This window comes from Lentzea sp. NPDC060358 (assembly GCF_042725365.1).
Taxonomy (GTDB): Bacteria; Actinomycetota; Actinomycetes; order Mycobacteriales; family Pseudonocardiaceae; genus Lentzea.
This window is the reverse complement of the sequence record NZ_JBHXCW010000034.1, coordinates 1-49,021: the sequence shown is the minus strand read 5'-3', so window position 1 is coordinate 49,021 and position 49,021 is coordinate 1. Positions and strand designations below refer to the sequence as shown.

The window sequence follows — 49,021 nt, the reverse complement described above, 5'->3', positions numbered from 1 at the left end:
AGACGTTGGGCACCATCAAGGGGAACCTGTTCTGGGCGTTCGCCTACAACGTCGCTGGACTGCCGCTCGCGGCGCTCGGACTGCTGAACCCGATGATCGCGGGCGCCGCGATGGCGTTCAGCAGCGTGTTCGTCGTCAGCAACAGCTTGCGACTGCGGGGATTCCGCCCATCGGCGGCTTGAGAATCTGCCGGCGAACACTCCCCAACGGCAAGGTGCGCGTGCAACAATCCAAAAGCTGACACACCCCCGGTCAGCGCCTGTGGAGATCCCCTCCGGCCCCCGCGTTCCTCCCCCTGGCGCGGGGGCCTCTCCCTGTCCGGACCCCGCGTTTTCCGTCTCGTGCGTCGTGCGGCGAACACCCACTCTCCGTGGGCATCCGCGACACGTCGGGGTGACCCGGGGCACAGGGGTTTGGCTGGCGTGACCGAGCCGTTATCGTGTTCCGGTGCCTATCGGATCCCTCGGACGTTCCAAGTCCGGCCGTCACCGTCCCGCGGACGCACCGCAGACGGAGTCGCTGCCCGACGAGGAGCTGACCTCTTACCTGGCTGCCCTGGCCCCGGACTCGGACAACGAGACCACCGCCTCGGGCTTCGGCAGCTCCCAGGTGTACCAGCTGCGGTTGCAGCTGATGGCGAACGAGCAGCTCAAGGAGCTCGCCGCCGAGCGCCAGACCTCCCCGCAGGCTCTCGCCACGGAGTGGGTCATGCAGCGACTCGAGTGGGAAGCGCGCCAGCGCGGCCAGTAGTCGCTTCGCGAACGAAGAAGGACCCTCCGCCGAGCCCGGCAGAGGGTCCTTCTCACGTACGACTTCGATTGCGGCGAAATCAGATCAGATCGCGCGGACGTTCTGCGCCTGCGGACCCTTGGTGCCCTGGCCCACCTCGAACTCCACGCGCTGGTTCTCCTCCAGGGTGCGGAAGCCCTGACCCTGGATCTCCGAGTAGTGGACGAAGACGTCTGCGCCGCCGTTGTCCTGGGCGATGAAGCCGAAGCCCTTCTCGGAGTTGAACCACTTGACAGTGCCCTGTGCCATGTACCTGCCTCCATCGCAGGAAAGCTTGGGGCTGCACCGTGCAACCCCGGCCGTCCCGGGGGCGGTCAGTTCGCTCCGTGAGAGCGCACAGCACGCCCGCGTGTCGTTCCGCGAGCGTGTGAAGCACGAACACAGAAACCACGGCCTGCGCGGGTCAGCCTAACGTGTGATTGGTCATAGCACTACAGGTCATTACTGGTCGGTTCAGTGCCTCAACAGGGGGAAACCCGCTGGTCCGAGCGGGTGATCGCGTTTCGTCGAGCAACGTGCCGCAGCCCCGCGCGTCCTCTCAGCGTTGGACGAGGGGATCTTGGGGAGAGCACGTGTTCCGGCCACTGATTTTCGTTGTACTGCTGGGGTTGACCGCTTGCGGCGCCGCACCCGAGGCACCGCCGGCGCCGATTGCTCCGGTCGTGGAGAGCAAGGAGAAGGCAGCACTCACCGTGACGCCCGGATCGGGTGACGGGGTGAGTCCTTCCGGACCATTCCAGGTCGGGGTGACTGGCGGCGCGCTGACCGCCGTCGCGCTGACGGGTGCGGACGGCAGGGTCGTCAAGGGGGAGCTCACCGGTGACCGGTGGGTGGCGACCGAGGACCTCGGCTACGACAAGGCCTACACCTGGTCCGGGTCGGCCCGCGGGCGCGACGGCGCGGACGTGCCGGTCGCCGGCTCGTTCCGCACGGTCAAGCCGCAGCGCCTGACCAGCGCATCGGTGAACGTCGGCGACCACCAGACCTACGGCGTCGCGATGCCGGTCAAGGTCACCTTCAGCGCACCGGTGCAGGACAAGGCCTCGGTGCAGAAGGCCATGACCGTCCGGACCTCCGTGCCGACCGAGGGCGCGTGGGCCTGGCTGTCCGACCGCGAGGCCCACTGGCGGCCGCGCGAGTACTTCAAGCCGGGCACCGAGGTCGCGGTCGACGTCGACGTGTACGGGGTGCCGTTCGGGGGCGGCGCCCACGGTGCCGAGGACGTGCACGTGCAGTTCAAGATCGCCGACCGCGCGCTCGTGGCGAAGGCGAACACGCAGACCCACCGGTTCGAGATCTACCGCGACGGCACGCTGCTGCACGACTTCCCGGCGTCGTACGGGATGGAGAACGACAAGCGGGCCGAGACCCGCGGCGGCATCCACGTGGTGCAGCAGAAGGAGGCCGCGCGGAAGATGTCGAACCCGGTCTTCGGCTACCAGGACGTCCCCGTCACCTGGGCCGTGCTGATCTCGCAGAACGGCGAGTTCGTGCACGAGAACAACGGCACGATCCCGTCGCAGGGCAAGGCGAACGTCTCGCACGGCTGCGCGAACCTGTCCGGTGCCAACGCGAAGACCTTCTACGACCTCACGATGATCGGTGACCCGGTCGAGGTCGTCGGGTCGTCGCAGCAGCTGCAGGCGGCGGACGGCGACTACTACGACTGGGCGTTCGACTGGGCCACCTGGACGTCGAAGTCCGCGGTCGCGAGCTAGCTCTTCTCGGTGAACTAGCTCTTCTCCGTGATCTGGGGTGGTTGCGGGATCTCGTACCCCGACGGGCCGACGTTGCGCTCCAACGCCCGCTTCCACTCCCCGGTCGAGATCATCTTCTCGATCGCCTCGTTCACGGCGTCCCGCGACTCCGCGTCGCCCTTCGCGACGCCGATGCCGTAGCGCTCCTTCGAGAACGTCTTGCCGACGAGCTTGAGCAGCTCGGGGTTCTCGGCCGCGAAGCCCGCCAGGATGACCTCGTCGGTCGTGACGGCGTCGACGTTGCCCGCCATGAGGCCGATCACGCAGTCGGAGTACTGGCCGTATTCGACGATCTGCACGTTCTGCGAGAACTCCGACTTCACCTTCTGGGCGGAGGTGGACCCCTTGACCGAGCACAGCTTGCGGCCGTTCATGGTCTCCGGCCCCTGGATGCCCGTCTCGCTGTAGCGGACGAGCATGCCCTGGCCGGTCTCGAAGTACGGGCCGGCGAAGGCGACCTTCTGCTTGCGGGCGTCGGTGATCGAGTACGAGGCGATGATCAGGTCCGCCTCGCCGTTCTCGAGCATCGACTCGCGGGCCGCGCCGCGGGCTTCCTTGTACGTGATGCCGCTTTCCTTCACGCCCAGCTCGTTCGCCACGTACTTGGCGACCTCGACGTCGAAGCCGACGTACCGGCCGTCGAGCCGCCTCTCGCTCAGGCCCGGCTGGTCGTAGCGGATGCCGATGGTCAGCTTCCCGGAGTCAGCACGTCCGATGACTGTGCTGGAGTCACCGCTCCCGCAGGCGGTCGCGAGCACCGCGACGGCTGTCAGGAGCAAGGCACGACGGATCACGACAGGCCTTCCGAGCGAGGTGGGGAGTCGTGGGCAATGCTACGTACCTGCGGCGATGATCGACTGTGACGTATGACAACTAGGGAAGACGAGTCCGGCTGGGCGTCGCATCCGTACCCAGTCGCTCGATCGCGTGCCGCAGGTGTCCCGGCGGCGCCAGCCTCCTGATCTTGCCGGGCACCAAAAGCGCAGTTCGGCGCAGCATCTTCAACCACAGGTCAGCGTGGGTGTAGGGCCGGCGACCGTGCAGCTCGACCGCCCAACCGGGCAACACCGAGTAGGCCAGGTGGCCCACCAGCACCCGGTACAGCGGGAGGCCGAACCGGACGAAACCCCGCACCGGAGGGCCGTGCAAGAAGGTGTAGATCACATCGGAGTCCGGCGTTCGGCGTAGCACCGGACGCATCCGTTCGAAGTAATCCGCCATTTCGCGTCGAGATCCGGGTACTTCATCCGGGTGTAATCCGACCAAACTTGCTGCAAACCGCTGCTCGTCGTAGTAGAGGTCCTTCTGTCGGTCGGTGAGCCCGTACCCCGCGCGGTCGAGCACCGTTTCGAAGCACGAAACCTCCGAGCAATGCACCCACAACAACAGCTCGGGCTCGTCGACGCGGAACGTCTTGCCGTCGATGACACCCCGGAGGCTGCGGTGCGTGGCCCGCACCCGTGCCGCCGCGGTGGCGATCTCCTCGTCGGTGCCGTAGACGCCGAGCCCGACGAAATCCGCCGTCCTCTTCAGCCTGCCGAGCGGGTCGGCCTGGAAGTGGGAGTTCTGCACGACGCCCGCCACGGCCTTCGGGTGCAGCGCCTGGAGGTAGAGGCTCGCGATCCCGGCGATCCACATCGTCGGGTCGGCGTGCATCTGCCAGGACACGGAGTTCGGATCAGGCATGCGGACATCGTCCCTCCTGGCGAAGATGAAGACCATGGACCTGGACCAGGCACGGGAAGTGCTCCGCAACCAGCACCGCGCGGTGTTCTGCGCGATGAAGTCGGACGGCACGCCGTCGATGTCGCCGGTGCTCGTCGCGCTGGACGGCAACGGTGACGTGCTCGTCTCCACGCGGGAGACGGCGTACAAGACGAAGCAGGTGCGGCGCGACCCGAACGTCTGGCTGTGCGTGCTGCCGGACAGCTTCTTCGGCCGCTGGATCCAGATCTCCGGAACGGCGGAGGTCGTGCCGCTGCCCGAGGCGATGGACCTGCTCGTGGACTACTACCGGACGATCTCCGGCGAGCACTCCGACTGGGACGACTACCGCGCGGCGATGGAACGGGAGAAGCGAGTTGTGCTTCGCATTTCCCTGACCAGCGCGGGACCCGACAGGACGGGCTGACGGCGGGGCGGTAACACCGTTAGCGGGCACAACGATTCCACGGGGACGGCGGCTACCGGGCAGGCGGACCCTGGGGAGCGGAGCGATGACTGGTGTCAGACGCCGCGGCTACTTCTCGGCCGCGGTGGCGGTGCTGGGTGCCGCGGTGATCGCGGCACTCTTCACGGCACCCCGGGACAAGCCGGTGGACATCCGGCTGGTCGCCCCGCCGCCCCCGCCGCCCGAGGTCGTCACCGCCACGGCCACCACGACCGTCTCCGCCGTCGGCGGCGTCCGGCCGCTGCCTCCCCCGCCGCCACCACCACCTCCCCCCGGTGCCGACCCGCCACCCCGGCACCGGCCGGACCACCACCCGCCGCCTCCGCCACCGCCCGCCAGACCGAAGCCCGGACCCAAGCAGCCCACGCTGTTCGACCTCCTGCGCTGCGACGCGAAGCACGTCTCGGACGACGACTTCAACCGCTGCCTGGAGTGGCCGTTCGACACCGAGGAGTTCTGCGCGTTCCTGGAGGAGAACCACCTGCGGCCCGTGGACCTGCGCGGTCCGGACGGCAGGCGGTCCGAGCGGTTCCAGCTCGACTGCGACGAGGGTTAGGCCTTCAGCTCGCGCAGCCGCCGGAGGTTCGCCTCCGCCAGGGGGCCCAGCAGTTGTGCCTCACCCAGGTAGTGGTCGTCGATCAACGCCTCGACCTCGGCGTCGTTCATCGCCGGCACGACCCGCGCCGCCATCCGGTTCATGTTGCGGTAGCTGCCCTGCAACAGGAACGGCTCCTGACCGGGATCGGCCGCGGACGCGATGTAGGCCTGGTTGACCTTCAGCACGACCTGCTGCACCCGCTGCAGCTTGCGGACCACCGACAGCATCCGTTCCAGCTCGACGGTCCCGTGGTCGTGCTGGACGTTCTCGCCGTTCGCCAGGCGCACCAACGGTTCCACGTCCACGCCGTTCAGCGTCGGGTTCGAGCCGGACGCGTTCTCCAGGTAGCTCAACGCGAAAAGTGCCTCGCGACCGGACAGCACGTCGCCGAGGTTCCACACGTCCGCGCGGTTCGCGAGCATGTCCGGAACGCGGAAAGCGCGGCCCGTCCCGGTGTACGGGTTGCCCGCCATCGACACCGCGAAGCGCTTGCCCCGCAGGTCGAACGTGCGCGCCTCACCGTCCCACACGCCGTCGACGCGCCGTTGTGCGTCGCACAGCGAGATGAACTTCTGCAGCAGCTCGGGTGAGGTGTGCTGGATGTCGTCGAGGTGCAGCAGGACGTTGCTGCCCAGGGCGAACGCGAAGTTGATCCGCTCGACTTCCTGGCGTGCGGTGGCATTCGGCGCCTCCTGCGGGTCGAGCGAGGTGACGCCGGTGCCCAGCGCCGGGCCGTTGACCTTGACGAACACCATGCCTAGCCGGTTCGCGACGTACTCGACCAGCGTCGTCTTGCCGTAGCCGGGTGGGGAGATCAGCATCAGCAGGCCCGTGCCGTCGTCCAGCTGCTTCGAGAGGTTGTCGCCGATCAGCGGCAGGTAGACCTCGTTCAGCAACCTGTTGCGCACGAACGTGTTCAGCACCGCCGGCCGGTAGTCGTCGAGCCGCAGCCTCCGGCGTTCCGCCGCGAGCAGGTCGTCGCGTTTCCTCTGGTACGCGCGGAAAGCGGGCACCTGCACGTCCTGGAACGTCCTGAGCCTCGTCAGGGTCTCGTCGAGGCGGAGCTCCATCGACTGGTCGGTCACGCGCGGGTGCGTGCCGAGCAGGCCGGTGACGGTCCCGGTGAGCGCGGCGCTCGAGTCGTAGCGCGGCAGGTCGGTGAGCAGGACCGCGACGACCTCGGGGAACTCCGGGCAGTCCTCATCGCCGAGGAACGCGTGCAGCCACGCCTCGATCAGGTCGCGATCGCGCAGGTCCTCGGTGACCGCGGCGCGGAACCGGTCGATCACCGCGCGAGCGGCCTTGCCGGTCACGAACCCGGCGGGCTCGCAGGCCAGTTCCTCGAACAGGTACTCCGCCGCGAGGTCCGGCAGGCCGAACTGCCGGCACAGCTCGGGGATCCCGTGCGTGCCGCCGAAGATCGTGCGGGCGCGGGCCAGCGACTCGGCCTTGCGCGCCCACACCGCCCGCCGTTCCACCGGTTGCTCCGCCCAGAAGAGCTGGGCCTCGGCGCGGGTGGCCGGCGGGTAGCGGAGCAGGCCCGCGCCGGCGTGCAGCCGGTGCAGGATCGCGAGGATCTTCTCGGCGTCGTGGTCGTGGACGCCCTTCTCGTAGCCCTCGTCGTAGCGTTCCGCGGCGGCGTCCACGACGTCCGTGCGGCCCTCGGCGAGCAGGCAGCCGGCGAGGTGCTCGGAGCGGTAGACGTCCTGGGTCTCGCTGACCAGCAGCTGGTCCCAGAACGGCCTGGTCTCCGCGAAGTCCCGGTCGACGACCTCGGCGCGGTAGTCGGTTCCCGTGACGGCGTAGAACAACCGGCCGTCGCGCGGCACGAGCGTGAGGTTCATCGGCTCGGTCGTCACCGGGAAGCGGTGCCGGCCGAGCACGATCGACGCGCCGTCGTACAGGTCGGCCCGGTCGCGCAGCGCCCGGCCGCCCTCCTGCCGGGCCTCGCGCAGGCTCGCTTCGAGCTCCTCGGCCCGCACGTCGCCGAGCTCCACGAGCTGGCCGGCGACCGCGCGGACCTTGGCGACCATCGGGTCGCCCGCGAAGTAGGTGTTGATCTCGTCGGCCGTGGTGAGCTTGGCGACGCGGCGGCGGATGGTGCCGAGCACCCGTTCGGCCGACTGCACGAGCCGGTCGGCCTTGCGGGCGCGTTCGTCGAGCAACGTCTGCTTGCGCGCGGAGAACGCCTCGTAGACGTCCGTGCGCTTGGCGCCGACCTGGGCGAGGAAGTCGTCGAACTCGCCGAAGCGCGACTCCAGGTTCTCCAGCTGCAGCAGGAGCCGTCCCAGCTGGTCGTCGCAGCGCTGCGGGGTGTCCGCGACCGACAGGGCGCCCGTGACGGCCTGGCCGAGCAGCGCGAACTCCGCGGCGAACTCGGCGCGGCCCTCGGCGTTGGCGAGCCGCGTCCTGCGACCGTCCACAGTGGCCCGTGCGCGGTTGACGGCGGCCAGCACCTCGCCGATGCTCGCGAGGATCCGCGTGCGGGTCGTCGTGTCGGCGGCGTCGAGGGTGCTGACGACCTCGGTCAGCACCTCCAGACCGGCCTGCTGCTGCGCGAGCCGTTCGCGCAACGGCGTCGCCTCGGCCGCGGTCTTCAGCTCCGCGTCCGCGATCTGGGCGATCTCCTCGTGGTAGCGGGTGAACGCGCCCTCGCCGCTGAGGAAGGCGACGGCCCTGCGTGCGGACGCGCCGAGCTCGTCGACCAGTTCGGCCTCACGCCGGTCGATCTCGGCGAGGTCGACGTGCTTCAGGTCCTTCAGGGTGATCAGCCGGCCCTGGGCGGACCTGAGGTCGGCGAGCAGCCGCACCCACTCGTCGGCGGAGCGCGGAGCGGCCGACCGGGAGAGCCTGATCAGCGACGCGAGCTTCTCCGCCGCCTCGTGGAGCTGCTCGGCGGCGTGTTCGGTGAGCTTGCGGACGGCCTCGAACTCGTCGAGGACCTGCTCGGCGGTGGCGCGGACCGCGAGGACGTCCTGCTTGAGCCCCAGCTCGTCGAGCCAGTGGACGCCGTCGACGACCCTGGTGCACAGGGCGATCAGGCCCTCGAACACCGGTGCGCTCGGCGTCGTCCCCGCGCTCATCCTGGTGATGGACAGGCAGTCGGAGATGCCGCGGACCAGTTCGGCGTTGCCGATGCGGGCGAGCGGGCCGGCGTGCTCGGGCAGCACCTCGTCCGCGAGGAACGGCGTGCGCCAGACCTGCATCGGGTGCACGCGCACCGGTTCCGAGCTCGTCTCGCGGAAGATCACCAGCGTGCCGTCGGCGAAGAGCGAGTAGCCGTGGCAGACGAGCGGGGTGGCGACCTCCTTGCGGATCACGTTGTAGGGCAGCAGGAGGCTGCGGCCCTCGCGGCGGGCGTGGAAGACGTAGAGGACGTCCTCGCCGTTGGCCGAGCGGACGACCCGTTCGAACTCCAGCTCGTCGGTGTCGACGTCGAACGTCTTGTCCGCGCCGGTGACGAGGTAGTAGCCGCCGGGGAAGATGATCCCCTGGTCCTCGGGGAGCCGCTGGCACGCCTGGCCGATGCCGTCGAGCCGGACGACCTCCTTGGTGCGCGTGTTGAAGACCAGGTGCCGGTGGGCGGTCTCCTTGTACGGCAGGATCCTGAGCAGGATCAACGGACCGACGCGGGCGTAGTGGACCTCGGCGTCGGCGAGGCTCTGCAGCGGCTCGTCGACGGGTTCGGAGTAGACGCCCTCGCCGGACTCGGTGTTGTTCTCGACCTTGACGGTCAGCGTGCCGCCGACGGTCTCGACGAACACCTCGCCGTCGATCGCGATGTGCGGGTGCCGGCCCAGCACGTGCTGCTCGCGGGTCGTCTCGATCCACGTGAAGTCGTGCTGGGGCGGGAAGACGTGGTCGCGGTCGCCGCGGTCGTCGACGTAGGTGACCGTGCCGTCGACCGCGACGTCCCAGCGCAGCACGCGGATGTCCTCGATCCGCGCGCCCGTCTGGAACACCGCGAGCAGCCGCTGCTCGACGACCCGCAGCTGCAGCAGCCGGGTCTCGCGGTAGTACCGGTAGAGCTCGGCGAAGTCGTGGCGGAACCTCGGGTCCTGCAGGAACTCGGCCTCGACCGCGCCGAAGTCCCTGCCGTGCACCGCGAAGACGTCGGCGACCGCGGTCTCCGGCTTGAGACCCATGAAGACGTTGTAGCCGAACAGCATCAGGTCGCCGAGCGCCACGATGTCGCGCGGCACGCAGTTGTTCCCGGTGCGGATGCGTTCGGTGGCGACGAGCTCCAGGGCCGTGCTGCCGAAGGTCTCGACGCGCTGGGCGTTCAGCGCCTCGGTGCCGCGGGCGAGCGCGGCGGCCTGGTCGGCCAGCCTCGCCCGCAGCACCTCGTAAGCACCGGCGTCGAGCTGGGTCATGCAGGCTGGCCGTTGTTCTTGGCCATCTGGGTCAGGGCGATCGCGGCGGCGATGTTCTGCGCGTCCCCCGAGCTGAACGAGCTGAGGATCTTGGTCAGGTCCTCGGGGAAGTTGTTCGTCCCGTCCATCCACTTGGCGCCCAGCGCCTGCACCACGTCGGAGTTGCCGACGAAGCTGTCGACCTGCTTGCCCGCGGTGATGGACGCGGCGATCTTGTCGAAGAACATCGTGTCACCACCGACGATGTCGATGTCGGCCTTCTCCAGCCCGGCCGCGAGAACCATGGCCTGGGCCTCGGCGACCTGGCGCTGCACGTCGATACCCTTGAGGCGGATCTCCTTCTCGGCTTCGAGGCGCAGGCGGTACTCCTCGTGCTCGCGGGTGGCGGTGTCGAGCGCGGCCATCGCCTCGGCCTTGTGCGACAGGCCCTCCGCCTCGCCCTTGAGGCGTTCCTTGATGCCCTCGGCGTCGGCCAGCGCCTTCTCGCGGTCGACCACGGCCTCGGCGCGGCCCAGCGCCTCGGACGCGGCGGCGTCGCGTTCCTTGACCAGTGCGTCCGCGAGCCCCTTGGCCGCGGCCTCGGCCTGCGTGCCCTCGGCGAGCCGGATCTTCGAGCGGGCGTCGAGGTCGGCGGCCTTGTTGCGGGACTCGGCGAGCACGACGGCCTCGCGGGCCTTGTGCTGCGCGGCCTGTTCCGCCGCCTCGGCGGCCTTGATGTCCTTGACCAGCGACTCCTGCGCCTCGGCCTCGGCGCGGATCACGATCTGCTGGCGCTCGCGCTCGGCCTCCTCGACCGCGCGGAGCTTCTTGATGTTCTCCTCCTGCTCGGCCACGGTCTTCTCGACGGCGACCCGCTCGCGCACCAGGTCGGCGATCGCGCGGCGCTCGTGCTCGAGCTCCTTGTCCTTCTCGATCATGCGCAGCGACGTCTCGCGTTCGCGGGCGATGACCTCGAGCATCCGGTCCTTCTCGATGCGCTCGGTCTCGACGGCGATCACGCGCTCGCGGTTCTTCTCGGCGACGGCGATCTCGCGGGCCTTGTTCTCCGTCTGGATGCCGAGCTGCTCCTCGGTGCGGATGAACGCGGTGTTGGCCTTGAGGCGTTCCTCGGCCTGGACCTTCTGCGTCTCGGCCTCCTGCTGGGCGCGGGCGGTCTCGATCTCCCTGCGCTGCTTGATCTCCGCGTCGGCCTGGCGCCGTTCGAGCTCGAGGATGGCCTCGCGCGCGCTGACGTTCTGGCGCGTGATCTCCTTCTCCTCGTTGCGGGTGAACTCGTTGGTCCGGACGTGCTCGATCGCGGTCAGCTCGGTGATCTTGCGGATGCCCTGCGCGTCCAGGATGTTCGCCGGGTCGAGCTGCTTGAGCGGCGTCTGCTCCAGGTAGTCGATGGCCGCGTCCTCGAGGCTGTAGCCGTTGAGGTCGGTGCCGATGACCTGCACGATCCGGTCGCGGAACTCGTCGCGGTGCGTGTAGAGGTCGACGAAGTCGAGTTGCTTGCCGACGGTCTTGAGCGCCTCGGAGAACTTGGCGTTGAAGAGCTCCTGCAACGTCTGCTCGTGGCTCGCGCGCTCGGTGCCGATCGCCTGCGCGACCTTGATGACGTCCTCGACGGTCTTGTTGACCCGCACGAAGAACGTGATGCGGATGTCGGCGCGGATGTTGTCCTTGCAGATCAGGCCCTCGTTGCCGGCCCTGCGGATCTCGATGGTCTTCACCGAGATGTCCATCGTCTCGCAGCGGTGCAGCACGGGCAGGACGACCGTGCCGGTGAAGGTCACGTCGACCTTGCGCATCTTGGAGACGATGAGCGCCTTGCCCTGCTCGCACTTCTTGAACAACCTGCTCAACGTGATCATCGCCAGGACCAGCACGACGACGATCCCCGCGATGAGCACGACCAAACCTGTCGAAATGGCGCCCATGTGTCAGCCCCCTGTGGTGATGTCCACGACCCAGAAGAACTCGCCCTCGGGGTCGTAGTCGAAGATCAGCGCGGTCTGTCCCGCCTTCAGTTCGGTGCTCTGCGCCGCTCGCACCTGCACGACCGCCGTGCCGCCGTCGTCGGCGGTGACCTCGGCCTGCCCGTAGTTCCCGGTGACCCGCGCCGTCCTGACGATCGCGGTGCGGCCCACGAAGTCGCTGCGGGAAGCGGGTTTCTCCGGTTTCGTCCAGCTCCTGACCGGGATCAGGAGGACCTTCGTGAGCAGGGCGCCCACGAGCACCGCACCGCCCAGGACGGCGTAGCGGAGCTTGCCCTCCGGGGTCAGCACGGTGCCGACCAGCGCGGCGAACCACGTGATCAGCACGAAGAACGAGAGGGAGATCGGAAGGACGGGAGCGTCGAAGTCCAGGCCCACCAACGCGACCGTGAGCCAGTAGGCCAGCACCACGAACACCAGCAGGGTGAACACCGCGGTCGGGAAAGCCACCGCGGCGGCCAGGAACTCGGTCATCGACGCCCCCTCTCAGCCACTCTGATGCAAGAACTTCGGAATCCGTTGCATTTGGGTGGATGATCGATGGAAATCGATGGTTTGGCCGGTGTGGACTTCGGCGCGCGGGGGGACGCACGGGAGTGTCAGCGCGGTGCCGCGGAGCCCATCGCCTAACCTCGATCGGCGTGATCCCCGTCGTCGTGCTCGCCGGCTTCCTCGGTTCCGGCAAGACCACCCTGCTCAACCACCTGCTGCGCACGTCCGGCGGCACGCGGATCGGTGTCGTGGTGAACGACTTCGGGCGGATCAACGTCGACGCGTTCTCGGTGTCCGCGCAGGTCGACTCGATGGTGTCGCTGTCCAACGGCTGCCTGTGCTGCGCGGTCGACGGCTCCGAACTCGACGACATGCTCGTGAAGCTGGCCGCGGCGGACCTGGACGTCATCGTGATCGAGGCGTCCGGCCTGGCCGAGCCGTCGGCCCTGGTCCGGCTGGTGCTGCAGGCGCCCGGGGTGTCCTACGGCGGGCTGATCTACGTGGTCGACGCGGTGGAGCTCGACGCCGTGCCGCACCTGGAACGCGACCTGTCGCTGGCCGACCTGGTGGTGCTGAACAAGGTCGACCGGGTCTCGTCGCCGCCCTCGCTGCCCTGCTCGGCGCCGGTCGTCCCGGTGACGTACGGGCAGATCGACCCGGCGTTGCTGTTCGAGGTCCGCCCACCCGACCTGGGGCCGCGCCAGCTGTCGTTCGACGACCTCGAAGACCACTCGACGCACACCCACGCGTCCTACGACAGCGTGTCGTTCGAGTGCCCGGACCCGTTGCACCCCAAGCTCTTCATGGACTTCCTCGCGGCGCGGCCGGAGGGGTTGTTCCGCGCCAAGGGCTTCGTCCGCTTCCCGCTCGGCACGTTCATGCTGCAGACCGTCGGCGCGTACGTCTCGTTCACCCCGGTCGACGACGAAGCCCCGACTCAGCTGGTGCTGATCGGGGCGGGCATCGATCCGGACTCGGTGACGGACTGGCTGCTGGCGTGCGTGGCGGACGCACCGGTCACCGAGCAGGACATGCTCTGGGTGCTCCGGTACGCCCGCTGACGATCACTTCCCGCAGAACGCGGTGTCCATGACGCCGACCATGCGCTCGAACTTCCGCGCCGGGTCGTCGCCGAACGTGCCGGGCAGCGCGGTGAGCGTGACGGCGGCGTACTTGCCGTCGTCGGTCGCCGCGCCCAGCGACGCCCACCCGTGGATGGTGCCGCCGTGGCCCCAGGAAACCCCGCCGCAGCTGAGCTTCGTGCTCTCCAGCCCGAGCCCGTAGGCGCTGCGCTCGTCGACCGGCACGGTCTTGCGCATCTCGTCGAGCTGGGCCTTGTCGAGCAGCCCGCCGCCGAGCAGCGTCTTGAAGAACTTCGCGACGTCCTGCGGCGTCGAGACCATCGCGCCGGAGGCCCAGGCGGAGGACGTGTCGTACTCGGTCGCGTCGACGACCTCGGAACCCGGATCGAGCAGGTCGGCCTTCACGGAGACCCGCGCGTGCCGGCCGCGGATCCGCTGCTCGCCCTGGCCGGGCCAGTAGGTGTCCCCGAGGCCCGCCTTGACGATGACCTTCTGGATCGCCTCGCCGACCGGGCGGCCGGTGACCTTCTGGATCATCAGGCCGGCGACGACGTAGTTGGTGTTGCTGTAGACGTGCTTCTCACCCGGCTGGTTCGTGACGGGCTGGGCGAACGCCGCGTCGAGCAGGTCGTGCGGCGGGAAGTACCGGTCGCGGGTGTCGGCGATCTTGTTGACGCCGATCGCGAGCACGTAGTCCGGCAGGCCGCTGGTGTGCTGCAGGACCTGGCGCACGGTGATGCGGCTGTCCCGGACGTGCGGCACGTACCGGTTGACCGGCCCGTCGAGCTCGATCTTCTTCTCGCCGACGAGCTGCAGCACGCTGACGGCCACGAACGACTTCGTGATGCTGCCGATGCGCACCTGCCCGTTGTGCGGGGCGTTGCCCTTGGCGTGGTTCCGGCCGTTGGCGTTCATCTCGACGCCCGGCGTGCGGTCCTGGACGATCTGGTCGAGCTGCTGCGGGACCAGCAGCGACAACGCGGTGAGCGCGGCGACGGCGATCACTTGGTACCACACAGACCGGCGTCGACTGCCGCGAGCATCGCGTTGTGGGCCTTGTCAGCTCCCTCGGGCGTCGGGGCGAACGTGCCGGGAAGTGCCGTGACGGCAACGGAGAACGCCCGCCCGCCGGGAGCGACACCACCACGCGTCTCGAAGCCGTGGATGTCGCCGCCGTGGCCCCAGTACCGGCCACCACAGCTGAGCGGCGAGCTGGCGATGCCCAGTCCGTACTCGACGCCCGGCCACATCTCGCCCTTGGTGTCGACGGTCTTCTGCATCTCCTGCAGCTGCGCGGGAGCCAGCAGGTCGCCCTTCAGCAGCGAGCGGAAGAAGGTGTTGAGGTCCTTGGTGCTGGAGACCATCTGCCCGGCCGCCCACCCCCACGAGGGGTCCATCTCGGTCACGTCCTCGATCCCGTTGCCGGTCAACGCGTACCCGTGCGGGTGCTTGCCGCGGATCGTCTCCTCACCGATGCCGGGCCAGTAGGTGTCCCGCAGTTCGAGCTTCCGGACGATCCGCTTCTCGACGTTCTCGCCGATCGGCCGCCCGGTGACCTTCTGCACCAGCAACCCGAGCAGCGCGTAGTTCGTGTTGCTGTACTTGAACTTCTCACCGGGCTGCCCGGTCACCGGGTGCGCGTTGGCGACGTCGAGCAGCTCGCGCGGCTCGAGGTAGCGGTGCCGCACCTCCTCGAACTTCTCGAGCCCGATGAACTCCGTGTAGTTCGCGAGACCGCTGGTGTGGTTGAGCAACTGGCGCACGGTGATGCGGTCGTCCTTGATCGCGCCCGGCAGGTAGTGGTTGACCGGCTTGTCGAGCTCGACCTTGCCCTCACCGACGAGCTGCAACACCACGGTGGCGACGAACGTCTTGGTGTTGGACCCGGCCCGCACCTGCCCGTCCTTGGGCACCGGCACCCGCTTGCCGAGCTCGGAAGTGCCCGCCACGTAAGACGCAGACCGCCCGTTCCCCTCGGTGACGGTGGCGAGCGCCGCCGGGAACTCGTGCTGCGTGACCAGCCCGTCGACCTGCTTCTGCACGGCGTTGCCGGGCGTGGCCATGACCGTTCCCCCGGTCGCGGTGACCAGCACGGCCGCCGCCAGCACTCCTACCAGCGTCTTCCTCATCGTTGCCTCCCCTTGCCGTTGATGGGGAAAGCTTCTCGTCCCGGCAGGGCGGCACGCAGTCACGCACGCTTCCGTTGTGGAGGTGGAGCAGGCTCTACCTCAGCAGCGGACATCGCTCTGCACCAGCGGCGAGTAGACCCTAGAGGCCTCACCGTCCACAGTGGCGCCGGCGAACTGCAACATCCGGCCGACCTCCCCGTGCAGCGCCGCGGCGGGCCGTGAGACGTCGTCCAGGGCCTCGATCTGCTCCGTCGTGAGCGCCACTTCCCCGGGGTTGCTCACCAGGTGTTCCAGCTTCCGAGCCCCGATGATCGGCACCGCCCCCTTGCTCCGCAGCCAGGCCAACGCCACCGCCGCCGCTTCGCTTTCTTCGGCGATGGCCGTGATGACGTCGATGACCTCGAAGTCCTCGGCGGTGGGACTCCACGGCACGAGCGCCAGCTGCGCCATCGGTGCGATCTCCGCCTCGACACCCCTCTTGAGCAGCGAGCACTCGACCTGCAGGGCGATGAGAGGGTCCAGTTCCGGAACTCGGCCATCGTCTGGGCCCGAGCCATCACCCAAGCAGGCAAGTTGGAGAACCCGACGTACCCGACCTTGCCCGATCCCATCAGATCGTCGAGGGCCCGCATGGTCTCCTCGAGAGGCGCGCGACGGTCCCAGTTGTGCAGCCAGTAGAGGTCGAGGTGGTCGACCCGCAACCGCCTCAACGTCTGCTCGAGCTGCCGCCGGACGGCAAGTCGCCCGGCCCCGCCGCCCGGTCCTGTGCAGGAAGTCGCCGAGGATCTTCTCCGAGTGGCCGTTGGTGTAGAAGTTGGCGGTGTCGATGAAGTTCCCGCCGCGGTCGAGGTACCCCCTGAGGATCCTCCCGGACTCCTCGACGCTGCAGCCGCCGGCTCCGGGGTCCTCGCCGAAGGTCATCGCGCCCAATGCGTGAGGGCTGACCCGCAGGCCTGAGCGGCCGAGGGTGACGTAGTGGTCGAGGGGCATGTCCTGGCTCTTTCTGTGGGTTCCGCTGACTCCTTTCCATTGCATTCCGATCTGGGATTTTCCGGTACTCCGATCCGGCCGTGCTCTTGCCTGATCCTCTTGCTGTGGCCGGTCTGGGACCGTGCAGAGGGAGGTTGGGAACCCGGAGGACATCCGGTGGTGGAGATCGGTAGGCTGTGGCGGCGAGGGCTGCTAGCTCAATTGGCAGAGCAGGAGACTTTTAATCTTCGGGTTCAGGGTTCGAGTCCCTGGCGGCCCACCAAACCCCCAGGTCACAGGCCTGGGGGTTTCGCTTTGGTGGACCTTCCCCACACTTAACCCATACAAAACCGCTGGTCATTCAACTTCGTCGTCTTCTCGTTGATCATCTTTCGGCCCTCCGAGCGCGTCCTCCAGGGCGTCAGCGGCCCGCCGGTCGACCAGCTTCCGACCCATGTAGGTGTCCTGCGTCATCGACGGCCGTGCGTGGCCGAGTTGGTCCGCGACCTGCCGCGCGGAGAGCCCTGCCTCATCGAGGATGGTCGCCGCCGTCTTCCGGAAGACGTGCGAGGTCACCCAGGCGAACTCGTCCCCGCCGCGCGCCTTCCGAAGATCCTTCCGGGTGTTGGACGGGTCGCGGAGCCCACCGAGGGCGTCCGGGAAGATCGGCCCGTTCGGGAAACTGGTGGTCTTGCGCCTCCTTTGGAGCATGTCGAGCGCCCATCGTGGGAGCAGGAGCGTTCGCTCACCGGCCTCCGTCTTGGTCGACTTCCGGATCAGCCCGATGTCCTTGACCCGGATCACCGTGTAGTTCACGTTGACCGTGCCAGCGTCGAAGTCGACGTCTTCCCAGTAGACGGCCAGCGCCTCACCGATGCGGACGCCCGTGGCCATCATGAAGCGCGATAGGTCAGGCAGGTCCCGCTTCACGGCCCTGGGGTCCGACTCCAGCATGTCCAGCCAGCGGACCCGTTCTTCCCTCGTGAGCGCCCGCGGACTCTTCTTGCGGCCGGCCTCCAGCGGCTCCGCCTCTCTGACCGGGTTCGTGTCCAGCGCCTTGTCCCGGACAGCGATCCGCAGGGCACCCGAGATCACCGACCGAGCCGTCTTCGCCGTGTCCACGCTGACCGACCGCCACAAAGCACCGAGGAACGCGTCGACCCGCGCCACCGTCATCTCACGAATCCGCAGCTCACCGAGGCCAGGGAGCACGTGCCGATCCATGATGCTCCGGTACGTGTCGACGCTGCTCGGAGACCTCTTCCCGGCATCAGCGAGCGCCTGGAACTTCGTGAACCACTGATCCAAGGCCTCCTTGAACCGACTCTCGCGCGTCAGCGAACTGCCGGACGGTCCCTTCCTCCCAGCGAGTGCCTTCTTGAGGCTCCGCTCAGCGGCACCCTTGGTCTTCCCCCACCGCTCGACCGGCCGTGTCTTGCCGTCGTAGTCGCGATACTTCGTGGTCGCACGCCAGCCTGATTCCGTTTCATAGCAACGAATCGCGCCGTACGTTCCGAGGTCCAGAGGCGGACGTCCCATCAGGCCGCCTCCTCAAGCAGGTGCTCGAACCAGCTCCGCACCTCGGACGGCAGGTACCGCAGGTGCTTGCCGATACGCCGAGCAGGCGGCCCGTAGTTCTTGGTCCTCCAGCCGTAGAGCGTGTGGACCGGAACGTTCAGGTAGGCCGCAACGTCGCTGACTGTCCACAGTGGCTCGAACTGACGTGTCTCCATGATGTTCCCCCTTTAGATCAAGCAGCGTGCGGAGTTGCCGAACTCCCCGGAGGTCCGGCAGATGCGAGCAGCGCGGCCGTGTATTCGGCCTTCCACCTCCGCCGCTCAGCGACGGCACTCAGCAGGAGGTGTGCTCGAGGCGGCACGTTCGGGTCACCGGGCTCGACGTTGTTCCAGACGACCCGTTGCGGCTGGTCCTCGGGCTTGATGCCGACATCGGCGAGCAGTTGCCGAACGAACGTCTTGCGGTCGTGCTTGTGGTCGGCGAGCGACTTCCCCGACCACTTCCGCGACACGAGCACCCGCCGCCCAGCAACTCCGAGCGTGGTCCGCTTGTGCGCCTTCCCCTTGCACTTGCCCGGCACCGTGGACAGCCGAGCCCCACGAGGCTGGACGCCGTAGAGCAGCCAGATCGGACACTGCGGCGAGCAGGGCGTGACTGCGAGCTCAGCGCACAGCCGTTCGGCGTGGTCCTCCTGCCGTGCGGTCTGCGCCTCGAAGCACTCGTTGATGCTCTTGGTGAGGTACTTCGTCAGGTAGCCGATGTGACGGCCGGCCTCTTCGGTGCCGCCGAGGATGCCCTTGGAGTGCACCTGCACCCCGAACCGCGCGACGTGCGCGGGCCGCTCCACCTGGTCGAGCGCGTCTTCCCAGCTAGGCAGGGCCTTCCGGGTCTGCGGATCAACGAACCCCTTGGCCCGGACATCCCAGACCGGCAGGTTGTCACCGCCGTACTTGATCTCGTCATGCTCAGGCCACCAGACCTGGTGATACGTGGCCTCAGCAACCGCCCGCAGCTCCGCCCGCGAGATCGATCCCCGAACCGCCGCGTGCCAGTGCGGAGCCAACCGCCGCTGCGGCTCGACCGCCGAGAAGTACTGGACCTCCCACCCGACACAGCGCCGAAGGTTCTGAACGAACCGATCGAGCAGCGCCGCGAAGTGCACCGCGTCCCGAGCAGCACGCCGGTAGTTGTAGGTCGTCGGGTCAACGGGCGTGCCGTCGCTGCGGACTTTGCCGTAGGTGTCGAGCGTCAGCGTGAGGAACGTCGAGGGCTGGTACTTGCCCCCGAACACCTTGCCGACCGTGCGCTTGCTGACCGGCCGTCGAGGCAGGTTGGGCGCGTCCTGCCGACGCCTGGTCGACCGCTTACGGGCCGCCTTGAGCGGCACTTCCAGGGAGGGGAGTGAACCGCGGACTCCGAGTTGCCGAAGTTCAGCGTCGACCTCCGCGACCTCTTCCCGAACCTCCTCCGCCCCAACTTCGTCCCCCTCATCGAGGGCCAGGCGGAAGGCCTTCACAAGGTCAGCCCGGTAGGCGGTCAACTCCCGCTGATCGTCACTCGGAGCGTCCGGCGTGAAGTCGGGCTCCTCCGTCAGATGCCATCCCTCGCGACACTGCGCCATCCGCAGACGCCGGTTCTTCTCAGCGCAGGTGGGGCAGACGCTCGCGACTGTCGAGCCGCACGGCACGGGCACGATGTCCACGCGTCCGGTGTCGAGGTCGATCCGTTCCTTGGCCAGCGGCCGGATGCAGACGCCGTGCTCCTCAGCGACGGCCCGAGCGATGTCGAGCGCGGCCGGCTGCTTCATGCGCTCTGAGCGAGTCAGGTATTCAGTCACGCCGCCGCCCTCCCTTCACCGCTGGTCGGGAACTCGTGCACGGTGGCCGGGGCGAGGTAGACACCCAGCTCGACCAGGTCCGCGTCCGTCACGTGGAAGGCCCGCGCCCTCTCCGGTTCGCGCTGCCCGTCCTCCTTGAACCAGGCGGCACCAGGCGTGTTCTCGCTGATCTCGTGAGCAGCCGCGCCGCGTTGCCGAACGCCATCCCCAAGCACCATGTCGACCTGGACCGGCTCATCAAGACGCAGGGCAACGCGGGTGGTGAACAGGTGCCGGAAGGAGACGACTTCCTTGCGCGGGTCCTGGACCAGGCCAACGACGGCGTAGCCCGGAGCGCGCCCCTGTGAGGTGATCGTCTGGACGGCGCGCGTCGCACGTTCGCGAAGGCTCCGGTCGGGCTGGTAGGCAATCAGGTCGGCCAGCTCATCCACGATGAGGACCGTGAACGGCTCACCCGTACCCCGTGCCCACAGACGCCGGATGCCCCGGTACCGCGCCGCGCGTTCCTTGACCTCTGCGGCGATTTCTTCAAGCAGGGCAACGGCTTCCGGCCCGTTGTCGTAGATCACCTTCTCGAACGCGTCCGGACACTGCCCCAGCTCCATGCCGCCCTTGGGGTCGATCCCCACGAGCCGGACCATGCCCGCCTTGATAGCCGGGGCGAGCTGCCAGACGATCGACCACAACACCGAGCCCTTGCCAGCGCCAGGAACACCGACCACCAGGACCTGAGACCCGAGCAGCTTCAGCCGCCAGGGCTTACCGGTCTCGGTACGGCCCACGACCACGTGCTTGAGGTCAACGTCCCCGACAGCGGCGAGCTGCGGCACCGCAACCGGACGAGACAGCGGATCAGAGTGGATGAAGTCGAGCTCAAGCACGCTCGGCCTCAGCACCCGCACACGACAGGACTGCGCGTTGAATGAGTGCGCCAGGTTGTCCCGCCGCGCTTCCCACTGTTCCGGAGACTGCGCCGGGATCATGCGAACCCGGACCTTGTCCCGCCAGCCCTCAGAGCGAACGCGGCGCAGCTTCGGGCGGTACTCCCTGCCTCGACTGTCCTTAGCCAGCTCAGCCAGCCGCATCACGGTGCGCCAATGAGGCACGTAGACCGTGAGCCGTCGCCACTCAGTCAGGACGCGGTACCAGCCGTACCGCAGGAACGAGCCACGATCGAGGCCGTACCAGACCGTCAGAGCACACACGAGCGATAGCAGCGCCAGGACGAGCGGTGACAGCCCGAACTCGCGATAGCCGATGTAGCCGCCGAGGCAGGTCGTGACCGCGGCCGGATACCGAACCGCCACCACGACGAGCTTCACGGCCAGTCGGCCGGCGAGCCAGATCAACGCGAACGGCGCAAGCACGACCTTGATCCAGCCGGGCAGCCACACCCACCACGGGACCTGCGGACGCGCGCCCTCGAACGGCGCAGGATCGACCCAACGGTTGCCCTTCATCGTGCACCACCAGCGCACTTGAGGCACTGAAAGACAGTGCCAACGCTCGGGATGCGTCCAACGGGCTGGAACGCTCCCGACTCTGTGGTGTGCTGCGTCTTGCAGGTCAGGCACTCGAAGCCCTCTGCCTGTGCGGCCGTGAGTTCCAACGTCTCCAGGCTGCCGCCATCGAGCATCACGACATAGCTGGAGACGGTCTGCTTGCTGGAGATCATCCGATCCCACAGCAGTTGTTTCGTGGCCCTGTCTGGCGCAGGAATGCGCTCAGGCTCTACACTCATCTTGTTCACTCCCGAGTTGGGTGGACAACGCAGGAGCGGCGAGGTTGGTAGCCGGGTTCCGCTCCTGCGTCTCACGTTCTCTTTGCACCGCAACAAGACGTGCGGCATCGCCACGTGACCCAGCAGAGTCACGCGCTCTGTCCAATAAGGACTTTTGCTAGCTCTTCGCGGTCTTCGTTACCTTGATCGCCTCCCCCTTCTCGCGCTCACGATTCGCCCAGTACATGGCCTCGTGGTGGTGGCTGCGGTCGCTCTCAGCAACTCGCGCGTAGATCGCGGCGGAGCGGAGGTAGTAGTCCCGCAGAACAGCGGGAGCGGCCTTGGGGTTGGGCAGGAGCTTGCTCAGCACGTCGTGTGCTTCACTCAGCGTCCGGGCCTGCTCAGCGAGGCCCCAGTGCATTGCCTCAGTCGCGGGCATCGGGAGCCTCCTCCGCGAGGGCGTGACGCCCGTCCGGTCGAGCGGCCGAGGCCTGGAGAGCGCGCCAACCTTGGTCGAGGACGTCTCGCAGCTGCGGGACCACATCCCGATCGACAACGAGCACGGCGGGGAAGGCGTTGCCGAAGCGGATCTCGATCCGGTCGGCGAACGGCATCGCGAGGGGCCTCATTGGCACGCCGTCGGTGAGATGAACGCGCACCAGGTCAGGCATCACGCCGCCTTAGCGGCTGGCTTGCCGACGACCGGCTTCATGCCGGAGGCCCGCAGGCTGTAGCCGAGCTTCGCGCGGCAGCGGTGACGCTCACCCGCGTGCACCCCACGGCACCCCTTGTCATCGATCCACGGCGTGACCGTCAGCCCCTCGAACACGACCGGCCGGACGTCCGTGCCGGGGATGGCCTCCGGCGGCACCGGCTGGTGAGGCGCGGAGATCTTCACCGTGACCACGGCGTCCGTCTTGCGCTCCGCGGCCTGGTCGATGACCAGCACAGACCACACGAGGAGACCGGTCTCCTTGTCCTTCTCCTGCTCGGGCGGCAGACCCTTCGCCCGCTCTTCGGCGGACTGGAACTTGAGCACGGGCTCAACGCCCATCACGAGCGCGCCCCTGGGAAACACGAAGTCGTGACCCGCAGGGAGCCTGCTCCCACCTGTGATCGCCATCGTGGCTCTCCTGTCGTAGGTGTCGTCCAGACCGGTTGTCTGGAGTTCTCGACACCTACGACTTTCGGCTGAAAACCGGGACGTGAGCACCGCATGGCGGGATATCTAGAGACGTCCCTACTAACGTAAGACGTCCCTAGCGTCCCCGAGGACGTCCGAGAGGAGCGATCATGGCGAACGAGCGACTACGAGATGCGTTGCTACGCAACGGACTCACATACGAGCAGGTAGCCAAGGCCACGGGCGTCGACCAGAAGACCGTCGAACGCTGGATCACAAAGGGTCGCGCGCCGTACCCGCGCCACCGCAACACCATCGCGTCGATGGTCAAGGAGACCGAGACGTACCTCTGGCCCGACGCGGTCGCGCCGGAGCGGAAGGCAGAGATCACCGAGTCCGAGGTGGTCAAGCTCTACCCACACCGCAACTCGATCCCCCCAGACCTGTGGGACCACCTCATCACCAACGCCACCCGGCACGTCGAGGTGCTGGTCCACGCCGGCATCTTCCTGGTGGAGCGACCGACGTTCATGCGAGACCTGGCCAACAAGGCCGCGAACGGCGCGCGTATCCGGCTGATCTTCGGCGATCCCGCCAGCCGCGAGGTTGCCAAGCGCAGCGACGAGGAGCAGTTGGGCAAGGGCACACTCGGCTCCCGCATCCGCAACGCGCTCGCCTTCTACCGACCACTGGTGGGCGTGGACGGCGTGGAGATGCGCTTCCACAAGACGACGCTCTACAACTCGATCTTCCGCTTCGACGACGAGATGATCGTAAACACGCACGTCTACGGCTTCCAGGCCGCGCACGCTCCGGCGCTGCACTTGCGGCGGCTTGCTGCGGGCGATCTCTTCGAGACCTACTCTGAGAGCTTCGAGCACGTCTGGAATCTGTCCAAGCCGGCAACGTTCTAAGGAGCCACATGGCACGCGTGGACTACTTCCACGACCCGGACGCCCCAAAAGCTAACAGCCTCCGACCAGCTGTCAGCGCATTTGTACAGAACGACTCGGGCCAGGTACTAATGATCCGCCGCACAGATAATGACAAGTACGCGATCCCAGGCGGACAGCAGGAGGTCGGAGAAACCCTCGCGCAGGCAGCGATACGGGAGGTCAAGGAAGAGACCGGCATCGAAATAGGCATCCTTGCAATTATCGGTCTCTACTCAAATCCTAATCACGTGATCGCGTACGATGACGGCGAGGTTCGCCAAGAGTTCTCGATCTGCTTCCGCGCAAAACCAACAGGCGGACACCCTAAGACGAGCAGCGAATCAAAAGAAGTTCAATGGGTTGATCCATCAAAAATATCCGATCTCAATGTTCATCCATCAATACAACTTCGAATCACCCATGCCCTGTCAAACCTAGATCACCCATTCTTCAGCTAAGATCTGGGGGGATCATATAATTCAGCACCAGATCAGCTGGATCTAATTACATTCGGAGACCACGCAGAAATTTCACTTAGCCTCACCCGAAAAAGCGAAAAAGTGGCATCCCCCGCCGGACCCATCTGTACATCTTTCAAGTGCAGATACAGGGGTGAATCGAGACCTGGCAGGTTGTCTTCAAGGATATAGACGCCACTTTGTTCGACGGACATCTCAACCACGGTGGCAAACATATCTCCCCCTGGACCCGAGGACCGAACACCCTCCAGCCACTGCTCCACCCATTCATCGCGAGAAATAGCTAGCCCCGACAGAACTTCGCCGGAGACAATCACCGTGACACCAAAGCTTTCAAGAGTCTTGCCAAGAAGGCCGGTTAGCATTCGCAAGTGGCTATCTCCCTCAAGTCGGCGCCTCGACACAGGAAAATCCTTCATTAAACCTCCATCACCCGAGTGCTAGGATCGCCCATCCTAGCACTCAACAGCCGAAAGGAAGCATCCGTTGCAAAAGACAATCGCAATGATAGATGGCGGCTTCTTGACAATGGCGGGATGCGCCACGATCGGACAAAGAATCACGGATCTGAAACTATCCCCCGACAAGATAATAACTTGGTGCAGAATCTCGGCGCGCCGAATGGACTCTGGTTTCATGCGTGCGTACTGGTACGACAGCATGCAGGAAAACACGGCGCATCCCGACTTCAGCAGCCAGCTGGAACGAATCGAATCACTTCGCCACAATGACGGGATTCAAGTCCGCCTAGGCAGCCTCCACGAGAGACCAAATCAAGACTGGCAAGAGATCAAAAAAGCATTTCGACAAATAGGGGCTAGCCCCGAGGACTTCTTGAAACACTACGACATCAAGAAGAAGCGCTACGAACAGAAGGGCGTTGACACCCTCCTCGTCCTAGACATGGTTAAGCTGGCGCAACTCAACTCTTACGATAACCTACTGCTCATCGCTGGCGACACAGATCTTGCCGAGGCGGTGCGTACCGTGCAGGAGTACGGTAAGCGTGTCATAATTGCCCGTCCAGAAAAGTGCGGAAATGCTGCACGACTCTTTGACTTGGCTGACGAATTGGTGCTGCTAACCGAGGAGACGCTTCGCCCCATGCTCATCGCGCAAACATTTGACGAGTTCTGGGATTCCAGCGGCGCGCAAGAAAAATTCAAATCCTTTAAGGAGCGCGCTGACGCCGCCGAGTAGAAGCAGACTAGGCGGCGACGCGCTGCGTTATCTAAATTACCGTTCAGCTACAGGCTGTGGATTCGCTGGACTAGGCGGCGCGCAAGACTCGCCGCCTGCTGCGCATCGCTATGGCTAGGCGGCGAGCCAAGCTTATAGTCGGCTTGAACTCTCATCGCGCGAAGCGCTACTCCAATATCGCCAATCGCTTTGAAAGCTGCGCGCCGATACGCCAGGTTTTCAGAACCACCTCCCCGAAGGTACTGCCACACTTGTTCATGCGAAGCCTTCTTCTTATTCATCACCAGGCCATTTTTTATCGAAAACTCCCTCGCTTCCCCCAATGCCGCGTAGTACGAACGATTAATCGAGCTGCGCGACGCAGCCTCGTCGTTGCTTCCGCTAATCAGGGTCACTGCAACCTGAAGAAGCAACCTCCAAGCGAAGGTCATTAAATTTCACCGAACTCTCGTCGAGTTTGGTTCCACTCTTCTTCAGTTGGGACCACAACCACCACAATGTCCCTCAAGGGATCATCGAGAGACAGGAGCGAGGATATCCGCTCGCCTTCGCCGAGCAACTCCTCCTGAACACGCACGGTTTTTTCCCATACGTCCTCATCTTGCATATCGGACGCGTCTACTTCCAGAATGAGAGTCTTGGGAGAGCTATCGCGCGGGTCCGTCGCAGCTCTGGTACGCATCCGGACTTCATGACCAAATACACTGTTAATGGCAATGATGTGCGCATCAAAGAGGTTGGGTCCACCGCGAGTAGTCATGAACCACTCCACGGCTTTATCCCCGTCTAGATATGCCCGCTCTTCATCATCTTCAGACGGCGCCATCGACTCCTCCGTTCATGTCAACCCGCACTCTCACACATCCCGGTCCGATGTGGCTGCCGAATTCCGCTCTACAGGATCAAGGCCGCCGCTGGCGGCACGCTCCGCGCGTACGGCGAACACCTTCCATCCCGGCACTCCCGGCATCCGCTTCGCTGCGCCGGTCGGCCGGGCGGCGCAGCGCGCCGTCCTCCGGCCTTGCCCAGCCGACGAGCTGACCCACACAGCCCTGTTGGCCAACAGCTCCCTACGAGCGCCGTCAGGGTCACCGCGGACTGGCCGGTCATGGCGCTCGACTGCCGCGCCGGCTTCGCCGCCTTGCCACCGATCAGGCACCAGACGAAGCTGCGGGAACTCCCGGCGAGCACCAGGCCGAGCCACCCCAACGCAGCGAGCATGACAACGGCCGGCGGCGCCGCGTCAAGGCTGGAACGAGTACCTTGACCCAGCACCACCGGCCGCGTTCTTGGCTCAGTGTCGGGATGATGGCAGGGGTGTGGACGGTCCAGAAGGACCAAGATCATGATGCGCTTTAGTCTCGTAAAACGTCGATAAACGTCGAGAAGCGACTGTCCACAGTGCTCAGATCAAGACTGCATCCGCGCAGGTAGTGAGCACTGTTGAGGAAGATCAGCGAACAACGCCAAGCGTAGGCTCTTACTCTTCGGGTTCAGGGTTCGAGTCCCTGGCGGCCCACCAAGTTAGTCATTGTGCGAAGCACTCCGTTCGGGGTCGTATCCGCTGGTAGAGCGGGTGCGACCCCGTCGTTGTCGATGCGGGGTCGCGGGATGCGGAAGACCGGGACAAGCCGGTCAGGCCCGGTGACGGTCACGCTGGCGACCAGGGCTTCGACGAGTGCCTTGGTCTGATTGTGGGTGCCGCTGGTGATGATCTCGGCGATGTGGTCGGCCACTGCCGAGAGGGTGGCGGGTTCGGGTGCTGCAGGCTGGTCATCGAGAGCGAGACCGAGCTCGTCGCGGCGGATGTGGAGTTGTTTGGTCTTGACACGGAGCCCTGTGAGCCGGTCAGCGACGAGTTCCTCGTCCATGGTGCCGCGCTCGAACGCGGCGAGGTAGCGGTCGATGGACTGCCCGGTCTTGGTGATCTCGCTGTCGACGGCGGCCAGTTCGGCGTGTCGGTCGGCGTTCGCTGCCTGGTGCTGCTTCTGCTGGTGGGCGATGGTGTCGGCGATGAGGTCATGACGGTCGCGGTAGAAGCTGGTCATCGCGTCCAGAATGGCCGTGTCGACGGCGTCGGCGTTGAGCCGACGGAAGTCGCATTTGCTCGCGTCGTAGCGGGCGAGGTTCCAGCAGGTGTAGTAGCGGTAGGTCTTGTTGCGGCCGGTGGCGCGGGTACCGATCATGGCTTTGCCGCATTGGGGGCAGCGGAGGCGGCCGGTGAGGATGTAGTCGGAGCCTGATGCGGCACGGTGGGCGTGGGATTCGCCGCGGGCGTCGAGGATGGCCTGGGCTTGCTCCCACACCGTCAGGTCGACGACGGGTGCGTGGGTATCGATCACGGTGGCCTCCCGGAAGGTCAGCTCTCCCAGATAGACGCGGTTGTTCAGAGCGCGGATGACTTGGTAGCCGGACCACTTGCCGCCCGAACTGGTGCGGTGACCCCGGTCGTTGAGCACCGTGGCGATTGCGCGGGAGCCGAGGCGGTCGGTGGTGTAGAGGTCGAAGATCAGCCGCACGATCACGGCTTCGTGCTCGTCAACGACGAGGGTGTAGGTGGCCTTGTCGACCTGGTAGCCGAAGGGGCGCCGGCCGCCTTTCCACTTTCCTTTGGCGTGTTTGCGTTCCATGCCGGCGATGACGCGATCGATGATGGTGTCGCGTTCGAATTGGGCGAACATGCCGAGCATCTGCACGAGCATGCGACCCATGGGGGTGGAGGTGTCGAACGGTTCGGTGGCGCTGCGGAACACCACCTGAGCGGAATCGAGTTCGTCGAGCAGCATGACCATGTCGCGCAGGTTGCGCGAGAAACGGTCCACCCGGTAGACGAGCAGCACGTCGATCAGGCCGGAGCGGGCGGCCGTGAGCGCGCGTTGGAGCCCAGGTCGTTCAGTGGTGGCGCCGGAGGCGTCGTCGGGGAACCGTGTGACCAGGCGCCAGCCTGGCTGCGAGTCGATGTAAGCCTGTAGGCGCGCGTCCTGGGCTTCGATGGAGTAGGGCTGGTGCTCGTCGTCGGTAGAGCGCCGCACGTAGATCCCCACCCGTACGTCGTCGCCTAGTGTCGTCGTCATCGCGGCTTTCCTGGTGCGCCGCACGGCCGATGATCGCGCCATAATTCATCCTCTCTTTCGCCATTTCCGCCCGCATACCTGCAGCAGTCCTTTTGGTACTACTGCAGGTATGCGTGCAGTCGCTGGATCAATAATCAGGCGACCTAAAGCACCAGTTCGCAGGCCTCGATGCTTGTTTCTATTGTCGCTCTTCACGTGCTGTAGGGGAAGCCGAACACCACTGCTCTATGCGGACTCGTCGCGGGTTTCTTTCGCGTTTTCTTGGTTGATGCGCCATCTGGTGATGAGCGCGGCCAGTGTGGTGACGGCGAGGTCGTACTGCTGGGCGGTCATTGGTTCTGTGTCGATCCGCTCCACGCGCCAGGTGTTCTGTGTGGATGATCGTGTGCGGCGTACCGGTGGTGTCGTGGCGTCATCACCCTCGATGCGTGCTTCGCGGGGATGGCCGTCGTGGTCAGGTGTCTGTTGGGGCATGGTGCACCTCAATGCCAACGAGCCCCGCCTCGGGCGGAAGGTCGCGAGCGGCTGTCGTGCGGTCATGGAAAACCGTCGATCAGCAGGATCCGCCAGCCTTCTGGTCACCAGCACTCAGACTCCCCTACGACAGCGGGGCGGTGGTTGAGCAGTGGCCGCGCCATGACGCGCGATTCAAGGCCGGTCGGGTCAGGACTGCTTCGCCCCTGTGCCGCTTCGACTCCCCGACTGCCGTAGCACCTGTCGGGGCCAGCGATCACAGGTCGACTGGACCCTCTCCACTGTCCACTCAAGACATCTCCGAGACTTCTGTCGGGACCGCGAGACCGGGTGCGAGACTCCGTGTCTCGCCAGGTTTCGCCAGCCTCGCCTGCGGTCTTGGTATCTCGTCGTGGTCTCGCCAGGCACGAACCACGGTGAGCAGCTCGACGTTACTGCGGGCCCAGATTTTGTCTGTGGTGCAAGGGCGACGGACCGAGGCCAGGCAACTGCGCTTGGCCATCGTCGCTGTCGTGGGTCACATTATCGGCGTTCACCTCCACCATCGCTCAGTGTGCGCATGCGAAGCGCTTACGGCTGCTGGGAGTTCACACGGTGAAGCGCGGCCGCCGTGGTCGCTGGCCATCGAGCAGACCGGGAGTCGTCGGCGTGCGGTACACGTCGTCGGGATCGTCGTAGAGCACGACGCGGTCAAGGCCGGTGCCGTCGTCCTGATAAGCCGCTGGTGTGGCAGGTTCGGGCTGTGGCGCGTCGATGCGGCGCAGCATGTCCCGGTCGTTCGGATCGAATGCCGCTTCGTTGAGAGGCTGGGCGGTGTTCGAGGCGCGGTGTTCGACGTAGGGGCCGCGTTGGGGCAGTTCGGCCAAGCGGTACCGGCGGGGCACACTGTCGCCGCCCTGCGGCTTCCACAGGCCCCAGATCGGTCCTGCTGGGCCGTCCTGGTGGCCGTGGTCGCGCGCTGCGGTGGCGATTACGAAACCGGGGTCGCCGAGGGCGCGGCGCAGCGCCTCTCGCAGGGCAATCTCCCGTCTGGCCGAGTGCACCGAGAACAGCAGGACACCGAAAGCGTCGGTCGGGAAGTCACGGTAGTCATCGATCTTGCGGATGACGGCGGTCAGCGATTCGGTGCCGGTGTCGTGTTCGAGGAAGAAGCGCACCACTCGCCCGTGCTCTTCCCAGCAGCCGTAGCCGTCTGGGCGCAGCGCGGTGTCGCGTCCGCCACTGTGGTACTTGACGAAGAACCTGGTGCAGCGAAGTTCGGGCCACCATTGGGTGAGCCCACTTACCTCGTTCTCGCGGCTCTCCTCGCGCAGGCGTGCGGGGTTGCGGTGGCTGGCCAGCGCGCAGAAGAAGTCGTTGACGCCGAGCTGGTGTGTGAGCTTTGGCCACAGCGCGAGCCGTTCCAGGCTCTCGGTGTACGCCTTCGGTGCGGGCGGACGCTCCGCACGCTGTGCGGCGATCAACCGGGCGCCGAGGTAGCCGAGTGCATAACGGGTCTGGCTGGTCCCGCCACGCTGGTAGGACTCACGCGACGCGAATACCACTCCCAGCTCTCGCAGCTGTCGCAATCGGTCCTGTGCACGGCGCACGGACAGGAACTCGATCTCGGCAATCTGATTGGTAGTCAGTACTTTGTGCTCGGCCAGCAGGGCCAGCAGTCGGCGGTCCCGATCGACCAGACGGAACCACAGCGCCGCATCCGGCTCTCCAACCCGCCGGTCGCCGCGCCCCGCGCGCCCCCGATGTTCGGATGGGTGAGGACCACTCCTCAGTCGGCCTTCCGCACGTTCCCGCCGATACCACCGTTGACCAGTGGTTTTAGAGCAAGCAACCTCGGCGTGTGGGGCAGCGGATTCAGAACGCCGAGGCCTCGCGGACCCAGGCGTAGGTCCAGACGTCAACCCATCCGTACCAACCACGCCACGACCGCTGACGCTTTTGCCGGCATCCGCCATGATCACTACCACCTCCGGCGAGAGTGCCGAGAAATCCTCGACATCCCTCAACTCCGAAAAATGGGCCGAAAATCCTGGTCAGTTACCTAAACGTGACCGAAAGTGGCATCATTGGAACCTTTTGGCGATCTATATGTGACCGAAATGTTGCAGTCGGCCGTGTCCCCGTCCTGCCTCCAGCGTGAACATGATCGGCATTCCCCTCTATCGTGCAGGAAAACCATGCAGCTCTCAACTGCCGATTTTCTGATCGATTTCAGACGCCGACCCAGCCGATCAAGACTCAAGCCTGAGTACAAGTTCGGCGTACAACTCGCGCGGCCGCTTCACGAACAAAGTTCACTCGATCCAGGTACTCGTGCGTGGCCCGACGTTCGCCAGCGGGGCAATGAGTCCAGCTCAGTCCGTCTGCCTCACTTGAGGGGTGTTGATGAGATCTTCGTCTGCTCCTGTCCGGTAACGCTCCGTTGACGAGCGTTCGACTGGCAGTATGTCCGCCGGTCACGCACCGTGGAGGGGCGGTGCGGCAGACGAGGGGTGGTTGCAGAGTGTCGGGGGAGATCGTCTGTTCGTTCGCGGCGCTGGACGTGCTCGGCGAAGCATTGCGGATCACCGTGCGACGCTTCCCATTCGCGATACAGCATCACGGCAAGACGCGGGAGGAGCGGCTCCGCCTGGTAGAGGCCGTGCATCAGGACCTTTCCGCCCGTGGACTGATCCGAGGCGGCGAGTTCGCACCAGAGCTGGTGGAGGCATTGCACGTGTTCGCCCGCGGGCACCTGGTGATCGCACTGGTCGGTACCGCCGGTGAAGCCCAACCCACGGCACTCGCCGTGACCGATGGGCGTTGGGGCGTGGTGGCCGAGCAGCAGAACGAGACGGTCGCCTTCCGACTGTGCCAGCCTGACGCGATCGTGCCCGGCCTGGTGCGGCTGCTGCCTCCGATGCGTTCAGGTCCTGGCGTGTCGGTCACGGTGACCGACACTTCGGCCCCCTCGGAACGGCGGCGGGCAGAGGAGGACTTCTCGGAAATGACGTTCCGTACCGCAGTGAAGGCCACCGGTCCATCGCCTGCGGGACAGCGGGCAGTCGCCGAGGAGATCCTGCGTCGCCCGAGACTGGGCGCTGGATACTTCTCGGTCTCCGCGCGTGGCCGTCACGGGCGGGAAACCGAACTCGGGACGATCAACTATCTGGACACCGACGCCGGGCGGTACGCGGTGATTCCGGCCACCGCTTCGGACGGTCGGCATGCGGCCACCTACACGCCTGCTGACCAGTCAGCTCTCGACCGGCATCTGAACCGGATCGTCGATTCGCATCGGTAGCGGAAGGAACCGGCAGTCCGGCTGATACGTCGGATCCGGGGACACGACTGCGACTGGTTGTTACCGTTGAACGACGCAGCGTAGAGAGGGGCAAGGCGATGCCTGAGGCATTCTTCGCCGGGATGAAGGGCATCAGCGACTCGGCGGCCGCCTTCTCGGCCTCCGTTGCTGACGGTGTCGGAGTCAACGAACACGGTGGCCAAGCGCTGATCAAGGCCATTGACAAGATGTACGACGGCATCACACGTGCTCTCGGCAGGTCGGACGTCATCAGCCAGCAACCGCCGCTGGGGACAACTCCTGCCGCGCAGGTCTACAAGCCTTACTTGGCGACTATCGCCACCGATCCGGCGCAAGGATTCATAACCGCGGCGAAGGAACTCCAGAAGAAGCTGGAACAGATGCGCTCCGACGTGGAAAAGGCGATGGCTGCCTACCAGGCAACCGACGAGGACGCCAAGCAAGGCATCACCAAGGCCGGTGGCCCCACTCTTTCCGCCTGACCAACCAGGGATACGAACTCGTGAACTCTCGGATCGTCCTGACCAGCCTGGCCGCCGCCGCATTGGTCGCCATGACCGCGTGCACCGGCTCGACGCCCGGTGATCCCAAGCCCATGCCGGACACCGGCAACCCCACCTCCAGTGAGGACACCCGCACTTCGACGAGTTCGCCGACCTCGACCAACGCCAGCGGCTCTCTGACAGACGCCGACCCGTGCAGCCTGCTGACCAGGAGCGAAGCAGAACAGGTCTTGGGTCCCCTGAAAGAAGAGCCCAAGCCGCAGAAGATCGGGTCCTCGCGTGGCTGCGAGTTTGCGCCCAATCGTGTCTTTCTATCGGTGGGTATCCGGACGGACGTGGGGCTGGCAGGTGTTCAGGCGACCGGTGGCGAGATCAAGGACATCAAGGTCGGCAGCCACCAAGCGAAGCAGTTGGTAGGCGCTGGTGGCAGTTGCATTGTCGCCATTGGGGTTACGTCGTCGTCGCGAGTAGACGTCACGCTGAATGCCGGTGCGTCGACTGATCCGTGTCCGCCTGCGTTGAAGATCGCCGAGTTGGTCGAGCCGAAGTTGCCGTAGCGGGCGTTGTCAGGAGAGGGGTTGCGGGGGATGAACGAGGGAGCGCCGGGCAGACCGTCCGATGTGTACTCGCGTTATGGCGTGCAGCGCCACGCGGAGGTGCAGACCGGTCAGGAGGTACAGGAACGGGTCACTGCCGAGGTCCAAGGGCAGTACGGCCCGTTTCTGGGGATGGTGATGCAACTGGTCGAGGCGCCGAACCGCGTTAACGACGTGCTGGACGCGCAGGCGGCACAGCTCAAGCAGCAGGTGCTGACGCGGTCAGCGCCTGGGCAGCCCGACGCCAATTACATCGGCATCCCGCACCAACAGCTGCACGAGTCGGTCAACAACGGGGTCGATGCTGGTGCGATCGGTGAGATCGCCGACGTGTGGACGCAGATCGGCAACGAGCTGGCCACGTTCAACGACGAGGTCGCCACGGCGATCGGCAGCAGCGAGGCCGACTGGACCGGCAAGGCCGGTGATGGTGCCCGGCAGGCGCTGGCCAACATGAGCAACCGCGCCGGCGAGACCGGCACCGCGGCACAGCTTGCGGGAACGTTGTTCACGCAACAAGCTCGTGCGCTGAGCGATGCGAAGAACAACGTTCCACCACCGCCCGCGCAGCCCTTCGACGCGGCGGCGTCGCGGGAACGGCTGATGTCGATCACCGACCCGATCCAGTTCGTACAGCAGGCGTCGGCGGATCAGGCGGCGTTCCAGCAGCAGCAGGCTGATCACGAGCAGGCGGCGCGGGCGGTGGAGACCTATGACCGCACCGTCGCACAGACCGCCGCAGCCCAGCCCGCGTTCGCACCCGAGCCCCCAGCCCCGCCAAAGGAGCCGGTCGATCCCGGCAGGCCGCCGATCGCACCGAACCCCGGTTTCACCGGTCAGGGCAACACGCCGCTCCCACGGGTCGGCAACGACACCACGAACACATCCTGGACGGCGCCCCCGACATCGGGTACCGGCGGCACGAATACCAGCGGTATCAACAACAATCTCGGCGGCAACGGGCCGAACCTGGGCAACCAGGGCGGCAACAACCAGCTGGGCGGCAACAACAATCTCAACCTCGGCGGACCGCTGCCCGGCCCGAATTCCGGCTCCAAGAGCACCCAGGGCGGTCCTGGCGGCCGAGCCGGCGGCGGGTCGGCTGGACGCGGTGGCAGCAGTGGCACTGGTGGCACGGGTGGCGGCACCGGTGGTGGACGGCTCCCTGGCGGCAGTGCTGGCCTCGGCAATCCGGATGCCGCCAAGGGTTTCGGGCCTGGCGGGTCAGCGGGCGTCATGCCGGGTGGCGAGAGCGCGGCAGGACGTGGTGGCGCGGCCGCCGGTGGTGGTGCCGGCCGTGGTGGCACCAGCGTCGGCGCGATGGGTGGCATGGGTGCTGGTGCCGCCAAAGGCCAGGGTGACGAGGACATCGAGCGGACTTCCCCGTCCTATCTGCTCGAGCCGGATCCGGACGAGATCTTCGGCAACGACACGCTCGTGGCCCCTCCGGTGCTCGGAGAATGAAACCGTCGCCAGCGTCCAGGCTCTGACGCAGCCTGTCGGCTGAAGCGCGACTTTCCGAGCGCATCCGCAGCGGAGCACTGGTGGCAGTAGTTGAGAAGAACAACGAGAAGGACCGAGTGGGCCGATGACTGACCCGGATCAGATCCTCAATCAGTACGAGGGCAAGCTGGCTGAAGCCCAGCGCAAGAGCGACGCGATACGCGAGACCTTGGCCAACCTGCGTGTCATGGAACGCAGCGCTGACGGTCAGATCGTCGTCACGGTCAACGATGCCGGCAACCTCGTGGATCTGAAGCTCGGCAACTCGTTGCAGCGCAGAGAAGGCGACATCGTCGCTCAGGAGGTGCTGCGTGTGGTGCAGGCCGCGCAGAGCCGGGTTGCCTCGACGGTGCAGGAGGCGATGTCGCCGATGCTCGGCGCTGACTCCGAGGCGATGCACTTCATGATGGACAAGTTGCGCAGTGCCCAGCCGCCACCTCCGCCCCAGTACGTGCCGGGAGGTGGCGGGTATGGCGAGGGCCCACCGCGGCTCGGTGCGATCGAGGACGACGCGCCACCGCCCCCACCACCAGTGCCACCTCGCCCGCAGCGGCCCCGTCCGCCGCAGGATGATGACGACGACTTCAGCAACAAGGGGTTCCTGCGATGACCTACCGAATCGACCTGGTTGAGATGCAGGCCCACGCGACGAAGCTCAACAACGTCGGCCAGCAGGTGAACTACGCGCTGAGCGCAGCGCAGGTCGTGTCCAACATGGAGGCGTTCGGCAAGCTCGGTTTCCCACTCGCGGCTCTCTGCACCGCCGCGCAGAACGCTGCGATGGACACCATGCGCCAGGCAGCGGACGCTTCGGGTGACCACGTCAAGCGGTTCGACGGGTGGCGTAAGCACATCGAGGAACATGAGCAGGCGCAGTCCGACATCTTCGACGGGATGCACGACCGATGACCACGATGGGACCGGCGCCCGCGCCACGCCAGAACTACCTCGTGAACACCGGCGAGAAGACGCCGTTCACGGAGGGCGCGGGGATCTTCCACGACGCCACCGAGACGGTGAAGGGCTTCTCGAGCGGCAACTGGGCAGAAGGCCTGATCAATGCGGGCGCGACGGTCGCCGGAGTGGCGGGTGTTCTCGTTGATCCGCTGGCGGCGCTGTTCAGCGCGGGGTTCGGGTGGCTGGTCGAGCACGTCTGGTTTCTGAAGGAGCCACTGGACTGGCTCATCGGTGACCAGGAAGCCCTGGACGGCATGGCGAAGACCTGGGAGTCCGTGTCCGACCACCTGAAGGACACCTCGGACGACCTCAGGACCTGGGTCAACAACGACACCACCGGGTGGATTGGCAAGGACAGCGAGCAGTACCGGGGTTTCGGTGTCGATCGCGCCGACACCTACGCCGGAGTCGCGACCGCTGCCGGAGGGATTGCCAGCCTCGTCCGGACGTGCAAGATCGTGCTCAAGGTCGTCCGTGACATCGTGCGCGACATCATCTCCGACGCCATCGGCAAGCTGATCTCGATCTGCCTCCGGTGGGCGCCCGCCGTCGCAGCGGCCGGCGCGGGCCTTGCGGGAGCGATCGCCGAGTGTGTGCCTGTCGCGGTCAAGTGGGCGAACAAGGCTCTGGAAGCCTGCCGCAGGCTCACCAAGGCGTTCAGCAACGCAGGTGGGCTGTTCAAGAAGCTCGACGACATCCTGGTCAACGCCAAGACCGCTCTGTCCAAGAGCGGAGACGACTTCGTCGGCGTTCTTACGAAAAGTGCCGAAGCGGACAGGCGACGTCGCGCTGCTGACTTCTCCTTCACCGACATGGCCAGGGACGCGGTGGGCGAGGCGAAGAAGGTCGCGGTCGACGGCTTCAAGACCGCGCCCGCCGAGTTCCTGCCCAAGCTGGGGATCGAGGCAGCCAAGGAGTCCACCAAGTTTCACGACTGGGAGGACAAGGCCAAGGACGGTGGCGGCTGGCGGACGTGGCGGGACCTGCGGGCTGAGGAAGAAGAGAAGCAGGAGGAGAAGCGCAGAGAGGCCGACAGCGGATGAAGGCCGTCCGAGTCCTGCATCGGATCTTCGCGTTCCTGATCGTTCCGGTTCTCGGGTACCTGCTCGGCGCGACGATCTTCAACTACTTCTCGGACAAGGTCGAGACCGAGAACCTGAGCGACGCCAGTCACATCATCGTCGCCACCTCGTGCGACCGGCACGGCCCTGTGACCCTGCGCGGCTTCGGCTGGGTGTACGAGTGCAGCGCCACGGTCACGAACAAGGTCAACGGCAACGTCGTCACCACGACGGGGCGAGGCTTCCTCCGGCCCGATCTCATCGGCAAGCAGGTGGCCGGTGAAGGGTTCAACCGCGGTGACCTGTATCCGGTACGCCCGTACGCGGGATGGGGCATGGTCCTGCTTCTGCTGTTCGGCGTTCTCTGGTTCTACGTGTACATCGCGATCGCGTGGCGGCTACTGCCCGAGCGGCGGAAGCCCCGCCCCAGACCGGTGCGTTACCAACGGCCGGACAACATGACGAAACCCGATCGCACCGTGCGAGTCTTCACCCAGTACCCACGTGGGTGGCTGATGTTCTTCTTTCTCCTTCTCGGCTGCATCGGAGTGTTCGTCTACACCTCGTCGGCTTTCCAGGGCGACACGGTGACCACCGGTATGACGATCGCGTCCTGGACCGCGGTGGCACTCGTCCTCACCGACTTCGGGTTCCGGTTGTTTCGAACACCGATGATCGCGATCTCACCCGACGGCCTTCAGTGGCATGGAGCGCACCTCAGCTGGGCTGAGATCCAGGAGGTCAGGCTGACCCGCAGCCAAGTTCTGATCATCCAGCCTCGCAACGGCAACGTCGTGAAGATCGGCAGTTTCGGCACCACGGAGGCGACCCGCATCCATGTGGCGATGGGCCACTTCAGCCAGGCCACGTACGCCCGCGAGGGCACCAGTCGCACATGAACTCGGACTTGTCCACCGCAGAAGAGGACCTGTTGAAGGGGCTGGGAGCGCAGTGAACCGATCCGCTGGGATCCTTGGCATGGCGGTCCTCGCGTTGAGTGCGGCGGCGTGTACCGGTGGCGACGCGGTGAGCGGCAGGCCGCAGGGCATGTCCATCACGTCGCCGACCTCGGCGACATCGCCTGCACCCGTTCGCGCCAAGTACACGGAGCTGCCGACCTGCCGGCAGGTGACGCAGAGGGTGACAGGTCTGCCGCCGTTCCGGTCCGGCAACGAAGACCCCTCGGTGTCCGACATGCTGACCGGATGCGAGTTCCAGCGCATCCCGGACTGGCCACGGGTGAACCTGCAGGTGTCAGCGTGGCGGGACGAGAAGAGCGACGTCTCGGGACCTGCCGGTCCAGGCAGAGGAGCACTCAAGGCCCGTGAGGTCTACGACGTGACGTCCAAGCCGGGGGCCGATCCTGCTGATGACGGTGCGGCTGAGGACATGAAGGTCGGCGAGAAGGCGAAGTGGCTGACACCGAAGGACAGGGACAGCTGCACCCTGATCATCCTCGACGTCAACGCCGTGCTGATTCTCGTCAACAAGCCTGCGGACAAGCCCGCGCCGAGGTCGCAGGAGTGCCGGGGGCCGCTGCGTGAACTCGCGAAGTCGTTCTATGACGCGGTCCAGACGCAGTGAGCACCCGAGCCGACCCGGCTGAAAGCTTCCTGATCAGGGTCCCCTCGACACTCGCTCGTGTTCCGGGCAGATGGTGATCATCTCGCTTGAAGCACAGCGTGCACGACGGTCGTGAAATCAGGCGTCAGCAGGCCACTGGGCGTGCTGATCCAGCGCAACCGGTGTTGTCCGAACTCGCTGGGCGGTAGGTCGACACATCTTCCTGCGCGGATGTGGTCGATGCCGAGTTCGGCCATTCTCGGCTCGGCGGGTCCGGTGTGCGAGGCGACGAGAAAGACCCACCGCGTGCTGTTGTCCTCAGGAGATTCGAACAGCGGCACCGAGTTGCCTGTCGCCAACTGGACGCGTTCGCCGAGTTCTCGTGGCATGTCGAGCGCATCAACGCCACGGCCAGACACCAGCCATACGCCGGATCGATATACGCCTACGGCCCACCCGTAGTCGTCCTGATAGGACTGTGCAGCGGTCTCGTACTGGGTCTGCGGTCCCTCCTGCGTCCCGATGCCAAGGCGAGGGGGTTTGCGGGGCAAGGACATGCTCACCTCACGACGCTGGGTCGGAACGCACGCGAGGTCGGACGTTCGTTCTCGGACCTGTCACTGGGCATCGGGTCTTGGAGCATGATCGCGTTTCGGCTCAGACAGCACGAGGATCGCGCACGTGTTCGCGTGACCTCGGCAAGGGCGTCGAGGACGCGCTCGTATGGCAAGCGCTCTGCCTCGGACTCCAACCAGCTGTCATGGTGCGGAGTGCGAACGTGAACAACGTCATCGAAGCGCCTCTCGACGAACCGCATCACGGTGAATGACGTCCCCATGCCGTAGTACGGGCCCGCCTCGTTGTCGACCACGGTGATCTCGAAGCCAGGAAGTTCGTTCAGTTCCTCGAGACGTCGCATCTGGTCAGCCATCACCCGCGAGCCGCCGACTCTGCTCGCCAGCACTGGCTCGGAGATGATCAACTGAACCCGCAACGGCCCCAGGTTTCCTGAGCGCGCAGCTTTCCTGGTATCCAAAGCCAACCGCGCCAAGAGTTCCTCTTTCAGCTTGATGTCGAGCTCGTGCGCTGTCGCTCCCGCCTTCAACATCGCCGCGTGGTAAGGCTCGGTGCGCACAAGTTCAGGCAGCGCGTCCATCGCCACGATCACCAGTTCCGTCGCCTCCGCCGCGATGTCCCAGTAGGTCCACGTCAACCGCGGCCAAGCGTCGCCGTTGATGCGATCCCACATCTTAGGGTCGTAGGCGCGCTGCGCTGCCCGAACGCAAAGTTCGACCTCTTCGTCGTCGGCACCGCAGGCGTTGCCGATCTTGATCACGTCAACCGTCGAGAAGCGCTGCGACGCGGTGCACAGCATCGACAACTTCGCCGCGGAAAAGCCGACCTGTTTCTCCAGCTCCGCCAGAGACCACCCACGTCGTGAGCGCCAGCTGAGCACAGTCCGGCTCAGTGCCCGAACTTCCAGGCTGGCCTTACCGTTGACCAGCTTCAGTGCCATCGTGTGCTCCGAACTCGTGCGTCGAGCAGCGCGTGCGCATGTGTTGCGGCGTCGGGGTTCAGGCGGTACTGGTATTCGGCGCGGCCCGGTCGTCCGCCGTCGGACATCCGGCGGAGCAGGTAGCCGGCGTCATACAACTCCAGTGTTGGCCGGCGGGCGCTCTTGCGCAGGCGTATGAGCTTCGAGGTCAGCTCGTTCACCGTGAACCAACTGTCCGGGCGCGCGCAGAGTACGGTGAGCACCTGCTGGTGCTGCGGGCTGCCAGGCAGCGGTGACAGCGGCGGGGGCAACTCCTGCCGCGACCGATCCGCCACGAACTCGCGGACAACTTCTTCCGCGCTATCGGCCAAGCGGTAGCGAGCGACGCGGCACTGCGCGGTCGTCGGGACGGAAGCGACCGCGCCACTGCGCTCAAGTGCCTTCATGGCATACCAGGCGGACGCGTCGGTGCGGTTCGGTCCACCTTCTCTGATTTGGCTGACGGTCAACGGCTCTGGAGCGCTGTCGAGCAGCCTGCGGAGAATGTGGAGCTTGAACTCCAGGCCTTCCGGCGGCAGGTTGTCGAGCGCGCGGCGCAGGTGATGCATCAGTGTCCTCCAATCCTGTGGCGCCGTGGTCTCCAGCACGTTCGGTCTTGGGTCGTCGCGGTGGCGGCTCCGGCGGCGAGATGCACGTTGAGCAACAGGCGGCAGGGCGAGGACGCCCTTCGCCAGACCGGCCCGCTGCGGCACTTTCGGCAATGCCCGTTCTCGTCGGGCTGGTGCTCGTCGACGAGCACGCGCAACGCCGCTACCAACCGTGGGACCTCCTGCCTCGCCATCGACAGCGCGGAGGTGCCGTCGCCGTCGACCGCGATCCGTGACACGAGGTCCAGGTGGTCGAGAAGTCGTTGGCGCAGCTCGGAAAACAGGACCAGGTTGCTCATGACACACACCCTTTCGACGGCTATCCGGCTCGGCGGCAGAGTCGGCTGACCGGCTCCGGCCGCTTCCGCGAGTCCCGCGCCGTGTCGTTCGAGACGGCACGGGCGACCTCCTGGCGAAACAGGAGGAGCCCCTGCTCGGCCGCGTTGGCGTCCTTGCAATCGAGCGCTGAAGTGACGACCACTGCGGCTCTGGCGAGCACCGCAGCCTGCAACGGAGTCAGGTTCACGACGACCGGCACGGTGTTTTCTCCGTGTGCCATATGTCGCTTCCTTTCGTGCAGGCGTTGGGCCGACGGGGTTCCTGGGCGTGGCGCGCTGACCGATCCGGACACGCCCGTCCGAGTGGCCTCCCCGCTGAGGGGCCAGAAACCCCGCCAACGAAGCTAAGATAGGGGACAATTGACCCCTAGTGCGATAACCGGATCGTGTGAATGTGCCCTGGAGGTACCGCAGCTAGGGTGATTCGCGCGTGTCGAGGTGCGAGGAGGCGGCCAGGTGCCGAGCGAGAAGACCTACCGGAAGACCAAGCTGGGTCGCCTGCTTGACCAGCTCCGCAGGGATGCGGGCAAGGACTTGGAGTTCCTCGCGCGTGAGCTTCGGAAGACCGAGTCGTTCCTGTCCAGGGCTCTCAACGGGACGAATCTGCTCGGATGGGCCGACCTTGGTCTGTTCCTCGATCTCGTCGAAGCGGACGAGGACGGGCGACGCAAGGCGACGGAGTTCTGGGAGGACGCCAAACAGGACAGCACCCGTGTGCAGCATCCGGCCGCGTACAACCAGGTCGCCCGCTCATACGCTCGTGCGGAAGCCGACGCTGCCTGGCTGAAGCAGGTGGAAGCGGCATTGATTCCCGGAATGCTGCAGGTGCCGGAGTACACGCTGGCGCGCCGCGAGGCGGCACACCTCTTCCTCAACCAGAAGATCCACCCGAACCGTGTCGTTGCCGCAAGGCAGAGCCGTCAGATGCGAATGCACGGAGACGAGCCTCTCCGGGCGCACTTCCTGATCGACGTCGCAGCTCTCCGACGTGCTGTCGGTGGACCAGCCGTGATGTACGGGCAGTTGCTTCATCTGCTGGCAGTGGCAGCGCTGCCGAACGTCACGATTCAGGTGATCGGCGAAGACGCTGGTGCCTACGCGATCTACGGCGTGACCATCCTCGGCTTCGACGACGAGGACTTCCCGGATGTCGTCTACCTGGAGACCAGGGCAGGCGGGAAGTGGGTGGAGAATGAGGTTGACGTAGACAAGTTCCGTAAGTCGTTCCACGAGATCGCGAACGAGCAGGCCTTCACGCCCGAAGAGTCGCTCGAGATCATCCGCGAGCTGGCGGAGCTCTTCAAGAACAGGATTCCAGCGACGTGAACTCCGGCAAGACGTGGCGCAAGTCCAGCTACTCCGAACCTGACAACAACTGTGTCGAACTGTCCGTCGGCCAGCACGAGACCGACGTACGGGACAGCAAGAACCCAGGCGGCGGCACCTTCGCCGTCAGGGCGTCGGCGTGGGCCGCGTTCCTCTCGGCCACGAAGTCCGGCGGGCTCAGGCGTTAGATCACGGCTAAGCGGAGCTTGGAGATCTGTTTGTCGAGGTTGCGGATCTGGGTCGACTCGGCACCGAACGCGTCGCACAGAACCGGGCGAAGGCTCTCCAGCTCCGCCACCGCCTCCTCCGGCTCGCCTTCGGTCGCAAGCATCTGGGCAATGACGTAGCGAGACTCGAGAATCCTCTCCGCTGTGTCGTCCTCGGAGGTAGCTACGGCGTTCTGCACATAGAACCGCAGCTGCGGCAACGCTTTCTCCGACTTACCGATCTCCGCGTACGCGTGACCCGCGTGGTAGGCGGCGTCGAGGACGACCGGATCGGCCGCTGACAGGTATCGGCGGTAGTCGCGGCCGACGGCGTCGAAGAACGCCGCGGCACGCGTGTACTCGCCAGCGTAGAAGCAGGCTGCCGCCTGAAGGTGGCGTAGCCGAAGCTTCAATGCGGGGTCGTGGTCGGCGCGCTCGATGCCGTCCTCGATGAGACTGATCGCCCTTGACGGCTGGTCGTTGTCCAGCAAGGCCTGGACGTTGGCCTTGAGGACGACGAACTCGGCGTCGGAGAGCGGTTCGCGGGCACCGACGTGCCGGGGGCGCCTGGCGGGAGCGAGCAACGGTCGCCGGAACGGACGCGTCGGGTCACGCAGCTCATCAGCCTCCTCGGCGCCATTCTGCCTGGACGCCAACGAGACCAGGGCGCTGTACACGGCTGCCGCCGTCGGGCGTTCGTCCGGTTCCTTCGCCAACATCGCCACCACCAGGGCGTCGATCTCGGCGGGGACGTCAGTACGCCGTAAACGCGCCGACGGCGCGGGCGTGCGCAGGTGGTGAGCACGGAGCGGAATGTCCGTGGTGCCGTGGAACGGCACGTCTCCGGTGAGCAGTTCGAAGAACAGGCAGCCGAGCGAGTAGATGTCCGACGCGGAGGTCACCGCCTGACCGAGGCCCTGCTCCGGCGACATGTACGGCGGCGTGCCGACGGTCCGGTCCACCTGGGTCAGGCGCGGCAGCGCGCCCGTTCCACGCAGGATCGCGATGCCGAAGTCGAGCACCTTGACGAGGCCTTCGTCGACCAGCATCACGTTGGCGGGCTTGATGTCGCGGTGGACGATGTCCACCCGGTGCACGTCGGCCAGCACCGCCGCGACCTGCGCGGTGATGGCCGCGGCCCACGCGACGCTCGGCCGTTCGGTGACGTAGTCGGTGTGGTCGAGGATCGCTTCCAGCGTCGAACCGCGCAACAGTTGCATGACCAGCCAGAGCTGGGTGCCGCCATCGGTTCCTGTCTCCACGCCGGTGTCGTAGACAGCGGGGGTGCCGGGGTGTTCGAGCTGCGCGGTGGTACGGATCTCGCGCAGGAACCGCTTGCGGTCGCGCTCCAGCGCGTCGAGGATCTCGACCGCTTCGGGGCTGTCCGGGGCGGCCGGGACCGAGGAGGGCGGGCGCAGCAGTTTGATGGCCACCCGCCGGTCCAGCCGCTCGTCGTAGCCGTGGAAGACCTCGCTCATGCCGCCACGCCCGAGTGAACCGTCCACTCGGTACCGCCCGGCCAGGAGCCGTTTTTCCGCCGGTTGTTCCATGCCCCCACCCCCCTCCCTGCAAGATCAGTCTTGTTGTCGGCCGATCTCGTTACTACTCGATCGTGTGGCCACCGGTCTCTTTGCGCATTTCGGCACGCAACCGCTCCAGCGCCTCGTCCCTGGCCGGCTCGGTGATGATCCGGTAGGCACGCCTGCGCGCGGCCTCCTTGATCGCCTTGCGGAACTCGTTGTTGTCGAAGTACAGCTTCATGAAGTCCGTGTTGCGCTCGGCATTCTCGGCGACGATGTCGTCCAGCCGGTCGTCGGCGACCTGGCCGAACCGGGCCTCGTCGTTCATCAGGGCGATCTGCTGCATCCCCGTGTCCTCGACCAGGCTCACGACCTGCTGGTAGACGAGGATCTCGTCCGAGGTGCCCAGCTCCAGGCCGAACCGTTCGTTGAGCTCCTCGATGACCTCCGACAACGGCTTGACGTCGGGTTCGCGGTAGCCGCCGCCGTCGGCCGCATGGCCGCGCACGTCGCGGTCGCCGACGGCGGACAGCGACACGTTGTGCCGCCCGGTGAACTCCAGACGGAAGTGGCTGAGGTCCGCATCGCCGATGTCGACCGATGTCGACGGCCTGCCCGGCAGGCGGATCAACAGCACTCGGCCGTACTGGTACAGGCGCTCCAGGTCCCGATCGCCCCAGTCGACGATCTGTGCGATGAGACTGTAGGCGCGCACGTAGTCCTGCAGCGCGCTCCGGAAGCCTTCCCTCTCGTCGTCGGACTCCATTGCCTCGAAACGGTCCAACGCGGGCTTGAGGTACTCGTGCAACTCGGCATGCAGCTTGCGTTCCGCCGCGTCCGGCATCCGGCCCGGCCCGGCCGCGGCGAGGACGCGGACGAACGCCTCCATCTCCGACGCGACGAGCAGCGCGTACTCCATCACCTCGCGCTGCTTGGAGTAGAGCAGGTTCGGGTCGGTGGGCTCGGTGATCGTGGTCTCGAACCAGTCCTCGAACGCGGTCTGGATGTCGGCGGCCGTGTTGACGAAGTCGAGGACGTGCACGTCCTCCTGCGACTTCAGCGGGTGAGTCCTGTTGAGCCGGGATAGCGTCTGCACGGCCGCCACACCGGTCAACGGCTTGTCGACGTACATCGCGCACAACAACGGCTGATCAAACCCGGTCTGGTACTTCTCGGCGACGACCAGCAGTCGGTACTCGTCCTGGTTGCGTGCCACCGCTTGAGGGTCGTCGGCCTTGGTGTAGCCGAACCGGTCCGGCAGCTGGCCTTCCGGGAAGCCGTTGAGTTGAGCCTCCGTGAAGTCCAGCTCCGTCTTCACGTCCTTCAGCTGTCCAGAGAACGCGACGAGCGTGCCGCAGTCGGTGAATCCGCGAAGATCGACGTAGTTTCGGATCGCCTGGTACAGGTCGAGAGCGTGCTGCCGGCCGCCGGTTACAACCATCGCCTTGGAACGGCCACCGAGCCGGCCGGAGATGTTCTCGCGGAAGTCGTCGACGATCAGCTTTGCCTTCTGCTCCAACGACTTCGGGTGCTGCTCAGCGAAGCGAACCAGCTTGGCCCGCGCCTTGCCCGCGTCGACGTCGGGGTTCGAGATACGTGACTCCTGCTGCTCGACCGCCGCTTCCCGCAATCGCCACTTGGTGTCGTAGGTGAGGTAGTTGGCTAGCACGTCGAGGATGTAACCCTCCTCGATCGCCTGCCGCATCGAATAGATGTGGAACGGCACGTGCATGCCCTGCTCGCCGGTGCGCGGGTTCACCCGCTCCGGATCGAAGGTGCCGAAGAGCTTCAGCGTCGCGGACTTCGGGGTTGCGGTGAACGCGAAGTACGACAGGTTTGGCTGCTTGCCCCGCACCCGCGTCATGTACTCGATGTCGTCCTCGTCCTCGCGGCGGACAGCGTTTGACCCTAGGGCCTGCTTGAGTCGGATCGCCGAGTCACCGCCCTGCGACGAGTGCGCCTCGTCGATGATCACCGCGTAGCGCTTACCGGTCAGGCCCATCTCGGCGATCTTCTTCAGCACGAACGGATACATCTGCAACGTGCTGATGACGATCTTCGAAGTCTCGTCGTCGAGTGACTTGGCAAGCTGCGTGGAGTCCTCGTCGATCTTCTTCACCACGCCGGGAGTGTGGTCGAACTGGAAGATCGTCTTCTGCAGCTGCCGGTCGAGTACCACCCGGTCGGTGATCACGATGGTCTTGTGGAACACCGGCTGGTTGTCGGCGTCGAACAGGTTCGACAGCCGGTGTGACAGCCACGAGATCGTGTTCGACTTGCCTGATCCAGCGGAGTGCTGGATCAGGTAGTTGTGCCCGGCACCGTTGGTCCGTGCGTGAGCGATCATCTTCCGCACCGCGTCCCACTGGTGGTAGCGCGGGAAGATGCGAGGCGCGGTGTGCGGGTTGAGCTTCGCGCCTCTCTTGTCCGGCGCGGTGACGTGAATGAACCGTTGAAGGATCTCCAGCCAGTTGTCCCGCTGCCAGATTTGCTCCCACAAGTAGGCCACGCTGTAGGAGCCGGGGCGTGCGGGCTCGTTTCCAGCGCCTCCGGACACGCCTGGGCCGTTCGAACCGGTGTTGAATGGCAGGAACTGCGTGTCGCCGCCTTTCAGGCGCGTGGCGATGAACGCGTGGTCGGGGTCGATGGCGAAGTGGACGAGGGTGCGCTTGGCGAAGAACAGCTCGTTCGGGTCGCGGTTGCGGTACTGAGCGATGGCGTGGTCGGCGTTCTGACCGGTATTCGGGTTCTTCAGTTCGATCGTTGCCACGGGCAGGCCGTTGACGAACAGCGCCATGTCCACCGACTCATTGGTGCGCACGCTGTAGTAGACCTGGCGTGACACTGTCAGCACGTTGGCTCGGTAGCCAGCGAGGGCGTCGGCGGCCAGGGTGTGGCCGGGGCGGAAGTACGCGAGGTCTATGTGTACGCCGCGGTCACGAACGCCTTGGCGCAGGACGTCCAGTACGCCGCGTGCGTCGATCTCGGCGGCTACACGTTGGGAGAACTGGCGTTGCGCTGTCTCTTGGTCGCCACCGTAGAGGTCGATGAGCCGGTTCCAGCTCTCGATTTGCGTCGCGCCGATGAAGTGGTTCATCTCGGCGGGGTCGAAGCCGAGTTCGGGGCGAAAAGTTCCTTCTGAACGTTGCCAGCCGTGGACCAGAAGCTCAGTTTCTACGCGGTCTTCAAACGCCCGCTCGGTGTGCACTCCAGGACTCATACGTCGACACCGTCCGCCTCAGCTAGCCTACGTTCAGCAGTAACGTCAACGCGCCCGGTAACAGCAGCGGTGATCAATGCTTGACGGCGCTCAGTAAGCAAATGAAGCTGCCTTGACATCTTTCCTGCAGCTTCTGCAATCGAGCCATTCTTGGAGCCGACCTCTTCCGTGATGTATTCCTGCTTGCTAACGTCGACTAGGGGGACGCGAAAATCTCGAATCTTGCTACTGCTAGTTGAGGCAAGGTTTGTCGTCTTATTCCCAGTGCTTTCAAAGTAGCTTCGCGCAATAGATGCCCTCGTGAGCAGCGCCAGGTACTCTGAAGTGAGGATCCTATTATTGGGGCGGACGGCGAATACATGGTTCTGATGGAGGCAATCCGGAATCTCCCCGCGCCACACCGTTCCGCGCCCCAGTTTGTCCAAGTCTCCACCTTCGGTCATTAGAACGTCGCCGACTTGCAGACGGCTTGCTGCAGCAACTCTTCGCGACACGGAGATCTCGGCGACTTGATTTAGATCAATATGGTCAGCTTGGACGTTTGCCACCCTGAGATACGGCATCGTGATCGTACTGGAATCCTGCTCGCGATTCCCGTCGACAGTGACGCCACTCTGAATAGAAGCGAGATAACCAAGCCGAATCCAATGAACTTCACTCAATTCGGCAATAGCGGCGTCGGTTGTGCTCAGCGCAAGCTCGTCGAGGATTTCTCGCTGACGCAAGCGCTTCTGCACTGTGGAGCCAATTTTGGCGGTTTCAGCATCAAGGAAATCGGCTATGCGACGCTGCTCTTCGAGGGGTGGAAGCGGAACCTCAATCGAACGAAACGCTTCCCAGGAGATATCGAACTGATTGGGTGGCATGTACTTGCCGAGGCGTTCATACTCTCGAACCAGATGGCTGGAGCGCAGCAAATGATGAACAAAGGCTGGACTCGCTAGACTGCGGTCGATTTCCAGCACCCAGTACGCCGGACTTGTAATTCCTCGCCACGGTGAAACGCCGACCGATCCATGAGGCTTACCGAGCCTGTTCATGACTACATCGCCTTCGCGCACGAGTTTATAGCTGGAAAGATCTTCACTCGCGGCAGGCCGGCCATCACTTTCGTTGCGCCTGCGAACTCCTTCATGAAGTCCTACCCCCAGCAATGGGAGGTCGGTATTTCCTGCTTTCTCGATCCGGCGAAGAAATGCACGAAAGGGGACTTCTGGCCATCCAGCAATGTTGCCCTGTCGCCCTACTGCGCCTTGAAGGGTCACTGCGTCACCTCTCCGAGAAGCTTCTGAATCTGTGCTTCGAGGTCACGAAGTTCTGCGTCGATCTCAACCAAGGGACGCGGCGGCGTATAGACGTAGAAGTGGCGCGTGAAGGGGATCTCGTACCCAACTTTCGTCTTATCGCGGTCGATCCAAGCGTCGGGGACGTGAGGCATTACCTCGCGCTTGAAGTAAGCGTCAATATCCTCGTCCAGCGGGATGTTTTCGTAATCGCGCAGATCGGGATCGGGAAGCACCGCTCCGTCCTTGGCCTTCTGAACTTCACCTTCGGGATCGGGCACCGAGATCGCGCCCCAGAACGCCTTATGCAGCGAAGCCGTGCTCGGCCACTGCGCACCGGCGTCCACTGCGGTCTTGTGCAGGGCGTTGGCGGCTTCCGCCTTCGTCCACCACACGGTGCCGGTCAGTCCGCGTAGCGCCTCAACCAGGCGGTCGCGGCCATCCCACTTAGTCAGCCCCTTCGCAGTCTCCAGTGCGGCGAGGCTGTCCTCAGTGATCTCGAAGCGGAGTTTGAGGGGGCGTTCGACGGTGATGCGCTGGTAGCCGAAGTCGCGTGTGCCAAGGATCTTCACCTTGGCGTGGTTGGGATGCTCCGGATCTTCCACTACGGCCAAGGCATCGACGTACAACTCGGTGATGTATGCGATCTGTGCATCGCTGATGCGCTTGCGCTTATCCCCCAGAGACTTGCGCATCTTCTCCCACTGGTCGCGGGCGTCGAGCAGGATCACCTTGCCTTGCAACTGCTTGGCTTTGCGGTTGGACAGAATCCAGAAGTACGTAGAGATGCCGGTGTTGTAG

Annotated in this window: 51 protein-coding genes, 1 tRNA gene and 3 pseudogenes; 21 read left to right on the top strand and 34 right to left on the bottom strand. The window is 65.5% G+C overall.

What is annotated here, in order from left to right; translation table 11 throughout:
- Together ACFWGZ_RS10545 and ACFWGZ_RS10540 are read left to right on the top strand one after the other, a co-directional pair.
- The coding region (locus tag ACFWGZ_RS10545; RefSeq protein WP_382451217.1) for a hypothetical protein at nucleotides 1-182 on the top strand (182 nt) is incomplete at its 5' end.
- Between the two features lie 265 nt (nucleotides 183-447).
- Complete coding sequence (locus ACFWGZ_RS10540) at nucleotides 448-750, top strand: hypothetical protein (protein WP_382451216.1); 303 nt, start codon at nucleotides 448-450, stop codon at nucleotides 748-750.
- A gap of 84 nt (nucleotides 751-834) precedes the next feature.
- Here the strand turns inward: ACFWGZ_RS10540 and ACFWGZ_RS10535 are convergent, their stop codons facing one another.
- Nucleotides 835-1,038, bottom strand: a complete 204-nt coding sequence (locus tag ACFWGZ_RS10535; protein ID WP_030473173.1) for a cold-shock protein — start codon at nucleotides 1,036-1,038, stop codon at nucleotides 835-837.
- Between the two features lie 323 nt (nucleotides 1,039-1,361).
- On the opposite strand from ACFWGZ_RS10535, the gene ACFWGZ_RS10530 reads away from it, so the two are divergent.
- A complete protein-coding gene (locus ACFWGZ_RS10530; protein ID WP_382451215.1) occupies nucleotides 1,362-2,507 on the top strand; it encodes an Ig-like domain-containing protein in 1,146 nt (381 codons plus the stop codon).
- 14 nt (nucleotides 2,508-2,521) lie between these two features.
- Here the strand turns inward: ACFWGZ_RS10530 and ACFWGZ_RS10525 are convergent, their stop codons facing one another.
- Nucleotides 2,522-3,325: a glutamate ABC transporter substrate-binding protein gene (locus ACFWGZ_RS10525; protein WP_382451214.1), complete on the bottom strand. Its 804-nt coding sequence runs from the start codon at nucleotides 3,323-3,325 to the stop codon at nucleotides 2,522-2,524.
- A gap of 94 nt (nucleotides 3,326-3,419) precedes the next feature.
- The gene (locus ACFWGZ_RS10520) at nucleotides 3,420-4,268 is read right to left on the bottom strand and encodes an oxygenase MpaB family protein (protein WP_382451213.1); all 849 of its coding nucleotides are present in this window, start codon (nucleotides 4,266-4,268) and stop codon (nucleotides 3,420-3,422) included.
- Between ACFWGZ_RS10520 and ACFWGZ_RS10515 the strand changes: the two genes are divergently transcribed.
- Entirely contained in the window at nucleotides 4,258-4,677 is a 420-nt protein-coding gene (locus ACFWGZ_RS10515; protein ID WP_382451212.1) for a PPOX class F420-dependent oxidoreductase, read from the top strand. The genes ACFWGZ_RS10520 and ACFWGZ_RS10515 overlap by 11 nt on opposite strands.
- 85 nt (nucleotides 4,678-4,762) lie before the next feature.
- Nucleotides 4,763-5,272: a hypothetical protein gene (locus ACFWGZ_RS10510; protein WP_382451211.1), complete on the top strand. Its 510-nt coding sequence runs from the start codon at nucleotides 4,763-4,765 to the stop codon at nucleotides 5,270-5,272.
- Here the strand turns inward: ACFWGZ_RS10510 and ACFWGZ_RS10505 are convergent.
- The 3 genes from ACFWGZ_RS10505 to ACFWGZ_RS10495 are packed head-to-tail and all read right to left on the bottom strand — an operon-like array spanning nucleotide 5,269 to nucleotide 12,140.
- Nucleotides 5,269-9,687, bottom strand: a complete 4,419-nt coding sequence (locus tag ACFWGZ_RS10505; RefSeq protein WP_382451210.1) for a DNA repair ATPase — start codon at nucleotides 9,685-9,687, stop codon at nucleotides 5,269-5,271. The two genes, ACFWGZ_RS10510 and ACFWGZ_RS10505, sit on opposite strands and share 4 nt — an antisense overlap.
- Entirely contained in the window at nucleotides 9,684-11,582 is a 1,899-nt protein-coding gene (locus ACFWGZ_RS10500) for a flotillin family protein (protein ID WP_382451209.1), read from the bottom strand. Before ACFWGZ_RS10500 ends, ACFWGZ_RS10505 begins: the two co-directional genes overlap by 4 nt.
- Nucleotides 11,583-11,612: 30 nt before the next feature.
- Nucleotides 11,613-12,140, bottom strand: coding sequence for a hypothetical protein (locus ACFWGZ_RS10495; RefSeq protein WP_382451208.1), 528 nt, complete (start codon nucleotides 12,138-12,140; stop codon nucleotides 11,613-11,615).
- Between the two features lie 161 nt (nucleotides 12,141-12,301).
- Between ACFWGZ_RS10495 and ACFWGZ_RS10490 the strand changes: the two genes are divergently transcribed.
- Nucleotides 12,302-13,219, top strand: a complete 918-nt coding sequence (locus ACFWGZ_RS10490) for a CobW family GTP-binding protein (RefSeq protein WP_382451220.1) — start codon at nucleotides 12,302-12,304, stop codon at nucleotides 13,217-13,219.
- Nucleotides 13,220-13,222: 3 nt separating this feature from the next.
- On the opposite strand, the gene ACFWGZ_RS10485 is transcribed toward ACFWGZ_RS10490, so the two are convergent.
- The 5 genes and pseudogenes from ACFWGZ_RS10485 to ACFWGZ_RS10465 all read right to left on the bottom strand — a co-directional run.
- Complete coding sequence (locus ACFWGZ_RS10485) at nucleotides 13,223-14,245, bottom strand: serine hydrolase domain-containing protein (RefSeq protein ID WP_382451207.1); 1,023 nt, start codon at nucleotides 14,243-14,245, stop codon at nucleotides 13,223-13,225.
- Complete coding sequence (locus tag ACFWGZ_RS10480) at nucleotides 14,242-15,369, bottom strand: serine hydrolase domain-containing protein (RefSeq protein ID WP_382451206.1); 1,128 nt, start codon at nucleotides 15,367-15,369, stop codon at nucleotides 14,242-14,244. Before ACFWGZ_RS10480 ends, ACFWGZ_RS10485 begins: the two co-directional genes overlap by 4 nt.
- A 99-nt stretch (nucleotides 15,370-15,468) precedes the next feature.
- The gene (locus tag ACFWGZ_RS10475; RefSeq protein ID WP_382451221.1) at nucleotides 15,469-15,819 is read right to left on the bottom strand and encodes a hypothetical protein; all 351 of its coding nucleotides are present in this window, start codon (nucleotides 15,817-15,819) and stop codon (nucleotides 15,469-15,471) included.
- A 134-nt stretch (nucleotides 15,820-15,953) separates the two neighbouring features.
- Nucleotides 15,954-16,070: pseudogene (locus tag ACFWGZ_RS10470) on the bottom strand (aldo/keto reductase); the annotation flags it as partial.
- A gap of 73 nt (nucleotides 16,071-16,143) precedes the next feature.
- A pseudogene (locus tag ACFWGZ_RS10465) lies at nucleotides 16,144-16,290 on the bottom strand (aldo/keto reductase); the annotation flags it as partial.
- 255 nt (nucleotides 16,291-16,545) lie between these two features.
- On the opposite strand from ACFWGZ_RS10465, the gene ACFWGZ_RS10460 reads away from it, so the two are divergent.
- A tRNA-Lys gene (locus ACFWGZ_RS10460) sits at nucleotides 16,546-16,621 on the top strand.
- Between the two features lie 74 nt (nucleotides 16,622-16,695).
- Here the strand turns inward: ACFWGZ_RS10460 and ACFWGZ_RS10455 are convergent.
- The 8 genes from ACFWGZ_RS10455 to ACFWGZ_RS10420 form a co-directional block, all read right to left on the bottom strand.
- On the bottom strand, nucleotides 16,696-17,877 hold the full coding sequence (locus tag ACFWGZ_RS10455; protein ID WP_382451205.1) for a tyrosine-type recombinase/integrase: 1,182 nt from the start codon (nucleotides 17,875-17,877) through the stop codon (nucleotides 16,696-16,698).
- Nucleotides 17,877-18,071, bottom strand: coding sequence for a helix-turn-helix domain-containing protein (locus tag ACFWGZ_RS10450; RefSeq protein ID WP_090046234.1), 195 nt, complete (start codon nucleotides 18,069-18,071; stop codon nucleotides 17,877-17,879). The genes ACFWGZ_RS10455 and ACFWGZ_RS10450 overlap by 1 nt, the downstream gene beginning before the upstream one ends.
- 17 nt (nucleotides 18,072-18,088) lie before the next feature.
- On the bottom strand, nucleotides 18,089-19,663 hold the full coding sequence (locus ACFWGZ_RS10445; RefSeq protein WP_382451219.1) for a replication initiator: 1,575 nt from the start codon (nucleotides 19,661-19,663) through the stop codon (nucleotides 18,089-18,091).
- A 26-nt stretch (nucleotides 19,664-19,689) separates the two neighbouring features.
- The gene (locus ACFWGZ_RS10440) at nucleotides 19,690-21,153 is read right to left on the bottom strand and encodes an FtsK/SpoIIIE domain-containing protein (RefSeq protein ID WP_382451204.1); all 1,464 of its coding nucleotides are present in this window, start codon (nucleotides 21,151-21,153) and stop codon (nucleotides 19,690-19,692) included.
- Nucleotides 21,150-21,443 carry a hypothetical protein gene (locus tag ACFWGZ_RS10435; protein WP_382451203.1) on the bottom strand — a complete coding sequence of 98 codons (294 nt, stop codon included), beginning with the start codon at nucleotides 21,441-21,443 and terminating at the stop codon, nucleotides 21,150-21,152. Before ACFWGZ_RS10435 ends, ACFWGZ_RS10440 begins: the two co-directional genes overlap by 4 nt.
- A 148-nt stretch (nucleotides 21,444-21,591) precedes the next feature.
- The gene (locus ACFWGZ_RS10430; RefSeq protein ID WP_245786282.1) at nucleotides 21,592-21,852 is read right to left on the bottom strand and encodes an AMED_5909 family protein; all 261 of its coding nucleotides are present in this window, start codon (nucleotides 21,850-21,852) and stop codon (nucleotides 21,592-21,594) included.
- Nucleotides 21,839-22,084, bottom strand: coding sequence for a hypothetical protein (locus ACFWGZ_RS10425; protein WP_382451202.1), 246 nt, complete (start codon nucleotides 22,082-22,084; stop codon nucleotides 21,839-21,841). Before ACFWGZ_RS10425 ends, ACFWGZ_RS10430 begins: the two co-directional genes overlap by 14 nt.
- Nucleotides 22,084-22,536, bottom strand: coding sequence for a hypothetical protein (locus tag ACFWGZ_RS10420; protein ID WP_089918864.1), 453 nt, complete (start codon nucleotides 22,534-22,536; stop codon nucleotides 22,084-22,086). The genes ACFWGZ_RS10425 and ACFWGZ_RS10420 overlap by 1 nt, the downstream gene beginning before the upstream one ends.
- 170 nt (nucleotides 22,537-22,706) lie before the next feature.
- Between ACFWGZ_RS10420 and ACFWGZ_RS10415 the strand changes: the two genes are divergently transcribed.
- On the top strand, nucleotides 22,707-23,450 hold the full coding sequence (locus ACFWGZ_RS10415) for a DUF5919 domain-containing protein (protein WP_382451201.1): 744 nt from the start codon (nucleotides 22,707-22,709) through the stop codon (nucleotides 23,448-23,450).
- 8 nt (nucleotides 23,451-23,458) lie between these two features.
- Nucleotides 23,459-23,929, top strand: coding sequence for an NUDIX hydrolase (locus ACFWGZ_RS10410; protein ID WP_382451200.1), 471 nt, complete (start codon nucleotides 23,459-23,461; stop codon nucleotides 23,927-23,929).
- Nucleotides 23,930-23,961: 32 nt separating this feature from the next.
- Here ACFWGZ_RS10410 and ACFWGZ_RS10405 read toward each other — a convergent pair whose 3' ends face one another.
- The gene (locus tag ACFWGZ_RS10405; RefSeq protein WP_382451199.1) at nucleotides 23,962-24,369 is read right to left on the bottom strand and encodes a hypothetical protein; all 408 of its coding nucleotides are present in this window, start codon (nucleotides 24,367-24,369) and stop codon (nucleotides 23,962-23,964) included.
- A gap of 217 nt (nucleotides 24,370-24,586) precedes the next feature.
- On the opposite strand from ACFWGZ_RS10405, the gene ACFWGZ_RS10400 reads away from it, so the two are divergent.
- A complete protein-coding gene (locus tag ACFWGZ_RS10400; protein WP_382451198.1) occupies nucleotides 24,587-25,150 on the top strand; it encodes an NYN domain-containing protein in 564 nt (187 codons plus the stop codon).
- Between the two features lie 47 nt (nucleotides 25,151-25,197).
- Here ACFWGZ_RS10400 and ACFWGZ_RS10395 read toward each other — a convergent pair whose 3' ends face one another.
- From ACFWGZ_RS10395 to ACFWGZ_RS10375, 5 genes are all read right to left on the bottom strand, one after another.
- Nucleotides 25,198-25,581, bottom strand: a complete 384-nt coding sequence (locus tag ACFWGZ_RS10395; protein ID WP_382451197.1) for a hypothetical protein — start codon at nucleotides 25,579-25,581, stop codon at nucleotides 25,198-25,200.
- Entirely contained in the window at nucleotides 25,581-25,976 is a 396-nt protein-coding gene (locus ACFWGZ_RS10390; RefSeq protein ID WP_382451196.1) for a hypothetical protein, read from the bottom strand. Before ACFWGZ_RS10390 ends, ACFWGZ_RS10395 begins: the two co-directional genes overlap by 1 nt.
- 667 nt (nucleotides 25,977-26,643) lie before the next feature.
- Nucleotides 26,644-28,194 carry a recombinase family protein gene (locus tag ACFWGZ_RS10385; RefSeq protein ID WP_382451195.1) on the bottom strand — a complete coding sequence of 517 codons (1,551 nt, stop codon included), beginning with the start codon at nucleotides 28,192-28,194 and terminating at the stop codon, nucleotides 26,644-26,646.
- 255 nt (nucleotides 28,195-28,449) lie between these two features.
- Entirely contained in the window at nucleotides 28,450-28,698 is a 249-nt protein-coding gene (locus ACFWGZ_RS10380) for a hypothetical protein (protein ID WP_382451194.1), read from the bottom strand.
- Between the two features lie 587 nt (nucleotides 28,699-29,285).
- On the bottom strand, nucleotides 29,286-30,344 hold the full coding sequence (locus ACFWGZ_RS10375) for a replication-relaxation family protein (protein ID WP_382451218.1): 1,059 nt from the start codon (nucleotides 30,342-30,344) through the stop codon (nucleotides 29,286-29,288).
- A gap of 857 nt (nucleotides 30,345-31,201) precedes the next feature.
- On the opposite strand from ACFWGZ_RS10375, the gene ACFWGZ_RS10370 reads away from it, so the two are divergent.
- The 9 genes from ACFWGZ_RS10370 (at nucleotide 31,202) to ACFWGZ_RS10330 (ending at nucleotide 38,206) form a co-directional block, all read left to right on the top strand.
- Entirely contained in the window at nucleotides 31,202-31,981 is a 780-nt protein-coding gene (locus tag ACFWGZ_RS10370; protein ID WP_382451193.1) for an ESX secretion-associated protein EspG, read from the top strand.
- A gap of 98 nt (nucleotides 31,982-32,079) precedes the next feature.
- Nucleotides 32,080-32,484 carry a hypothetical protein gene (locus tag ACFWGZ_RS10365; protein ID WP_382451192.1) on the top strand — a complete coding sequence of 135 codons (405 nt, stop codon included), beginning with the start codon at nucleotides 32,080-32,082 and terminating at the stop codon, nucleotides 32,482-32,484.
- A 20-nt stretch (nucleotides 32,485-32,504) separates the two neighbouring features.
- Complete coding sequence (locus tag ACFWGZ_RS10360) at nucleotides 32,505-33,062, top strand: DUF3558 domain-containing protein (protein WP_382451191.1); 558 nt, start codon at nucleotides 32,505-32,507, stop codon at nucleotides 33,060-33,062.
- A 30-nt stretch (nucleotides 33,063-33,092) separates the two neighbouring features.
- Complete coding sequence (locus ACFWGZ_RS10355) at nucleotides 33,093-34,565, top strand: hypothetical protein (RefSeq protein WP_382451190.1); 1,473 nt, start codon at nucleotides 33,093-33,095, stop codon at nucleotides 34,563-34,565.
- 124 nt (nucleotides 34,566-34,689) lie between these two features.
- On the top strand, nucleotides 34,690-35,214 hold the full coding sequence (locus ACFWGZ_RS10350) for a YbaB/EbfC family nucleoid-associated protein (RefSeq protein WP_382451189.1): 525 nt from the start codon (nucleotides 34,690-34,692) through the stop codon (nucleotides 35,212-35,214).
- Entirely contained in the window at nucleotides 35,211-35,513 is a 303-nt protein-coding gene (locus ACFWGZ_RS10345; RefSeq protein WP_258948741.1) for a type VII secretion target, read from the top strand. The genes ACFWGZ_RS10350 and ACFWGZ_RS10345 overlap by 4 nt, the downstream gene beginning before the upstream one ends.
- Nucleotides 35,510-36,604: a hypothetical protein gene (locus ACFWGZ_RS10340; RefSeq protein WP_382451188.1), complete on the top strand. Its 1,095-nt coding sequence runs from the start codon at nucleotides 35,510-35,512 to the stop codon at nucleotides 36,602-36,604. Before ACFWGZ_RS10345 ends, ACFWGZ_RS10340 begins: the two co-directional genes overlap by 4 nt.
- Nucleotides 36,601-37,521: a DUF6346 domain-containing protein gene (locus ACFWGZ_RS10335; RefSeq protein WP_382451187.1), complete on the top strand. Its 921-nt coding sequence runs from the start codon at nucleotides 36,601-36,603 to the stop codon at nucleotides 37,519-37,521. The genes ACFWGZ_RS10340 and ACFWGZ_RS10335 overlap by 4 nt, the downstream gene beginning before the upstream one ends.
- A gap of 79 nt (nucleotides 37,522-37,600) precedes the next feature.
- The gene (locus ACFWGZ_RS10330) at nucleotides 37,601-38,206 is read left to right on the top strand and encodes a hypothetical protein (protein ID WP_382451186.1); all 606 of its coding nucleotides are present in this window, start codon (nucleotides 37,601-37,603) and stop codon (nucleotides 38,204-38,206) included.
- A 77-nt stretch (nucleotides 38,207-38,283) separates the two neighbouring features.
- Here ACFWGZ_RS10330 and ACFWGZ_RS10325 read toward each other — a convergent pair whose 3' ends face one another.
- Genes ACFWGZ_RS10325 through ACFWGZ_RS10305 form a run of 5 tightly spaced genes read right to left on the bottom strand, consistent with a single transcriptional unit; the run spans nucleotide 38,284 to nucleotide 40,865 of the window.
- A complete protein-coding gene (locus ACFWGZ_RS10325) occupies nucleotides 38,284-38,748 on the bottom strand; it encodes a hypothetical protein (protein WP_382451185.1) in 465 nt (154 codons plus the stop codon).
- Nucleotides 38,745-39,701 carry a helix-turn-helix domain-containing protein gene (locus tag ACFWGZ_RS10320; protein WP_382451184.1) on the bottom strand — a complete coding sequence of 319 codons (957 nt, stop codon included), beginning with the start codon at nucleotides 39,699-39,701 and terminating at the stop codon, nucleotides 38,745-38,747. Before ACFWGZ_RS10320 ends, ACFWGZ_RS10325 begins: the two co-directional genes overlap by 4 nt.
- The gene (locus ACFWGZ_RS10315; RefSeq protein ID WP_382451183.1) at nucleotides 39,692-40,288 is read right to left on the bottom strand and encodes a hypothetical protein; all 597 of its coding nucleotides are present in this window, start codon (nucleotides 40,286-40,288) and stop codon (nucleotides 39,692-39,694) included. The genes ACFWGZ_RS10320 and ACFWGZ_RS10315 overlap by 10 nt, the downstream gene beginning before the upstream one ends.
- Nucleotides 40,288-40,626 carry a hypothetical protein gene (locus ACFWGZ_RS10310; RefSeq protein ID WP_382451182.1) on the bottom strand — a complete coding sequence of 113 codons (339 nt, stop codon included), beginning with the start codon at nucleotides 40,624-40,626 and terminating at the stop codon, nucleotides 40,288-40,290. Before ACFWGZ_RS10310 ends, ACFWGZ_RS10315 begins: the two co-directional genes overlap by 1 nt.
- A gap of 20 nt (nucleotides 40,627-40,646) precedes the next feature.
- Nucleotides 40,647-40,865 (bottom strand): hypothetical protein, encoded by a 219-nt coding sequence (locus tag ACFWGZ_RS10305; protein ID WP_382451181.1) that lies wholly within the window; start codon nucleotides 40,863-40,865, stop codon nucleotides 40,647-40,649.
- Between the two features lie 256 nt (nucleotides 40,866-41,121).
- Between ACFWGZ_RS10305 and ACFWGZ_RS10300 the strand changes: the two genes are divergently transcribed.
- Together ACFWGZ_RS10300 and ACFWGZ_RS10295 are read left to right on the top strand one after the other, a co-directional pair.
- Complete coding sequence (locus ACFWGZ_RS10300; RefSeq protein WP_382451180.1) at nucleotides 41,122-41,991, top strand: helix-turn-helix domain-containing protein; 870 nt, start codon at nucleotides 41,122-41,124, stop codon at nucleotides 41,989-41,991.
- The gene (locus ACFWGZ_RS10295; RefSeq protein ID WP_382451179.1) at nucleotides 41,988-42,179 is read left to right on the top strand and encodes a DUF397 domain-containing protein; all 192 of its coding nucleotides are present in this window, start codon (nucleotides 41,988-41,990) and stop codon (nucleotides 42,177-42,179) included. Before ACFWGZ_RS10300 ends, ACFWGZ_RS10295 begins: the two co-directional genes overlap by 4 nt.
- Here ACFWGZ_RS10295 and ACFWGZ_RS10290 read toward each other — a convergent pair.
- The 4 genes and pseudogenes from ACFWGZ_RS10290 to ACFWGZ_RS10275 all read right to left on the bottom strand — a co-directional run.
- Nucleotides 42,176-43,747: a serine/threonine-protein kinase gene (locus tag ACFWGZ_RS10290; protein WP_382451178.1), complete on the bottom strand. Its 1,572-nt coding sequence runs from the start codon at nucleotides 43,745-43,747 to the stop codon at nucleotides 42,176-42,178. The genes ACFWGZ_RS10295 and ACFWGZ_RS10290 overlap by 4 nt on opposite strands.
- Before the next feature lie 52 nt (nucleotides 43,748-43,799).
- Nucleotides 43,800-46,925 carry a type I restriction endonuclease subunit R gene (locus ACFWGZ_RS10285; RefSeq protein WP_382451177.1) on the bottom strand — a complete coding sequence of 1,042 codons (3,126 nt, stop codon included), beginning with the start codon at nucleotides 46,923-46,925 and terminating at the stop codon, nucleotides 43,800-43,802.
- A gap of 8 nt (nucleotides 46,926-46,933) precedes the next feature.
- Complete coding sequence (locus tag ACFWGZ_RS10280) at nucleotides 46,934-48,202, bottom strand: restriction endonuclease subunit S (RefSeq protein WP_382451176.1); 1,269 nt, start codon at nucleotides 48,200-48,202, stop codon at nucleotides 46,934-46,936.
- Nucleotides 48,199-49,021, bottom strand: a pseudogene (locus ACFWGZ_RS10275) (SAM-dependent DNA methyltransferase); the annotation flags it as partial. The pseudogene ACFWGZ_RS10275 and the gene ACFWGZ_RS10280, both read right to left, overlap by 4 nt.

What these genes read in the sequence shown, in the direction of transcription:
- ACFWGZ_RS10535 (WP_030473173.1), bottom strand. Translation starts at nt 1,038, where the DNA reads ATGGCACAGGGCACTGTCAAGTGGTTCAACTCCGAGAAGGGCTTCGGC.
- ACFWGZ_RS10515 (WP_382451212.1), top strand. Translation starts at nt 4,258, where the DNA reads ATGAAGACCATGGACCTGGACCAGGCACGGGAAGTGCTCCGCAACCAG.
- ACFWGZ_RS10520 (WP_382451213.1), bottom strand. Translation starts at nt 4,268, where the DNA reads ATGGTCTTCATCTTCGCCAGGAGGGACGATGTCCGCATGCCTGATCCG.
- ACFWGZ_RS10510 (WP_382451211.1), top strand. Translation starts at nt 4,763, where the DNA reads ATGACTGGTGTCAGACGCCGCGGCTACTTCTCGGCCGCGGTGGCGGTG.
- ACFWGZ_RS10505 (WP_382451210.1), bottom strand. Translation starts at nt 9,687, where the DNA reads ATGACCCAGCTCGACGCCGGTGCTTACGAGGTGCTGCGGGCGAGGCTG.
- ACFWGZ_RS10495 (WP_382451208.1), bottom strand. Translation starts at nt 12,140, where the DNA reads ATGACCGAGTTCCTGGCCGCCGCGGTGGCTTTCCCGACCGCGGTGTTC.
- ACFWGZ_RS10480 (WP_382451206.1), bottom strand. Translation starts at nt 15,369, where the DNA reads ATGAGGAAGACGCTGGTAGGAGTGCTGGCGGCGGCCGTGCTGGTCACC.
- ACFWGZ_RS10475 (WP_382451221.1), bottom strand. Translation starts at nt 15,819, where the DNA reads ATGGCGCAGCTGGCGCTCGTGCCGTGGAGTCCCACCGCCGAGGACTTC.
- ACFWGZ_RS10455 (WP_382451205.1), bottom strand. Translation starts at nt 17,877, where the DNA reads ATGGGACGTCCGCCTCTGGACCTCGGAACGTACGGCGCGATTCGTTGC.
- ACFWGZ_RS10450 (WP_090046234.1), bottom strand. Translation starts at nt 18,071, where the DNA reads ATGGAGACACGTCAGTTCGAGCCACTGTGGACAGTCAGCGACGTTGCG.
- ACFWGZ_RS10445 (WP_382451219.1), bottom strand. Translation starts at nt 19,663, where the DNA reads ATGAAGCAGCCGGCCGCGCTCGACATCGCTCGGGCCGTCGCTGAGGAG.
- ACFWGZ_RS10440 (WP_382451204.1), bottom strand. Translation starts at nt 21,153, where the DNA reads ATGAAGGGCAACCGTTGGGTCGATCCTGCGCCGTTCGAGGGCGCGCGT.
- ACFWGZ_RS10430 (WP_245786282.1), bottom strand. Translation starts at nt 21,852, where the DNA reads ATGCCCGCGACTGAGGCAATGCACTGGGGCCTCGCTGAGCAGGCCCGG.
- ACFWGZ_RS10425 (WP_382451202.1), bottom strand. Translation starts at nt 22,084, where the DNA reads ATGCCTGACCTGGTGCGCGTTCATCTCACCGACGGCGTGCCAATGAGG.
- ACFWGZ_RS10420 (WP_089918864.1), bottom strand. Translation starts at nt 22,536, where the DNA reads ATGGCGATCACAGGTGGGAGCAGGCTCCCTGCGGGTCACGACTTCGTG.
- ACFWGZ_RS10415 (WP_382451201.1), top strand. Translation starts at nt 22,707, where the DNA reads ATGGCGAACGAGCGACTACGAGATGCGTTGCTACGCAACGGACTCACA.
- ACFWGZ_RS10410 (WP_382451200.1), top strand. Translation starts at nt 23,459, where the DNA reads ATGGCACGCGTGGACTACTTCCACGACCCGGACGCCCCAAAAGCTAAC.
- ACFWGZ_RS10405 (WP_382451199.1), bottom strand. Translation starts at nt 24,369, where the DNA reads ATGAAGGATTTTCCTGTGTCGAGGCGCCGACTTGAGGGAGATAGCCAC.
- ACFWGZ_RS10400 (WP_382451198.1), top strand. Translation starts at nt 24,587, where the DNA reads ATGCGTGCGTACTGGTACGACAGCATGCAGGAAAACACGGCGCATCCC.
- ACFWGZ_RS10395 (WP_382451197.1), bottom strand. Translation starts at nt 25,581, where the DNA reads ATGACCTTCGCTTGGAGGTTGCTTCTTCAGGTTGCAGTGACCCTGATT.
- ACFWGZ_RS10390 (WP_382451196.1), bottom strand. Translation starts at nt 25,976, where the DNA reads ATGGCGCCGTCTGAAGATGATGAAGAGCGGGCATATCTAGACGGGGAT.
- ACFWGZ_RS10380 (WP_382451194.1), bottom strand. Translation starts at nt 28,698, where the DNA reads ATGCCCCAACAGACACCTGACCACGACGGCCATCCCCGCGAAGCACGC.
- ACFWGZ_RS10365 (WP_382451192.1), top strand. Translation starts at nt 32,080, where the DNA reads ATGCCTGAGGCATTCTTCGCCGGGATGAAGGGCATCAGCGACTCGGCG.
- ACFWGZ_RS10355 (WP_382451190.1), top strand. Translation starts at nt 33,093, where the DNA reads ATGAACGAGGGAGCGCCGGGCAGACCGTCCGATGTGTACTCGCGTTAT.
- ACFWGZ_RS10350 (WP_382451189.1), top strand. Translation starts at nt 34,690, where the DNA reads ATGACTGACCCGGATCAGATCCTCAATCAGTACGAGGGCAAGCTGGCT.
- ACFWGZ_RS10345 (WP_258948741.1), top strand. Translation starts at nt 35,211, where the DNA reads ATGACCTACCGAATCGACCTGGTTGAGATGCAGGCCCACGCGACGAAG.
- ACFWGZ_RS10340 (WP_382451188.1), top strand. Translation starts at nt 35,510, where the DNA reads ATGACCACGATGGGACCGGCGCCCGCGCCACGCCAGAACTACCTCGTG.
- ACFWGZ_RS10335 (WP_382451187.1), top strand. Translation starts at nt 36,601, where the DNA reads ATGAAGGCCGTCCGAGTCCTGCATCGGATCTTCGCGTTCCTGATCGTT.
- ACFWGZ_RS10330 (WP_382451186.1), top strand. Translation starts at nt 37,601, where the DNA reads ATGGCGGTCCTCGCGTTGAGTGCGGCGGCGTGTACCGGTGGCGACGCG.
- ACFWGZ_RS10320 (WP_382451184.1), bottom strand. Translation starts at nt 39,701, where the DNA reads ATGGCACTGAAGCTGGTCAACGGTAAGGCCAGCCTGGAAGTTCGGGCA.
- ACFWGZ_RS10315 (WP_382451183.1), bottom strand. Translation starts at nt 40,288, where the DNA reads ATGCATCACCTGCGCCGCGCGCTCGACAACCTGCCGCCGGAAGGCCTG.
- ACFWGZ_RS10310 (WP_382451182.1), bottom strand. Translation starts at nt 40,626, where the DNA reads ATGAGCAACCTGGTCCTGTTTTCCGAGCTGCGCCAACGACTTCTCGAC.
- ACFWGZ_RS10290 (WP_382451178.1), bottom strand. Translation starts at nt 43,747, where the DNA reads ATGGAACAACCGGCGGAAAAACGGCTCCTGGCCGGGCGGTACCGAGTG.